The sequence below is a fragment of the Clostridium bornimense genome (assembly GCF_018917145.1).
In the GTDB taxonomy this organism is placed as follows: Bacteria; Bacillota; Clostridia; order Clostridiales; family Clostridiaceae; genus Clostridium_AN; species Clostridium_AN bornimense_A.
In genome coordinates this window covers 1-47,199 of the sequence record NZ_JAHLOD010000027.1, presented here as the reverse complement: position 1 = coordinate 47,199, position 47,199 = coordinate 1, and the positions used below count along the sequence as shown (strand labels likewise).

At 28.2% G+C, this 47,199-nt stretch carries 40 protein-coding genes and 1 other annotated feature; of the genes, 15 read left to right on the top strand and 25 right to left on the bottom strand.

The window, feature by feature from the left end; translation table 11 throughout:
* The first annotated feature begins 996 nt into the window (after window positions 1-996).
* The 5 genes from KQI30_RS10590 (at window position 997) to KQI30_RS10570 (ending at window position 4,613) form a co-directional block, all read left to right on the top strand.
* The gene (locus KQI30_RS10590) at window positions 997-1,806 is read left to right on the top strand and encodes a DUF975 family protein (RefSeq protein ID WP_253287471.1); all 810 of its coding nucleotides are present in this window, start codon (window positions 997-999) and stop codon (window positions 1,804-1,806) included.
* A 102-nt stretch (window positions 1,807-1,908) separates the two neighbouring features.
* Window positions 1,909-2,529 (top strand): DUF975 family protein, encoded by a 621-nt coding sequence (locus KQI30_RS10585; protein ID WP_216463277.1) that lies wholly within the window; start codon window positions 1,909-1,911, stop codon window positions 2,527-2,529.
* A gap of 148 nt (window positions 2,530-2,677) precedes the next feature.
* A complete protein-coding gene (locus KQI30_RS10580; protein ID WP_216463276.1) occupies window positions 2,678-3,106 on the top strand; it encodes a GNAT family N-acetyltransferase in 429 nt (142 codons plus the stop codon).
* A gap of 377 nt (window positions 3,107-3,483) precedes the next feature.
* Entirely contained in the window at window positions 3,484-4,005 is a 522-nt protein-coding gene (locus KQI30_RS10575) for a gamma carbonic anhydrase family protein (RefSeq protein ID WP_253287470.1), read from the top strand.
* A 59-nt stretch (window positions 4,006-4,064) separates the two neighbouring features.
* Window positions 4,065-4,613, top strand: coding sequence for a hypothetical protein (locus tag KQI30_RS10570; RefSeq protein WP_216463275.1), 549 nt, complete (start codon window positions 4,065-4,067; stop codon window positions 4,611-4,613).
* Window positions 4,614-4,751: 138 nt separating this feature from the next.
* On the opposite strand, the gene KQI30_RS10565 is transcribed toward KQI30_RS10570, so the two are convergent.
* Window positions 4,752-5,993: a hypothetical protein gene (locus KQI30_RS10565; RefSeq protein WP_216463274.1), complete on the bottom strand. Its 1,242-nt coding sequence runs from the start codon at window positions 5,991-5,993 to the stop codon at window positions 4,752-4,754.
* Window positions 5,994-6,306: 313 nt separating this feature from the next.
* Here KQI30_RS10565 and KQI30_RS10560 point away from each other — a divergent pair, with 313 nt between their 5' ends.
* The 4 genes from KQI30_RS10560 (at window position 6,307) to KQI30_RS10545 (ending at window position 8,216) form a co-directional block, all read left to right on the top strand.
* The gene (locus KQI30_RS10560; RefSeq protein ID WP_216463273.1) at window positions 6,307-6,789 is read left to right on the top strand and encodes a DUF308 domain-containing protein; all 483 of its coding nucleotides are present in this window, start codon (window positions 6,307-6,309) and stop codon (window positions 6,787-6,789) included.
* A gap of 67 nt (window positions 6,790-6,856) precedes the next feature.
* Complete coding sequence (locus KQI30_RS10555) at window positions 6,857-7,432, top strand: Hsp20/alpha crystallin family protein (RefSeq protein ID WP_216463272.1); 576 nt, start codon at window positions 6,857-6,859, stop codon at window positions 7,430-7,432.
* A gap of 193 nt (window positions 7,433-7,625) precedes the next feature.
* The gene (locus tag KQI30_RS10550; protein ID WP_216463271.1) at window positions 7,626-7,928 is read left to right on the top strand and encodes a hypothetical protein; all 303 of its coding nucleotides are present in this window, start codon (window positions 7,626-7,628) and stop codon (window positions 7,926-7,928) included.
* An 84-nt stretch (window positions 7,929-8,012) separates the two neighbouring features.
* Window positions 8,013-8,216, top strand: a complete 204-nt coding sequence (locus tag KQI30_RS10545) for a heavy-metal-associated domain-containing protein (RefSeq protein ID WP_216463270.1) — start codon at window positions 8,013-8,015, stop codon at window positions 8,214-8,216.
* Window positions 8,217-8,315: 99 nt separating this feature from the next.
* On the opposite strand, the gene KQI30_RS10540 is transcribed toward KQI30_RS10545, so the two are convergent.
* The 8 genes from KQI30_RS10540 to KQI30_RS10505 all read right to left on the bottom strand — a co-directional run bounded on the left by KQI30_RS10540 (window position 8,316) and on the right by KQI30_RS10505 (window position 16,221).
* Window positions 8,316-8,786 carry a YbaK/EbsC family protein gene (locus KQI30_RS10540; RefSeq protein ID WP_216463269.1) on the bottom strand — a complete coding sequence of 157 codons (471 nt, stop codon included), beginning with the start codon at window positions 8,784-8,786 and terminating at the stop codon, window positions 8,316-8,318.
* A 62-nt stretch (window positions 8,787-8,848) separates the two neighbouring features.
* Complete coding sequence (locus KQI30_RS10535) at window positions 8,849-9,385, bottom strand: hypothetical protein (protein ID WP_216463268.1); 537 nt, start codon at window positions 9,383-9,385, stop codon at window positions 8,849-8,851.
* 51 nt (window positions 9,386-9,436) lie between these two features.
* Window positions 9,437-10,639, bottom strand: a complete 1,203-nt coding sequence (gene tyrS / locus KQI30_RS10530) for a tyrosine--tRNA ligase (RefSeq protein WP_216463267.1) — start codon at window positions 10,637-10,639, stop codon at window positions 9,437-9,439.
* Between the two features lie 88 nt (window positions 10,640-10,727).
* Window positions 10,728-10,991, bottom strand: a binding site (T-box leader).
* Window positions 10,992-11,088: 97 nt separating this feature from the next.
* Window positions 11,089-12,408: an amidohydrolase gene (locus KQI30_RS10525; protein WP_216463266.1), complete on the bottom strand. Its 1,320-nt coding sequence runs from the start codon at window positions 12,406-12,408 to the stop codon at window positions 11,089-11,091.
* A gap of 75 nt (window positions 12,409-12,483) precedes the next feature.
* A complete protein-coding gene (locus KQI30_RS10520) occupies window positions 12,484-13,524 on the bottom strand; it encodes an ABC transporter substrate-binding protein (RefSeq protein ID WP_216463265.1) in 1,041 nt (346 codons plus the stop codon).
* 22 nt (window positions 13,525-13,546) lie between these two features.
* Entirely contained in the window at window positions 13,547-14,578 is a 1,032-nt protein-coding gene (locus KQI30_RS10515; RefSeq protein ID WP_216463264.1) for an ABC transporter ATP-binding protein, read from the bottom strand.
* Window positions 14,579-14,606: 28 nt separating this feature from the next.
* On the bottom strand, window positions 14,607-15,389 hold the full coding sequence (locus KQI30_RS10510; RefSeq protein WP_216463263.1) for an ABC transporter permease: 783 nt from the start codon (window positions 15,387-15,389) through the stop codon (window positions 14,607-14,609).
* A 1-nt stretch (window position 15,390) separates the two neighbouring features.
* The gene (locus tag KQI30_RS10505; protein WP_216463262.1) at window positions 15,391-16,221 is read right to left on the bottom strand and encodes an ABC transporter permease; all 831 of its coding nucleotides are present in this window, start codon (window positions 16,219-16,221) and stop codon (window positions 15,391-15,393) included.
* A 384-nt stretch (window positions 16,222-16,605) separates the two neighbouring features.
* Between KQI30_RS10505 and KQI30_RS10500 the strand changes: the two genes are divergently transcribed.
* Genes KQI30_RS10500 through pcp form a run of 3 tightly spaced genes read left to right on the top strand, consistent with a single transcriptional unit; the run spans window position 16,606 to window position 18,881 of the window.
* On the top strand, window positions 16,606-17,280 hold the full coding sequence (locus tag KQI30_RS10500) for a DUF969 domain-containing protein (RefSeq protein WP_216463261.1): 675 nt from the start codon (window positions 16,606-16,608) through the stop codon (window positions 17,278-17,280).
* Window positions 17,281-17,294: 14 nt separating this feature from the next.
* The gene (locus tag KQI30_RS10495) at window positions 17,295-18,224 is read left to right on the top strand and encodes a DUF979 domain-containing protein (protein ID WP_216463260.1); all 930 of its coding nucleotides are present in this window, start codon (window positions 17,295-17,297) and stop codon (window positions 18,222-18,224) included.
* 15 nt (window positions 18,225-18,239) lie between these two features.
* The gene (pcp, locus tag KQI30_RS10490) at window positions 18,240-18,881 is read left to right on the top strand and encodes a pyroglutamyl-peptidase I (RefSeq protein ID WP_216463259.1); all 642 of its coding nucleotides are present in this window, start codon (window positions 18,240-18,242) and stop codon (window positions 18,879-18,881) included.
* A gap of 71 nt (window positions 18,882-18,952) precedes the next feature.
* Here pcp and KQI30_RS10485 read toward each other — a convergent pair whose 3' ends face one another.
* From KQI30_RS10485 to abc-f, 4 genes are all read right to left on the bottom strand, one after another.
* Window positions 18,953-20,341, bottom strand: a complete 1,389-nt coding sequence (locus tag KQI30_RS10485) for an MATE family efflux transporter (RefSeq protein ID WP_216463258.1) — start codon at window positions 20,339-20,341, stop codon at window positions 18,953-18,955.
* A gap of 136 nt (window positions 20,342-20,477) precedes the next feature.
* Window positions 20,478-22,733 (bottom strand): ABC transporter permease, encoded by a 2,256-nt coding sequence (locus tag KQI30_RS10480; RefSeq protein WP_216463257.1) that lies wholly within the window; start codon window positions 22,731-22,733, stop codon window positions 20,478-20,480.
* A 21-nt stretch (window positions 22,734-22,754) separates the two neighbouring features.
* Window positions 22,755-23,453 carry an ABC transporter ATP-binding protein gene (locus KQI30_RS10475; RefSeq protein WP_216463256.1) on the bottom strand — a complete coding sequence of 233 codons (699 nt, stop codon included), beginning with the start codon at window positions 23,451-23,453 and terminating at the stop codon, window positions 22,755-22,757.
* Window positions 23,454-23,719: 266 nt separating this feature from the next.
* Entirely contained in the window at window positions 23,720-25,369 is a 1,650-nt protein-coding gene (abc-f, locus tag KQI30_RS10470) for a ribosomal protection-like ABC-F family protein (protein ID WP_216463255.1), read from the bottom strand.
* Between the two features lie 324 nt (window positions 25,370-25,693).
* Here abc-f and KQI30_RS10465 point away from each other — a divergent pair, with 324 nt between their 5' ends.
* Window positions 25,694-26,122, top strand: a complete 429-nt coding sequence (locus tag KQI30_RS10465; RefSeq protein ID WP_216463254.1) for a hypothetical protein — start codon at window positions 25,694-25,696, stop codon at window positions 26,120-26,122.
* Between the two features lie 171 nt (window positions 26,123-26,293).
* Here KQI30_RS10465 and KQI30_RS10460 read toward each other — a convergent pair whose 3' ends face one another.
* The gene (locus KQI30_RS10460) at window positions 26,294-26,632 is read right to left on the bottom strand and encodes a P-II family nitrogen regulator (RefSeq protein ID WP_216463253.1); all 339 of its coding nucleotides are present in this window, start codon (window positions 26,630-26,632) and stop codon (window positions 26,294-26,296) included.
* Between the two features lie 17 nt (window positions 26,633-26,649).
* Window positions 26,650-27,894, bottom strand: a complete 1,245-nt coding sequence (locus KQI30_RS10455) for an ammonium transporter (protein ID WP_216463252.1) — start codon at window positions 27,892-27,894, stop codon at window positions 26,650-26,652.
* Window positions 27,895-28,367: 473 nt separating this feature from the next.
* Between KQI30_RS10455 and KQI30_RS10450 the strand changes: the two genes are divergently transcribed.
* Window positions 28,368-28,913, top strand: coding sequence for a hypothetical protein (locus tag KQI30_RS10450; protein WP_216463251.1), 546 nt, complete (start codon window positions 28,368-28,370; stop codon window positions 28,911-28,913).
* A 136-nt stretch (window positions 28,914-29,049) separates the two neighbouring features.
* Window positions 29,050-30,315: an aminotransferase class V-fold PLP-dependent enzyme gene (locus tag KQI30_RS10445; RefSeq protein ID WP_216463250.1), complete on the top strand. Its 1,266-nt coding sequence runs from the start codon at window positions 29,050-29,052 to the stop codon at window positions 30,313-30,315.
* Window positions 30,316-30,390: 75 nt separating this feature from the next.
* Here KQI30_RS10445 and KQI30_RS10440 read toward each other — a convergent pair whose 3' ends face one another.
* The 10 genes from KQI30_RS10440 to KQI30_RS10395 form a co-directional block, all read right to left on the bottom strand.
* Complete coding sequence (locus tag KQI30_RS10440) at window positions 30,391-32,673, bottom strand: sensor histidine kinase (protein ID WP_216463249.1); 2,283 nt, start codon at window positions 32,671-32,673, stop codon at window positions 30,391-30,393.
* 232 nt (window positions 32,674-32,905) lie between these two features.
* The gene (locus KQI30_RS17585; RefSeq protein WP_216463248.1) at window positions 32,906-34,213 is read right to left on the bottom strand and encodes a sensor histidine kinase; all 1,308 of its coding nucleotides are present in this window, start codon (window positions 34,211-34,213) and stop codon (window positions 32,906-32,908) included.
* A 112-nt stretch (window positions 34,214-34,325) separates the two neighbouring features.
* Window positions 34,326-34,721 (bottom strand): hypothetical protein, encoded by a 396-nt coding sequence (locus tag KQI30_RS10430; RefSeq protein ID WP_216463247.1) that lies wholly within the window; start codon window positions 34,719-34,721, stop codon window positions 34,326-34,328.
* Window positions 34,722-34,886: 165 nt separating this feature from the next.
* Window positions 34,887-36,545: a dihydroxy-acid dehydratase gene (gene ilvD, locus KQI30_RS10425; protein WP_216463246.1), complete on the bottom strand. Its 1,659-nt coding sequence runs from the start codon at window positions 36,543-36,545 to the stop codon at window positions 34,887-34,889.
* Between the two features lie 87 nt (window positions 36,546-36,632).
* On the bottom strand, window positions 36,633-37,310 hold the full coding sequence (locus tag KQI30_RS10420) for a FadR/GntR family transcriptional regulator (RefSeq protein ID WP_366936933.1): 678 nt from the start codon (window positions 37,308-37,310) through the stop codon (window positions 36,633-36,635).
* Between the two features lie 128 nt (window positions 37,311-37,438).
* A complete protein-coding gene (eno, locus tag KQI30_RS10415; protein WP_216463244.1) occupies window positions 37,439-38,731 on the bottom strand; it encodes a phosphopyruvate hydratase in 1,293 nt (430 codons plus the stop codon).
* A gap of 259 nt (window positions 38,732-38,990) precedes the next feature.
* Window positions 38,991-40,115, bottom strand: a complete 1,125-nt coding sequence (gene fliB / locus KQI30_RS10410; RefSeq protein ID WP_216463243.1) for a flagellin lysine-N-methylase — start codon at window positions 40,113-40,115, stop codon at window positions 38,991-38,993.
* A 90-nt stretch (window positions 40,116-40,205) separates the two neighbouring features.
* On the bottom strand, window positions 40,206-41,699 hold the full coding sequence (gene yjeM / locus KQI30_RS10405) for a glutamate/gamma-aminobutyrate family transporter YjeM (protein ID WP_216463242.1): 1,494 nt from the start codon (window positions 41,697-41,699) through the stop codon (window positions 40,206-40,208).
* A gap of 117 nt (window positions 41,700-41,816) precedes the next feature.
* On the bottom strand, window positions 41,817-46,163 hold the full coding sequence (gene polC, locus KQI30_RS10400) for a DNA polymerase III subunit alpha (protein WP_216463241.1): 4,347 nt from the start codon (window positions 46,161-46,163) through the stop codon (window positions 41,817-41,819).
* A gap of 114 nt (window positions 46,164-46,277) precedes the next feature.
* A complete protein-coding gene (locus tag KQI30_RS10395) occupies window positions 46,278-47,057 on the bottom strand; it encodes a GNAT family N-acetyltransferase (protein ID WP_216463240.1) in 780 nt (259 codons plus the stop codon).
* Window positions 47,058-47,199: the final 142 nt, after the last annotated feature.

The window sequence follows — 47,199 nt, the reverse complement described above, 5'->3', positions numbered from 1 at the left end:
CAATATCCGATACCAGAAAATAAGAGAATACTTGCTTATAAAGCAGAGTTAGAAGCAAAGAAAAAAAGAGCATCATGATAAATGCGACTAACAACGTAGTCGCATAATCATATATCTTTTATTTATTTTGATTGTCTACTTGACAGGAGTCAGATCAAAGTGTAGCAGCTTTTCCAGTATCAAATTTATTATACAAAGTTATGTTAAAGTTTCTATCACAAGCTCTTTAATTGTAAGTCAGGAGTATCAATTTTATAAAGTAGTCCTATTCTATACCTAATCAATCATATATTATTAATAAATCATTTTTTAGGAGTTAACACCATGATATTAATAGTATTTTCTTTTCCTACATTAATATCTTTTTTACTTGGCTGTATTTTAGCAGAAAAAATTTATAAATATAATAAAAAGACTTACTTTTATATTATTAAGAATAAATCAATATTAGGTATCTTTATTATAACTATATTACTCTTAATATTATTTAATCACATTCTAATATCTAGTTTCATCCTAGGAATTTACATATATCTGTTTTTAAAAATTTCTTTTAATTAGAATTATATATTTTACTAAATATACGCTAAATCATGCTACTTTTTATAAGAAAATTATATAATTGGCTATCTTTCTTAACCCCTTATTTATCGCTCTTTTTGCTATTTCGCCTAACAAGACATAATTATTCTTATGTCTTATTAGGTGAAATTTCTGATTATTGTTTATGTATTATATAGGTTTACTAAGTAAACTTATGTAATATCTGTAGTTTACCGAAGTTTAATGATATGCCATGAATTGTAGCCTATATAATTTATAAATAAGAAAATGTAATAAATAAAAATTATCTTTAAGTTATATAACAAAAAGAGCTACAAAGATAAAATCTATATTGAAATATTATCTAAATGTATAATATTTGTAATATATTATATTTTTTTGATATAATATAGTCATATTGAAGTTTTTTTGCATAAATTAGGAGGGGGTTAAATGCCAATTAAAATATTAAAGGAAAATGCATTAGATCAATTGAAAGGTAGGTGGATAAAATCTATATTTACACTTATTATGTATACAATTATTTTAAGAAGTTCATCAACAATTGTATCTATTCTACTTAGCGCAAAACATGAGCAATTACTTGCAATAATACAATTCATTGTACTTAGTCTTATTATTACTATGTTTTTGACAGGAGTAATGAGAGCAGGTAGATGTAGATTCTTCCTAAATATGACTGAAGATTATCATAGTGCTAGGTTTGTGGATTTATTTTCACAATTTAAAATATATCCTAAAACCTTGTTATTATCTTTATTAGTGCAAATTTTTTCAGGCTTATGGTATATACCAATAATTGTAGTAGCACTAATTATAATATCCATATATATGATTTCACAACCTATTGAAGTTATTTTTAATATACAATATTACTTCACCTCAAATAGGATTCATACTACTATAATGATTCTTATTAGCATTATCGTTCTTTTTATAATATCATCTATAGTTATACAATTAATGTACTCTCAAGCTTTTTATATATTAGCTGACAATCCTAAAAAATCAACCTTTGCCTGCATACAAGAAAGCAGATTTCTTATGAGAGGAAATAAATTGAAGTATATTGGTTTACATTTATCTTTTATAGGATGGTATATACTTATTTTAATTATTTCAGTTATAGGATCATTCTTATTAGGATCTGTTTTTTCTGATTTACTACTTTTAGTTGGTTTATTATTGTTAGAACCTTATATTGAATTAACTAAAGCAAATTTTTATATAAATGCAAATTAGAGTATACACAATAATCTTGTATTCCATATTATACGAGTCAATAACTTCAAGATTGATTCATTTTAGATCATAAATATATATTGAAATTTGGAGGTTTTTAATATGCAAAATCGTGAAATTAGATTTATGGCTCGAAGGCAGCTTAAAGGCAATTGGGGGTTAGCTTTAGGTACTTTTCTACTTGTGCAAACAATTATATCTGGTGTATACTATTTAGGTTTTTTTATAGCAATTCTTTGTGATTTTATATTAATAGAAATTATATTACCCTTTCTAATTGCTCCTATTTTTGTTTTAGGAAAAGCTAAATTTTCTCTAAACTTAGCTACAGACAAAAATTCAGCTAGAATAGAGGATATTTTTTCTCAATTTGCCTTATTTTTAAAAGGATTAGGTCTTATATGTTTAGAATTTATAATTGTTCTTTTAGGTTCTATATTTTTCATTATACCAGGAATTATATTATCACTTGCATATAGTCAATCTTTTTATATACTTGTAGAAAATCCTGAAAAATCAATTTTCGATTGCTTAAAGGAAAGTAGAGTTATGATGATCGGATATAAATGGAAGTTATTTTGTTTATATTTTTCTTTTATAGGATGGCTACTTTTAAGCATTTTAACTTGTGGAATAGGTTCATTATGGCTCACACCATATATAGAAATATCTAAAGCTTGTTTTTATGAAGATATAAAAACAATTAATGAAAATTCAATATAAGTATAATAAAAAAGAGTCAATGCGTCATGCTTTGACTCTTCTTTTATTGGATTTTTCTCCCCTATCTTATATTTAATTTAAAAGGTACTTATTATCTTTTTACACATATGATAAAAGTAGATTTATTTACGTAGGAGGATTACTAAATATGGAGAATCTGGATATTGAGTTTCAATATGAAATTACTGTTGAAAATTATAATAAATTACGCAAATCAGTAGGCTGGATAGAGATTCCCGAAAAGGAAGCTAAAAAAAGTTTGAATAATTCCGTTTTTATAGTTGCTGTTAAAACAAAAGATGAAGTAATAGCTTCTGCAAGAGTTGTTGGAGATAAAGGTTATATTGCTGTTATTTTCGATGTAATGGTAGATCCAAGATATCAACATATCGGGATAGGAACTATAATGATAGAACGTATAATAGATTTTCTTTTTAATTCCATTGATAAAGGCGATTGTATTTATATAACCTTATTTGCTGAGAAAAATAAGGAAGGATTTTATAAGAAATTTGGCTTTACAGAAATGCCTACTGTATCAACAGGTCCAGGAATGTTTAAGACTATTTGGAAATAAAGTTAATTGCAAAATGAACTATGGTATTAACGAGTTCGTATTTATTAATGCCATAGTTCATTTTTGTAATATAAATAAGAATAGCTGTAAAATAGCATAGAAAAATTGTTGTATAAATTGAAAATAAAGCCCAATATTTTATACATACATAGTTTTTAATTGGCTTATATACAACCATAATACCTTTAATTGTTCATTCTCCCCTATCTAGTATTCGTAAATGACCAAAATTTTATCATAAAAGATATTTTTCTACCTATTTTTCGGTATAAGCATTCAAAAATGTCAAATATGAGAAACTATAGAAAGATTTATGAAATAATTGCATAATTATAGTAGAGACTTTTTATTATTAATAACATAGATGACGCAATACAATGGCAAAGAAATATAACAATCTAAAAAAAGGCAGTGAATGTAAAATGAGTAAAATTGATAGAAGTTGCTTTATTGCAAAAGATGTTGAGCTAATAGGAAAAATAAATATAGGATATAATACATCTATATGGGATGGTGTTACAATTATGAGTAATACCGATACAACAGTTATTGGCTATAATAGTAATATTCAAAATAATACTATTATATATAACGATTTTGGAGCCCCTACCGTTGTCGGAAATGATGTATCTATTGGAAATAACTGTGCTATACATAGTTGCAAAATTCATAATAACGTTTTGGTTGAAGGTAATGCTGTAATAAAGGAAGGTGCAGAAATAGGTGAAAATACAATAGTCTGTGCAGGCAGTGTTATTGAAAAAAATAATAAAATTCCACCTGGTGTATTATGCAAAGGAAATCCCGCCAAAATAGTTAGAAAACTTACTGATAAAGAGATAAAATCAATTAAGATAGTTGCAGATCATTATATTGCATTAGCAGATATATATAAATAAATTGCGACTTCAATAAGATTTTTGATATACTATTTGTAATAACTTAAAGGAGGATTATCATGGATTATTATAATTATTTCTTAGACCTTGAAAAATTTATTATAGATGGTGATTTAAAAGGTGCTGAGGACTTTGCTGTGAAAACATGTAAAAGTCTAGGCTTATCAGATAAAATGTTAAAAATGATAAACAATGTAAACCTTGGCAATTATGAAAAAAGTATAGAAAAAGCTATTCCAGAAGCTATTGAAGTTGCAAAAGAGTTTGATGCAAAAGCTATTTACTTTGATTATGATATAGACAATGATTGGGATAGTTATCTATTCATATGCAGTGATTACAATTCGGTAGAAGATGACAATGAAGATTGGAGTACTAAATGGGTAGCTTCAATAAATACAGTATCTCTTTACGAATACGCAGATATATTTCTTAAAGAAGCTAAACAGAACTTCTTTGAAAGTAATGAAGATACAGCAATTTTACTTATGCTAATAGCAAAGACGAATATTCTATTTGCTAGAGCAGCCTTAAAATATAAAGATTGTGGCTTTAAAATTTGTATTGGTTATCATGATCAAGATATAGCAACGAGAATAGTTGACTAAAAATATTTAATATTAAAAAATGTTGCGATGAGTAATCGAATTCATCGCAACATTTTTATTTTTTCTAAAAAAAAAGATTTGTTAGCTTTGGGTACTAACAAATCTCCTTTTAGAAAAGTTGAGTAATTAATAATTTGGTTATTTTTCTATTATTGATGATATCATCTTAATAAAATCTTCTTCTGACACCCCCTTTGCTGTAATTGAATATCCTATATCTTTATGCATAAATTCTTTAAAGTGCTCATCTTGTGTATCTTCATCTTCGCTATAAGATACTTCATCGTCTATAATAGATATTGATGATGAGTTTTCTTTATAAGATGATGAGTACACAGGTAATTGGCCCTTAGAAACATCTATACTAATATAACTATTATTCTCACCTACATAGTAAAAATTAAAGTTATCAGATTCTAGAGTTTTATCTTTTGCCACCTTTTCACTCTGATTATTTGAAGTTATTTCCTTAAAATTATCAGGTAAATATGTAGGTCTTGGGTCTAATCCTAAATAATCAATATATTTAGTTTCTGACCATTTTTCTACGACATCTTCCTTGTCAGCACCTTCAGAGGAACCCTCTTTTGCATAAGCTACATTTTTATAATTAAAATCACCTTTAGATAAATTTATAGATCTATCATATTCAGTAATCTTTAATCCATTTTTTAAATCTTTATCATGATTGCCATAAACTATATTTGTAGAAACAGTTAAAATTCCTACTGATAAAAACATTATTGATGCAACTGCTATCTTTTTATACATCTTCATAGCTAGCTCTCCTTTGCTCTTTCCCTTATATTCCATCATTTTTCTGGATAATTTATAGATAAATTCTAACGAAAGTACAATTCTTGCATTAGCTCTTTTGTATTCTCTTTTTAATTTGTTAGAATCATATTCATTATTAAGCAATTTAATAATTCTATTTCTACTAGAACATATTAATCTTTTAATATCTACAGTGGAACAATTAAATACTGATGCTATTTTTTCTAATGATATATCTTCACAATAATATAAATGAATAATTATACGATTCTTTTTTGATATATGTAATACTTTATTATAAAGAATTTCTTGCGACTTATTTTCAAAACTAACTTTACTTTCCAAATTAATTATCTTAGATAAATTTCCATAAATAATGTTGTTTGAAATCTTTATCGTTGTTTTAATAAACCATACTTCTAAATGATAATCACTTATAAAGTTTTTAGAACTATCAACATATTCAAGAAAAACTTTTTCAGTTACTTCATTGGCACTACCTTTACTTTTTGTTATAACTAGTGCAAGTCTATATACCAATGTAGAATATTTACTTAGTATATTATTTATATAACTTTTACCTATTAAAGAATTAGTACCCATGATTAAAACTCCTTGTATTCTATATTTAAAAATTTGTCGTAAAACTTTTTTCTGATTACATTATAATACAAAATATAACAAAAAAACCTTTCGTTCACGAAAGGATACATCTCTTTAACGATATAACCTTAAGCCATTGATATAGCTATATTGAGAGAAGATTTATTAAAAAAAACAATAGCATAATGATACAATTTTGCGTTTACGACTAAAAATATAGCGTTTAGGAAATTTAATTATATTAAGTAAATCAAAATGTTTTATTTTATCTTTAATGGATACACTATAAATAGATATGAATGGAGGGATTATTATGAGATATATGTTAAGCAGAATATTCATCTTTGAAGGAATCGCATTAGGTATTCTCGGTTTATTATTTTTATTAAATCCTGTAGAATCTATATTTGTATTTACTGATGTTGCAGGATGGTTTTTTATTGTTCTTGCAATCCTCTCAATCTTAAAAACACCAAGAGATATTTTAATGGGTATAATTGACTTAGTAATTGGTTTGATATTAATAATAATGCCTATTGATACTATTGGTATCATCATAATTTCCTATGGCATGTGGTCATTAATAAAAGGTATATACTTATTAATAATGTTTTTTACAAACAAAAATACTAGAAGTGGACTCTTTATTCTTTATTCAGTAGTCACTATTATATTTGGGATAGTCATTTTATCAAATCTAGCAATGAGTTACGTGATGCTTCCTTATGTAATTGGTACTTACTTTATAATTAGTGCCATTGCTGAAGTTTTTCTTGGATTTAAGTTTAGTAATTAAAATATGTGTCAACCTACAGTTTTTTTCATAGATATATAATAGAATATTTCTATAAAGGGGAAATTGTATGTTTGGAATGTTCCCGTTCAACTGGAATGGCAAGCAAAATCAAAATTACAATAACAGTAATCATTACGGATATAATAATTACTATAACAAACGGATCAATAATACAAATACTATTAATTCTTTTAGTAATCTCCTTAATAATATTATGGGGCAAATATTATCTAGTGATTTCATTGCAGATTTAATAGCTGAAATGGAAGAACTTATTAATGATATGGAAGAAGAAGATTTTTATGATGTGCAATTATATGATTATGGAGAGTACTATATAATACAAGGTTATCTACCAGGAATAGAATTTAGAGATCTTCATATAGAATTTCCTCCTAATAAGGTTATACTTACAATAACACAAAGACAGACCTACTCTAACGGAGTAAATAGCATGATGACAGTAATGAGGACAGGTGGAAATCTCATTAAAACTTTCATTGTTGAAGATTTAGATATTCCAAATAGTACTGCATCTTTCGAAGACAACTTTTTATTAATAACATTGAAAAAAGCACACAAACAACTACCTTGCCCTAGTAATAATGTGATTGTTGATATTGATGATTATAAAATAGAATAAGCTAAAGATTTCAATAGATTTATGATTGCTAATAAGAATATTCTTAATAAATAAGTGCGATGATATAAAAGTAAATATCATCGCACTTATTTATTAATTAGAATTTATATATATAATTAAATTATAGTTTTTTAATCTTTATATTATATATAATAGTATTAATGTATTTAAAATTGTAAAGGAGCTACTGTATATGGCTAAAAAGACAAGTAAAAATAATGAACTTCTAAATTCAGCAAAAAGAATAACTTCAAATAAAATATATAGCTTATTGCTAGAGTTGGTGAATAATGATGAAGAAGATTTAGCATCAGAAGTCTTAAAAATTGATTACATTCTAAATTATGCATGTAATTGTATAAAACAAAAAGATTATGTTGAAGCAAAAGAAGCAATATCAAGCGGGGAAACACGAATTGCGATGTTAAAAGATAAAGGTGTTAATGTTGAACATCTAGAATATTTATTTGAAGGTACTAAAAAGAAATGTAGATAAAGTTTTGTTATCATGAGAGAAAACGCATAAATACAATAATATTGTACATAATATTCATATAAAACAATAATAAGGAGATGTATTATGTATAAGGAACATTATTTTGTAAATGAATTAACAAATTCAAATATGAAAACAGAAGTGAAAAACGCGCTAAAAGATATTGATGGAGTTAATCAAGTATGGGTTAACTCTACAAATGAGACTGTAGAAGTAATTTATAATGAACCAGCTACTGAAGCAGAAATCATAAATTGCATTGAAAGTACAGGTCATAGCATGGAATAATCTAAGAAGCTGTCGCAATAACGATTAGATTTCGTAAGCGGCAGCTTCTTTCATTAATATAACTATGTAAGCAAATAAACTGTTTCCTAAGATATATATCTAGCACCATCCTTTGCAGACGTCTACCCATTCAATATATCCTGAGTATTTTTCTAGCTCTTCAATTGTTAATTCTATTGCACTATTGCTACTTCCACAAGCAGGAAATACTGTTTCGAACCTTTTTAAAGATATATCTAGATAAACTGAAACTCCATTTTTAATTCCAAATGGGCAAACTCCCCCAATACCATGACCAACTAATTCTAAAACTTCATTAGGAGAAAGCATTTTTGCTTTTTTGTGAAACGTTGATTTATATTTACTATTATCTATCTTTGTATCTCCAGCAGCTACTATTAAAATTACATTATCATCTACCATAAAAGCTAATGATTTTGCAATTCTTTTTTCTTCACAATTAAGTGCTTCTGCTGCCAATGATACAGTTGCACTAGAAACATTAAATTCTTGTATTCTTCCTTCTAGCCCATACTTTCTAAAATATTCTCTAACTGATTCAATTGCCATCATTATTCACCTTCTTTAATAAACGTATTACATTTATTATACAATAAATAACTAAATAGCAATCAAAAGAAAAACTTTTTCCAAAAACCTTTTTTATCATTTTTCTCTTTTAGTTCAACTTCAATCTTTCTACGCTGTTCTAATTTATCTTTTATGTCGCTGAGTTTTTTATCAAACTCTTCAAAGTGATTTTCTATAGATATTTTTTTTAATTCTTTTTCCGTTTCTTGTTTCAAAAGCATTTGACTATTTTCAATTAATTTCTGTAAAGCCTTAATCTGATTATCTTTCTCTTTTAATTGTAGATCTTTTTCCTTAATCTGATTTACTACTGCATTTATTAAATCCTTATTTAATTCATTTGTGTCAGCTACTTCATCTATATCTTCCACTACAGATCCGTTAATACTTACTTTAATATCTTGAATATTATTAGTTTTTTTACTAGATACTTCACCTTTGATTACATTAAATAATTTATCGCTAACATATTTCTTGCCTTTTTTGATAACAACCTCATCAGGAAATTTCTTTAATTTAGAATAAATAGTAACTTTGCTAACATCAAGTTCGTTAGCTATTTCTTCTACAGTATACATACCTCCACCTACTTTAATTAGAATATATATACTATATTCTTTTTATTCCATTTATTTCCTTTTAATCTTTATAAATCTTTTTTTACCTATCTCAATAACAATATCTTCTTCAAAGGATATATCATCAATACTTTTAACTTTTATACCATTAATCTTTATAGCACCTTGATTTAATAATCTTCTAAATTCATTCTTACTCTTTACAATATCTTTAGACACCAATAAACTTATGATATCAGAGTTATCACTTAATAAAAAAGTTTCAATATCATCGGGAATTGCACCCTTTTGAAATACCAATTTAAAACGATTTTCTGCCCTTTCTGCTTCTTCCTCTCCGTAATATAATCTTACAATCTCTTTAGATAATCTCATTTTTATATCTCTTGGATTAACTTCACCATTATCAAGTGCTTTTTTAAATTCATAAATTTTGTCAGGATGAACATCAGTAACTAAGTTAAAATATTTTATAATCGTATTGTCTGGTAACTGCATAGTCTTTTCGTAAATCACATTAGGTTCTTCATCTATACCTATGTAATTTCCGAGACTTTTGCTCATTTTATTCTTACCATCTAACCCTTCTAAAAGAGGCATAAATAAAGTTACTTGAGGTTCTTTTCCATACTCTTTTTGCAACATTCTTCCCATCAATACATTAAATCTTTGGTCAGTTCCTCCAACTTCAATATCGGCATCTAATTCAAGAGAATCATAACCTTGCATTAATGGATAAAAGAATTCATGAATAGATATTGGTATACCTTTCTCATATCTCTTTTTAAAATCTTCCCTTTCCAACATTCGTGCAACAGTGATTGTTGACGCCAACTTTATTATATCTTCAAAATTGAGTTTAGATAACCAGCTGCTATTGAATCTTATTTCAGTTTTATCTTTATCTAGTACTTTAAATATTTGTTTTTCATAAGTCTTAGCATTTTCTAATACCTCTTCTTTTGAAAGAGCTTTTCTACCTTTTGCTTTTCCAGTAGGATCACCTATTCTACCTGTAAAATCACCTATGACTATCACAACTTTGTGTCCTAAGTCTTGTAATTGTTTCATCTTTCTTAAAACTACGGTGTGACCTAAATGAATATCTGGAGCACTAGGATCAAGTCCTAATTTAACTATTAAAGGTTTGTTCTTTTCTTTAGATTTTCTGATTTTTTCTTTAAGAGCATCAGCATTTATTACTTCATCTACTCCTTTCAATATTATTTTTATTTCTTCATCTATATTAATCATTCATTTTCTCCTCCTAGTATTTTTTTAACCAAATCACTGAGGGCCCTTCAATTTTTTAGTTATATGCATAAAAAAAGCTTCCATCCTATAAAAGGACGAAAGCTCTACTTACGTGGTACCACCTTATTTTATTATTATCTCACAATAATAACCTCTTCAAGTACTCCAAAATCAATCTTTGGGTTATACTCTAGCACTATAACGTGTGCGATACGATATCTGCCTACTGGGTGTTATCTTTGGGAGATACTGCTCAGAGATGTATTCAGACTAATTCGTTTTTTGCTTCTCACCAACCAGCAAATCTCTGAAAAACTCTATTAATCGTACTATTTCTCTTCAAAGCTTTAATTTATTAGTTAGTATTGTATTCCTTAATAAAATAATTGTCAACCCTAAATTAATATATTAATCTTAATTTTTATTTACGAAGTGAGACACTCGACAGTTTATAATGTCTTCACAATAGTATCTATCTTATTTTTTTGCTTAAGCAACTCTTTTCTTATATCACACAATTCAGAAGATACAAGTTTTTTTCCTTTAACAACAATTTTACCATCAACAATTACTGTATCAACATTAGATGGATTTGCAGAATAAACTATAGTTGAATAATAGTCATAAATCGGTTGCATGTTTACTGATTCTGTTTCTACTATAACTAAATCTGCTTTTTTACCAATTTCTATTGAACCTATATCCTTTTCCATTGATAAAACCTTTGCACCATCTATTGTTGCCATCTCAAGAAGTTCTCTTGATGGTAATATAGTTCTATCCTTAGAATAAAGTTTATGAATTTTTCCAACTAAACTCATTTGTGTAATAATATCTAATGTATTACCACTCATTGGTCCATCAGTTCCAAGACCAATATTTATACCTGCTTCTTTCATTTTTATTATTGGTGCCACACCTTTTGCACCCTTTGCATTAGCGCCAATATTATGGGATATCTTTACATTCTTCGATTTTAATATTTCTATATCCTCATCATTGATTAGTATAGTATGAGCTGATATGAAATTTTCATCTAGAATTCCAAGACTATCTAAATACTGAACTGGTGTCATATTATATTCTTTTATGTATTTTTCAAACTCATAATCCATTTCTGCTACATGCATTGTTAATGGTACTTTGTGTTCTTTAGATAGCCTATAAGCCTCTTTTAAAGATTCATCACTATTAGTATATGGTGCATGAGGTGCAATTCCTGGCGTTATAAGTGTGTTTCCTTTCCATTTTTCTATAAATGATTTTGAGTACTCTATCCCCCCAAAACTTTTATTTGAATCAGGTGCAGGAAAATTTATTATTGTCTCGCAAAGGACACCCCTAATATTTAATTCTTCTGCTGCCTTTGCAACTTCATCTTCAAAATAATACATATCACAAAAAGTAGTCACACCTCCTAAAAGCATTTCTGCTATAGCATATTTTGCGCCTATATAAACTAATTCTTTATCAACGAGCTTTTGCTCTAACGGAAATAGATATCTCTTAAGTCTATCTTTATAATCATCAGCTAAACTTCTAAATGTCACCATAGAAGCATGGGTATGGCAATTAATCATACCGGGTATCAATATCCCATTGTTACCATTTATCACCTTGTCTACATTTATATATTTTCCTTTAATAGATTCATCACCAACGTCAATTATCTTGTTATCTTCAATAATTACTGCACCATTATCTATGATGTCTCTATTAGCATTCATAGTCAATATTGTAACATTCTCTATTATCATTATATTATTCATATTATGTTCCTTTCAGAGTACTATTATATTAGAAAAAGGCTATTAAAATAGCCTTTTAAATAAAATTTTATTGTATTATTGATTCATTATTCTATTCCAACTATCAACCCAAGAATTCATCTTTGAATTTACAAATTCATAATCTAAAGTTTTCCCACTTTCTACGATAGAACCATAAGTTAAGTTACCTATTTTTGATTCATCTAATTTAACGTTTTTATTAACAGGTGAATCTCCCAAGTTTTCAGCGGCTCTTAATTGAACTTCTTCACTTAATAGATAGTTTATAAACTTATATGCTAAATCTTTATTTTTAGAATTCTTATTTATATTTATTGTATTGAAGTTTAAATAAGTTCCTGATGTTGGCACTACATATTTAGCTTCAGCCTTAACATTAGTAATTGTACTAAATGCAAAATCTGCTGCTATTGCGGCTACAATTTCTCCACTTGAAAACATATTTGCTAAATCTGATGATTTACTATATGTCTTAACTACATTTGGTTTTAACGCTTCTAATTCTTTAAAAGCAGCTTTACCATTATCACTTTCTAAAGGTACACCTGCTTTGTCAGCAGCAATTGAAAGTATAGCTGGTCCATTTGTAGTTGTTATATCTGGTATTGCTATCTTACCTTTAAGTTCAGGCTTCCATAAGTCTTCCCATGAATTGATTTCAATTCCTGCTAAAGAATCCACTACTATTCCAATACTATTTAATGTATATGCTGGTCCATATCCTCTATCTTTTGTCTTCTTTGCTACATCAATTAAGCTTTTACTATTTTCTATTTTACTGTAGTCTACCTTTTCAAACAAGTTGCCTTTTATTCCTTGTTCTGCAAATGATTCTGCTAGATACATCAAATCAATATTTGAATTTGGATTGTTTTGTAGTTTTGTTAACCTCTCTGAGTTATTACCAACTTCTAAAACTACATCAACTCCATATTTCTTTTCAAATGGAGCAAAGATATTCTCCTTTAATAAATCTTCACTTAATCCCCAAGTAGAAATTACAAGTTTATTACTTGCTTTTTCTCCTCCACATCCTACTAATGCTGTTGCTGTAAGCACTGCAGTTAACAATGCTGATAATACTCTTTTTTTCATTTGTATTCCTCCAAATTAAATTTTATACTAATACTATTTTATTACTTGGTAATTCAAGTATTACTTTTTCTCCTTTGTTATAAACAGAGGTATTTCCACCATTAACGGTAATATTACCTATGGAAGTTTTAACTTCATATTGATATGACTTACCTAAGAAAGTTCTTATTTCAATAATGCCTTCTATTGTATTTTCTATCTTTTTATCAACAATTCTTATATCATCTGGCCTTATAGTACCTTTAGCTGTTTCTATATCCCTATGTTTCTCAACATTAAATATTGCTCCAGATTGATCTTTATATACTCCAGAAGAAACTTTAGTTAAATTTATGAAATTTTCAAAACCAACAAATCTAGCTACAAATTCAGTACTAGGATTTGAATATATATTTTCTGGTGTATCAAATTGTTCGATTATCCCCTTATTAAGTACTGCAACTCTGTCTGATATTGAAAAACACTCTTCTTGATCATGAGTTACAAACAAAGTTGTTATACCTAACTTTTGTTGAAGTTTTCTTATTTCAACTCTCATCTTTAATCTCAATTTTGCATCAAGATTACTTAAAGGTTCGTCAAGAAGTAATAATCTTGGTTCCACAACTAGTGCTCTTGCTATAGCAACCCTTTGTCTTTGACCACCAGATAACTCTTTAGGATATCTTTTTGACAAATGCACCATGTCAACAACTTCTAACATTTCTTGAACCTTTTTATTGATTTCTTTTTTATTAACCTTTTTCATTTTTAATCCAAAGGCAACATTCTCTTCAACTGTTAAATGGGGAAATAATGCGTAGCTTTGAAAAACTAATCCAAAATTTCTCTTATGTACAGGAACATTTGTGTAATCTTTGTCCCCTAACATAAACTTCCCACCAGTAGGTTCAATAAATCCAGCTACTACCCTTAACGTAGTAGTTTTTCCACAACCACTAGGTCCAAGTAATGATACTAATTCACCTTTGTTTATTTTTAAATTAAGATTTTCTAATATTCTATTTTTACCATCATAAGATACATCTATATTCTCTAAGTTTATTAATTCCATGATTGTCCTCCAAAGTTTTACTCGGTATTTATGATACAAATTTTCCTAATCCTAATGTTTTCTCTGCTATAAACATAACACCAATAGTTATTACCATTAAAATTACTGATAAAGCTGAAACTGTAGGATCGTAATTATACTCAACATAATTCATCATTGTTATTGGTAATGTACTAACACCTGGTCCTGTTAAAAACATAGAAACTGGTACATTATTAAAGGAATTGATAAATGATAACATAAATGAAGCAATTATACCTGATGTTATATTAGGCATTACAACCTTAAAAAAGGTTTCAACCTTTGTACAGCCAAGACTTATTGCCGCTTCTTCTATTGAATAATCAACTCCTTCTAAACTTGAACCAACAACTCTAATAATATAAGGTACGATTACCAAAGTATGTCCTATAAATAGACTCATATAAATACTTATTCCAAGTTTAACAATAAGAAATTGAAATAAGGAAAAACCAACTACTATTCCTGGTACTATTAATGGTGATAAAAAGAAATTCTTCAATATACTTTTTCCTCTAAAATTTCCTCTACTTAATCCATAAGCAGCAGGTACACCTATAACTAATGCTATTAATGTTGCAATTGCTGAGATTGTAAAGCTGTTACCCATACTACTCATGAAACTTTGGGACTTAAAAACATTTAAAAACCACTTAAAAGTAAACCCTTTAGGTGGAAATTCTATGTAATTTTCCGTACCAACACTTGTCATTGCAATTATAACAAGGGGTGCAAATAAGAAAATATATACTAAGACAACAAAGCAAGTTAATAATTTACCTTTTTTCATTTTATGAAACACCTCTCTTATCCATTCTTGATGCTAAATAATTAATACTTTTTATTACAATGAGAGTTGTTATTATCATTATCGTTGCTACTACTGATGCTCCTTGCCAATCACCAAGACTCATGGTTTTTTGATATATAAGTGTCGCAAGAACTGTGTTCTTATTACCACCTAATAACTGCGGTGTTGTATATGCTGTTAGAGATCCAGTAAACACTAATACAGTTCCAACTATAAGTCCTGGTAAACTAAGCGGAAATATAATTTTAAAGAATGCTTTAACTCTATTTGCTCCTAAACTTTCAGCAGCTTCTAATAAATCGCTTTCAATATTCTCCATAACACCAACCAATGAAATAACCATAAGTGGTAAGAAAATATAAACTGTTCCAGTAATAATTGCTCCTTCTGTATACAATAATGACACTGGTTCTTCTATTACATTTAATTTTAATAATAAAGTATTTATAACACCATTTTTACCAAGTATACTCATCCAAGCAAAAGATCGTACTACTGAATTTGTAAGTATAGGAAATATAGTTAAAGCTATAAATAACCCTCTCACTTTTTGCGATGTCCTTGATATGTAATAAGATACTGGTACTCCAATAATCATACATATAATAGAGGCTACTAATGATATTTTCAGTGTCCTATAAAATACAGCAATCATATAATCATCTTTAAAGAAATTCATATATAGTTTTAATGCAAAACCATCATTTTCCTTAAATGTAGGAAAAATAGTTCCTATTAAAGGGGTGATCATAAAGTAAAGTATCAATACTATACAAGGTATAAATAAAAGATATGTACACTTTTTTTTCATTTGTTAATTCTCCTCTTAAACAATAATCCGAACATTTTTTTGGTTTTTTAAAACAAAGTACGTGTTAATTTTAATATTAAAATTGTATATTGTCAACAGAATTTGACACATTTTATTCATTATATAAATCATTCCTACACATTTTCCCCTATATTTCAAATTTTCTAAAAATTATACCTTGCTTATATTAAAAAACTTAATACTACCCTTTATAAATAATTTATTATTTATTAATAAATTAAATGTTGTACTTAAAAATTGTTATAATATAAAACTTGATATTACTTTATTTACTATTTTATCTAGTTTTTCAGCATGGATATTAAATTATATTTTATGTATAATTATAAAATAAACATTTTAAAATAAGAAAGGACGCTAACTATGTCACTAATTGGAATTCTAATAATTATTGTAGGTTTTACTCTTAAATTAGATACTATTGCTGTTGTTGTATCTGCAGGAATTATAACAGGATTAGTTTCTGGTATGGGTATTACTGAAATACTAAACACTTTAGGAACTGCATTTATAAATAATAGAACTACATGTTTATTTATGCTAACATTACCTGTAATAGGTTTATGTGAAAGATATGGATTAAAAGCTAAAGCTATTATGCTTATCCAAAAAGCTAAAGGCTTATCTACTGGTTTATTGCTTAGTGGATATACTTTAATAAGAGAAACTACTATTGCCATGGGGGTTACACTTGGTGGACATCCTCAATTTGTAAGACCACTAATATACCCTATGGCAGAAGGTGCTTCTATAGCAAAATATGGTGAACTTGATGAAAAGGATGTTGATACTATAAAGGGATTCTCTGCAGCCGCTGATAACTTCGGAAACTTTTTTGGTCAAAATGTTTTCATGGCTAATGCAGGAGTATTATTAATAGTAAGTACACTAGAAACTTTAGGTATTAAGGCTGATGCCCTTAAAATATCTCAAGCTTCAATTCCTATAGCTGTTATCGCATTTGTTTTATTCGTTCTACAAAATTATATTCTAGATAAAAAACTAAAGAGAAAATATAGTTCTAGAAAAACTAATTAACGGAGGATAAAATAATGGATATAAATCAAATTTCAACTACTTTATTAGAAGTTTTTTATATAATAATCGGTCTTTATATGGCTGTTACTATGGTATTTACTCTTAAGGATAAAAATCATAAGACTAGATTAGGTACTGCAGCCTTTTGGGGAATAATAGCTACTATATTCATATTTGGAAAACTTATTCCACCTGTAGTAGTTGGATGTCTTGTAATTGTTATTACATGCTTATCAGCATTTAAACAAATTAATATAGGTACACTAAAGCAACTAGATGATACATTTACTAAATTAAAAGCAGAGAAACTTGGACTAAAGATATTTATTCCTTCACTTGCTATTGCTTTCGTAGCAATGCTTATTGCAACATTTACCCCAATACCAGGTACTGTTGCTATTGGTATTTCTTCAACAGTAGCTTTAATATTGACATTTATGCTTACAAAAGCTTCACCAACTCAATATGCAGAAGATAGTAATAGAATGTTCCAATCTATTGGTGTATTTTCTATACTTCCACAACTATTAGCTTCATTAGGTGCTTTATTCACTGCTGCTGGTGTTGGAGATGTAATTTCAAAGTTAATTTATGGGGTTATTCCAAAAGGTAATATTTTAGCTGGAGTTATTGCTTATTGTTTAGGAATGGCTTTATTTACTGCAATTATGGGTAATGGTTTTGCTGCATTCTCTGTTATTACTGTTGGTATCGGTGTTCCATTTGTATTTGTACAAGGTGGAGATCCAGTAATTTGTTCAACACTAGCATTAACAGCTGGTTTCTGTGGAACTTTACTAACACCAATGGCAGCCAACTTCAATATGTTGCCAGCTGCACTTCTTGATACTAAAAATAAAAATGTAGTTATCAAAGCACAAGCACCTATTGCTATCATTTTATTAATAATACACATTATCCTTATGTATACATTAGGATTTTAAAAGGAGATTTAGATTATGAAAGTATTAATTACAGGATTTGATCCTTTTGGAGGAGAAAAGGTTAACCCAGCATTAGAAGCTGTAAAAAGGTTACCTGATACAATCTGCAATGCAGAAATAATAAAACTAGAAATACCAACAGTTTTCGGAAAATCATTAGAAACAATTGAAGAAAACATATTAAAGCATAATCCTGATATTGTTATTTCTATTGGTCAAGCTGCCGGAAGATTTGGGATTACACCTGAGAGAATTGCTATAAATATAAATGATGCATCAATAAAAGATAATGAAAGTAATCAACCAATTGATCTTCCAGTATTTGAAGATGGTGAAAATGCTTACTTCACTACACTACCTATAAAATCGATGATTGAGGAAATGAAGGCAAATGAAATACCATGTTCTGTATCAAATACTGCTGGTACTTTTGTTTGCAATCATGTTATGTATGGAGTATTATATATGGCTACTAAAAAATATCCTAATATAAAAGGTGGCTTTATTCATGTTCCATATATTCCATCACAAGTTTTAGACAAACCAAATATGCCATCTATGTCTATTGAAAATATTGTTAAAGGTCTTGAATTATGTATAAAGGCTGCTGTAACTAACAATGAAGATGTAAAAACTATAGGTGGAACTATCTGCTAATATATTAAAGAAGCTACTACATGAAATATGTAGTAGCTTTTATTATGATGCTAGACAGTATCTATACTAAATTATACTCCAGCTATTGATTTTGAAATATTTAAATTATCTAAATTTCTTCGCACACATATAAAACATATAATATGAACAATTATCGTAATTATCCATGTTATAGGATAAGATTCATAAATAATATTTATTGTATGGAATTCTTGTATTTGAAAAACTGTTGCAATCCATAATAATCTAAGTCCACATGCTCCTATTAATGAAACAATCATTGGAAGAACCGAATATCCCATTCCACGTAAAGATCCTACCATCACATCCATAATACCACATAATGCATAAGTCCTTGATACAACACCTAAGCGAACCATTCCTGCCTCTATTACACTAGGATTTGAAGTATATAATCTTAAAAGAGAATGTCCCAAATATAATGCTAAATGTCCCAAAACAAGACCCACAGTTATGACGCATATTTGGCATATAATCAAAATCCTATCTATCCTCTTATAATTACCAGATCCCATGTTTTGACTAGTAAATGATATAGCGCCTTGATAAAAAGCATTCATAGCAACATAAACAAAGCCTTCAATATTTGCCGCTGCTGAATTTCCAGCTACAACAATTTCCCCAAATGAATTAACTGAAGACTGAATAACAACATTAGATAAAGCAAATATTATACCCTGAAATCCAGCAGGTAATCCAATCTTTAATATCTCTATAAATTTACTTTTATAAATATGTAATTTACTGATCTCTAATCTAATTGCGCTCTTTTCTTTAATCAAACATCTTACTATTAAAAAAGCTGATATACTTTCAGAAATTACTGTTGCCATAGCTACTCCGGCTACATCCATTTTTAATATTATCACAAAAAAAAGATTTAGTACTACATTAATAGCACCAGCACCTAGTAAATAATATAACGGTCTTTTAGTATCCCCTATAGACCTTAATATTGCACTTCCAAAATTATAAATCATAGTTGCAGTCATACCTATAAAATATATTCTAAGGTAAATAGTAGCCAAATCAATAACTTTATTAGGTGTTTGCATTAATATTAATATCTTTCTCGCTCCAAATACACCTATTATTGTTAATATGATTCCACTAAAAATACTTAAAAGCATAGCTGTATGCACAGTTTTACTTAATTCATTTTCTTTTTTACCACCATATTCTCGTGCTGCTAAAACATTTGCTCCTATTGATAATCCCACAAATAAATTTGTAAGTAAATTAATTAGAGCTGTATTAGAACCTACTGCTGCTAAAGAATTATCCCCAGCAAATCTCCCAACCACTACAATATCAGCAGCATTAAAAAGCAATTGTAAAATGCTTGAACACATAAGTGGCACTGCAAATATAAGCATTTTTTTTAATATCGGTCCATTACACATATCAATTTCATATCTCTTTGTTTCTTTCTTTTGCATCTTTACTCATCCTCTGTAAATTTTTAATAGTAATACATTTTTTTATTTTATCACTATTGTAATAATAATTCAATTTTTCAATAGAAATACACCTCTACTTAAAATAGAGATGTCTTTCAGGTCTCATATTTATAAACTATTCGACTCTTTTTAAAACTTGATCCATTGGAATCTTCTTTATCTTATAGAATTGTACTATTGCTACTAAAGCATAAAATGCAATTCCAAACACTATCATCTTTATATATAAAATTGGTTCAATTGTAAGTGGTAACCACCCAGTGAAGTCCATCATCATTGTTCTATATAAGGAATTGATAACAACATTGGCAATCGGTAAACTAAGTATTACCGATAAAACTACTACTACTGTAGTAGAAACAATATATAACTTACTTATCTCTCTATTAGAATATCCTAAAACTTTTACCATAGATATTGATGTAGCATTTTTTTCTATAACTATCTTTGATAATAAATATATTAAAACCATGTAAAGTATAATAGCAAAAACTTCTACCATTTTAAAACTACCACCCATAGAATTCTCTAATTGTCTAGATACTTTAGTTAACTCACTCTTAGTAATAGTTGTTAAAATCATATTCTTATTAATATCCGTGATTTTCTTATTTGAAAAATATCCATTAAAATAATTATCTTTGTTATCAAATATATCATTGAAATAATCTATATTTATAAAGGCTGCTATACTTGATGGATAATGATATATTTTCGTAACCTTGAGCTTATATTTTTTTGTACCATATCTTTCTTTTAAAGTTACACTATCTCCCACCTTTAAAGAATATTTGTCAGCAAATCCATCAGATATGCAAACATCTTTATTGGAAAGATTTAAATTAATATACTTACTATTTTCTTGAACTCCATAAATGCTTATATCTTCACTACTATCTACATTACTTGAAGAAATTTTTAAACTTTCTACAGCATACTTTTCAGCATTGCTATTACTAGTTTCTACTTCTGATCTTAATATATATTGATATTTAGCGATCATGTTATTTGTAACTTCATCTTTGTAATTATTTAAAATAGGCATTATCATTAATCCAAACATAAGCAAAACATTTGCAAAAATTATTCCTAAAAACATTATTAAATAATTTGATAGATTTTGAATTACTATTCTCAAGCGAAACCTTCTTAAAAATTTAAATGAAGGCAACTTTATAGATTTATTTTTTTGCTTTTTTGATAAGTCATGACGTAAAAACTTTTGTGGTGATAATGATAGTTTATGAACTAATATTAATACATTGATAACAATCATAATAAGTATTGGGATAATTGTAGTAAGTATAAATGCTTCTCCATTCCATATAGTTTTACAAGTAGGGAGACTGTAGCTACCATAATATAAATTCATTACCATATCTTTTAATAAGGTATATCCTAAAATATTGCCTAATATTGAAGCTATTAATGTTACAATGATAGGCATTGCAATATATGTTCTAACAAGCTCTCCTCTTGAATATCCCATTGCTCTAAGTGTCCCAATGACACTTGACTCACTGCTTATTGTATTACTAATTGTAACTGTGAAAATAAAAGCAATTATAACAGTCAAAATATACATTAAAACCAGTATCATTGTTCTATCTCCACCTATATCATCACCAGCAAAGTTAATAGCTTGATTACTAAATCTCGGAGTAAAACTACTTACAATATAATCTTTACTAACTAATTTATAAAACTCTTCTGACTTTTCTTTTGCCTCAATATCATCTTTAGGTTCTTTATTATATTTCCATGCATAACTATAATGTAAATTATCCTTATCATATAACTTAAACTTTTCATTATCTACAATTGCAACTCCAAATTTAATAGAGTCAAACATCATATCATTATTATTTGAAAAAAGTGCACTATAGTTGGATAAAGCAACTAATCCGCTAATTTTTAGTCTTTCTTTACCAACTTTAATTTCATCACCTATGTTTAATTTGTTATTATCTGCATATAATCTATCAATCGCAATTTCATCTGTATTCTCAGGTAATTTTCCCTTCATCAAACATACTTTATTTATCTCTTTAATATTAGTATTATCAAATATTCTTAAGGTACTATTGTTTACTGACTTCTTTTCAATAAAACTATTGTTGTATATTTCTATATCTTTATTCTCATATTTATTTAGTATACTATCGTCTGCTCGTTTCAAAAGCTCAAAATTTCCATCTTCTACATTGTACTTCTCAAAACTCGTATCATAAGTTGTTTTCATACTATCACCAGCTACTAGAAATCCTGAAACAAAACTCACCGTACCTAACATAAATAGAAAAATGATTATATATTTTTCTATTCCAGTTTTAAATTCTCTAAAGATCTTTCTTCTTAATGGATTTTTCATCGCTCCCATCCCACCTTACTTTTACCACTCTAATTCTTCAGCATTTACTTTTACATCATTAATATAATTTTTCCTAATTTCGCCATCACGTAATTTTATTACTCTATCTGCCATCTTCTTAATTGCATCATTATGAGTAACCATTATTACGGTATTGCCATATTTCTTATTTACATCTTCAATTAACTTTAAAATTTCTTTTGATGTTTTATAATCCAAAGCACCTGTTGGTTCATCACAAAGAAGGATATCAGGATTTTTAATAATTGCCCTACCTATGGCAGTTCTTTGTTGTTGTCCACCTGAAAGCTGACTAGGAATCTTATCTTTGTGCTCATATAACCCCAATGTCTTTAATAATTCATTTATTTCAAGAGGTGAATCACTCAAATAAGCTCCAACTTCTATATTTTCCTTTACAGTTAAGTTCGGAATAAGATTGTAAAATTGAAATACATACCCCAAATGTTTTCTTCTATATCTAGTAAGACTCTTCTCATTCATATCTATTGTTTTTTCACCATTAATTGCTATATATCCATCATCTGCATTATCAATAGCTCCTATGATGTTAAGTAAAGTAGATTTCCCAGATCCTGATGGGCCGAGTAAGACACATATTTCACCTTTTTTAATATCAAAATTTATTCCTTTTAATACTTCAACTTTGTTATCCCCTTCCCCATAATATTTTTTTATATTACTTACTTTTAAAAACATAGATTCCTCCTCCTTAAATGAAATAATTTATTGTTATTTTATATTTGTTCTTTTTCTTTAAGTTACTTAATAAAATATTTATAATACATATAATGTATTTTTATCAGTTCAAACTTTTCATGATAATATAGTAATGATAATCATTATCAATATAGTAAGTAGTATATTCTCCCTGTAATAGTTTGTCAATACATCGAAAACCTTTACTACACAAAAAAACATTCTTATACAAAAGAATGTTTTTATAGCCATATTTTTATTAAATTTTAGTCACTATTTTTCTTTATACTATCAATCTGATTTACTAAAATACTATACTCTTCATCATATTGTTTTTTCTTTTTTAAATCTTTTTCTATTGATAACCTGGATATTACTTCTGTCATTTTGTTTTCTAATAATAATAACTGATCTTTCTTTATTTTCTCTTTCGAAGATACTTTTTCTTCATTATTAGATTCATATTCTATGAGGTTTCCTTTGAAATCTATCAATTTCTGATCTTTTATTTCCATAATTTCATTACATACGTTTGATATAAATTTTTTGTCATGGGATACTACTATAACAAGTTTATCTGTATTAATTAATGACTCTTCTAAAGCTTCTATAGATTTTATATCTAAATAATTTGTAGGCTCATCTAAAATAAGAATATTATTATCAGATAAGACTACCTTACATAAAGCGACTTTAACTCGTTCTCCACCACTTAAATCTTTTACTATCTTCTTAACATCATTAATACCAAAAGCCTCAAGACACATTCTAAGAAAACTTTCGTCATAAGTTGAATCGTCTTTTAAGTTGTCAATAATAGTAATGTCTTCTTCCAGTATATTTTGTTCTTGATCAAAATAACCAATCCTAGCTGCATCGACAATCTTAATTTCTGGATCAGTATTTTTTATAATTCTTCTTATTAATGAAGTTTTACCACTTCCATTCTCACCTATTATTGCTATAGCATTTTTCTTATTAAATGAAACATTTATATCTTTTATTAATAACTTATCCCCACAATATAAATTAAAATTTTCTATTGTAATTGGTGTTTGAGATATTAATTCTAACCCCGGCATAACCTTTACAAACATTTTCTTTTCCACTTTAGGTTTTTCTTTAACTTCCATATGATTTATTCTACTTTTTATTGCCTTGATATTATTATCTAAGGTCTTCTTACCACCTTGATCACCCATCTTAATAGTTTTCGCTTCTGATTTACCCATACCTTTAGGTGCCTTTTTTATTCTATCTCGCAATTTTCTTTTTTCTAATATAGCATTTTCTAATCTTACCTTTTCATTAATGTATTTTTTATACTCAATTTCTTTTACTTTTTCATTCTCTTTCTTTTCCTTTATATATTTATTATAATTGCCATTATAAACAGTAATATTAGCATTATCAATCTCAACAATTTTATTACATATCTCATCTAAAAAATTTCTATCATGAGATACAATTAATAAAGCCCCTTTATATTTTTTCAATTCCAAAATTAACTTTTCTACTGAAGTTTTGTCCAAATTTGATGTAGGTTCATCGGCAATGATTATGCTACTATTTTCATTTAATGCATTTACTATTCTAACTTTTATTTTTTCACCACCTGATAAATAATCCTTATAACTATCTGGAGCGCTAAATATTTTTTTTAGCTTTCCAGTGCTATAAGCCTTAATATTATCTTCTTCACATTGACTAATATATGAATAACTATTTGTTAAAAACACACTACCAATTTCAGGTTTTATTTCTCCTATTAATATCTTTAAGAAGGTAGTTTTTCCTACACCATTCTTACCGACTAAACCTATTCTATCTTCAGTATTTATCTCAAACTTATCAATATCAAGTAACAACCTATCTCCATAATACATCTTTAAATCCTTTATTGATGCTAACTTCATAACTTATCACTCCTAATATTGAAAAATATACGCTATTAAAGTCATCGCCTACAGCACCTTTAACAAATTTTCTATTTACATAAACACTTATATTTAAAATCAATATGAGAATAATTAAAACACTTATATATTTTATCCTCCGTATTCTTAGATTAATATATGTAAATATCAATTTTTTTATTCAACTTTTATACATATTTTATGACCTATAATAATATAATATATATAAATTAAGGGTTTTTAATACCAATATCTAAATTACATAAAGTCTCTACGTATATTTTTATTATCTTATGTCAATAGTGTTAGATAGAGGTGATGGTTATGGTAGTTCAAACCTTTGATTTAATACTAAAGTTAAAAGACCCAAAACCTATAGTGGGACAACATTTTAATTTTAAATATTTTACTAATCAAATAAGAAAATCAATTGAAATTTCCAACAATATTAATAATAAATCTATAAAACTAATATGGATAAAAGCTAAATTTATAAAACTAAGATTAAAAACAGAAACAATTACAGGAATTGAAAACCCTACAATAGAATTGTTAACGATGAGCAGATACTTATACAATACTTGTGGCTGGAGTAAGTATGTAACATTGCCTCACAAGCTTTTCTCTGTAACAGCTTGGCCTGTGGATAATGAAAAGAAGACTTCTATTCTAAAGTTAACAATAGATACTAACATAAATTTGCCTAATGTTACTAGTCTTTATGATGTTATAGAAGATAATAAAGTAATTTAATTTTCAATATAAGAATTTACTTTTAACTCCTTAATGGGTATAAAATCTTTCTATTGAATATAACTACTTTTATTCATTAAAAAGCTCCCTTTTAGATTTATAGCATTATTAATAAGGCTATATTCCTAAAAAGGAGCATATTAATTATATTAAAAAATTACTTTATCTTGATTAAAGAGCATCAAGTCCTTCTTCACCAGTACGTATTCTAATACAATTACATACGTCAGTTACAAAAATCTTTCCATCTCCCACTTCTCCAGTCTTAGCAATAGACATTATAAGTTTAACAATACTATCCACTTTTTCATCTTCAACAACCATTTTAATTTCTACTTTAGGTAAAACATTTAATATTAGTTCGCTAGCTCTATAATATTCTTTATAACCATATTGATTACCACAACCTAAAACCTGACTAATAGTTATTCCAGAAATATTCTCCTTAATCAATGCATCTTTTAGCTCTTCCAATTTTGTTGGTCTTATTATCGCTTCAATTTTTTTCATTTATAAAATCCCCTTTCTTAATCCAATCCAGTGAATGATGGATATGCAGATTCACTATGTTCGGATATGTCAAGTCCATTTGCTTCTTCAGCTTCTGTTACACGAATCTTCATAAACAACTTCATAATAGAAATTATTACAAATGTTCCAACTGCTGCTATTATAATGGTAGCTATTATACTTATAATTTGAGCTAAGAATAACTTAACATCACCATAAATTAGACCATTCCATCTTGCAACATCATTAATTGAAGCTTTAGTAAATATACCAGTAGCTATACCTCCCCAAACACCACCAATACCATGACATCCAAAAGCATCTAATGAATCATCATAACCAAATTTTGTTTTTACAACAGACATAAAGAAATAACAAATAGGACTAACTAAAGCTCCAATAATAAATGCTGCCCATATTGGTACAAATCCTGCTCCAGGAGTTATTGCTACTAATCCAACAACTGCTCCGGTTGCTGCACCTAACATTGTTGGTTTTCCATGTAATATCTTTTCTATAAGTAACCAAGAAAGTAATCCCATTGCCGCTGAAGTATTAGTTGTAATAAATGCATGTACTGCAAGTGAGTTAGCTCCAAGTGCACTACCAGCATTAAATCCAAACCAACCAAACCATAATAGAGCGGCACCTAAAACTACAAAAGGAATATTGTGAGGTTTATAACTTAACATACCATGACCACGTCTGCGTCCAAGCATTATACATGCAACAAGTCCTGATACTCCTGAACTAATATGAACAACATTTCCTCCTGCAAAATCAACAGCTCCTAGTTTAGCAAATAATCCTCCATCACCCCACACCATATGTGCTAATGGATAATATACAACTACTGACCATATTGCTATAAAAATAAATAATGCTGAAAATCTCATCCTACCAACTAAAGATCCAGTAATCAAAGCTGGAGTTATAATTGCAAACATCATTTGAAATGTAGCAAATAATGTATCTGGTATACTATCACAATAAGTACCAGGGTCACCAGTAAGCCCATTAAAGAATATATGTTCAAAACTACCAATTATACCTCCATGATCACTTCCAAAAGCAAGAGAATATCCTATTGCTACCCATAATACTGAAGCTAATCCACATATAAAAAATGATGATAACAAAGTATTTAACACATTTTTTCTACCAACCATTCCTCCGTAAAAAAATGCAAGTGCTGGTGTCATAAGAAATACAAATGCTGATGAAATTAATATAAATGCAGTATCTCCATAATTAATTTCCATAAAAATCATCCTTTCAAAAATAAAGTATTCTTAATTTATTAAATAACGATATAAATAAAAAAAAGTGGCAAAGATATCCTTACATTGGACGTCTTTGCCACTTCATATTTGAAAGTTTAACAGTTTATATAATTTTTGTCAATATGTTTTTATAATTATTTTTTCATTTATCTCTTTTATTACAACTTCTGTTATATAAAGGGTTAAGAGATATTACTTAAAGTAAATGGAAAGACTTTTATAAGACTTATTTTTTTAAAGTTTCCCTATAATTTTTACCACTTTATATGATATGGTTATTTTTTTTAAATAGATACACAATATAAACTATTTTTTTTAATTATTTTCGTATAGACAATTCTTGATTTTTATGTTTAATAAGTTTCAATTGTAACTTAGTTTGTTTCTAAACATATATTATATTAGATATAAAATATCTAATTTATCTAATGAGAAGAGAGTGATTAATTAATATGAGATGTTTAAATTTTTCTAATGCTAATAGAGTGAGATCTACTTTTATACCTTTAAATAGAATAGCTTATAACAACAATTTTAACACACTAGCTACCCAAAGATTCAATACTATTAATAATAATTCATGGACTGATTTCCGCAACTTGTTAAATAACAATTGTGATAGAAATCTTTATAATCGCAATAATAATCTAAATAGAAACTTTCGTTGCGTAAATATGAATCGTATTCTAGACTTTAATAGAACTATTGATTATGATTGGAATTTTCCATATGGAAATATAGATAATGATAGAGATTTCTGTAATTGCAACAGAAATAGAAACTGCAATAGACATCATGATAGAGATTTCTGTGACTGCGATAGAGATAGAGACTGTGACAGACATCATGACAGAGATTTCTGTGACCACGATAGAGATAGAGACTGTGACAGAGATTTCTGTAACTGCGGTAGAAATAGAGAATCTGACTTTGATAATGAAAGAGATTTTGATATTAATGATGATTGGGGTTGGCCTGATCATTGGAATCAAATTTAATATATTTATAATCTTAAATAAATATATTTATTTCATCTATACTAAAAAAAGACACAATTTTAAGTTGTGTCTTTTATAATAACAATGCATATTATGAAATTGAGGAAGGAAAATGATGTACAGAGGAAGTGAGTTAATGAATTATAGACATTTATTCGATGGTATAGAAACTTCCGTAAAGATTAAAGATGGATCAATGGTAGTCCCTATTAATTTTGATAACGGAGCTACAACTCCACCATTCAAATACGTCAATAGACAGCTTAAAGAAAGTATTTCATTATACGGACCAATAGGTAGAGGTGCTGGTCAAAAAGGCGATTATTGCACAGAAAAATATGAAGAATCAAGAAAAAAAATCTTAGAATTCTTCAATTTATCCCACCGAAATGAGTATACAGTTATTTATGTAAAAAACACCACAGAAGGATTGAATTTGCTATCAAATGTACTAATTAACGACAAAAAAGAAAAAGTATTGACAACTAGAATGGAACACCATGCTAATGATTTACCATGGAGATATAACTCTGATGTAGAATATGTTGAAGTAGATTCTAATGGAAGACTTGATTTAAAACAACTCGAAGAAAAACTTTCACAAAATACCTTTTCCTATGTTAGTATAACTGGAGCTTCCAATGTTACAGGATATATTAATCCAATTAACAGTATTGCTAAAATTGTTCACCGTTATGGAGCAAAGCTAATCGTAGATGGAGCTCAATTAGTTCCTCATAGAAAAATAAATATGACAGGAAATCATCCCGATGAATCTATTGACTTTCTAGTGTTTTCTGCTCATAAGATGTATGCTCCTTATGGTGTCGGTGTAATTGTTGGTTTAAGTAAGGAATTGAATACACTTCCTTTTCTTAAAGGCGGCGGTGCAGTTAAAACAGTATCAGATTCAGATGTGATATGGAAACCAGCTCCAGAACGTCATGAAGCAGGAACACAAAACTTTTTAGGTATAGTTGCATTAACTGCTTCAATAGATATGATTAAAAAAATAGGTTATAATCATATAGTTTCTCACGAAAATTACCTTAGAAACTATTTAATAAGAGAATTACGAAAGATACCAAATGTAATTCTATACGGAGATTATAATAATATTGATGATAGATTAGGTGTAATATCTTTCAATATTAAAGATAAAGACTATGACTATGTATCTCATAAACTCGCAGATGACTTTGGTATTGCTACAAGATATGGTAAATTTTGTGCACATCCATATGTAAATCGTCTTTTGAATGTTGATGACGATACAGTTATCGAAAAATCATTATCTAATGAAAAAAGTGCAGGAATGGTTAGATTAAGTTTAGGACTATATAACACTTTGTGCGAAGCAAAATGTGTAGTAAATGCAATTTCTGATATAGCTAATAATTAAACTTTATTGTTTTTATAATATAAAAATTAACGGGCGATGGTACAAATGAGTGTAATCGCCCGTTTCTATATTTCTTTATTTATCTAAATCGGATAATTCTACTAATGCCATTTTATTAGCATTAAAATCATTATGATCTATAGTTTCAATACTTTCTTCTATGTTTATATCCTCTATCAGTGGTATAGATACTACAAATTCAGTATATTCTCCTTCGACACTTGATACCGATATTCTACCTTTATGCATTTCAACTAATGATTTAACTAAAGACAAACCTATTCCACTTCCTTGTACATTACTTGACGAAACACCAGCAGTTTGTACAAATCTTTCAAAAACAGATGAAATTTCATTTGCAGGTATACCTATACCTGAGTCTTTTACCGCAACTTCTACTGTATTTTCCTTAGTTGACATTGTTACAGTAATTGTTCCATTCTCACGATTATATTTTATTGCATTAGAAAGAAGATTTAATATTATTCTTTCGTATTTTTCAAAATCCACCATTGTGTATACTTCTTCTTCATCAGTATCAAAAGTTACTGTTATTCCTTTTTCTTTAGCAAAATTAATTGTAGATAATGTTACTTCTTCAGTTACTTCTACAATATTGCAAGGTTTTAGATTTAGATTCATATATCCTGCATCTATTTTTGTTGAATCAATTAAGTTATTTGTAAGCTTAGTTAAACGATATGCATTTTGCTTTAAGCTCTCAAGATAACTTGCAAATTTCTCACCTTTATCATTACAAAGTAATTGTAATAATTGCGTAGTTGATAGAATAATGTTTATTGGAGTTCTAAGTTCATGAGATATATTAGCAAAAAATTCACTTCGTAACTTGTCGAATTCCTTTCTCTTTACTAATAACTTCTCATCTGTCAAATCTCTTATTACCATAATAACACCCTTAGAAAAATTTGAATCTAAAGTATAAGATAGTTCAACATCTCTTACTTCTTTATTCAATAAAATTATTTCTGTTTTGACAGTAGTATGAATGCCTTTAAGTGGATTAAAAGTAACTTCCTTATACACTATATCATTAATATCCATACCAATTACTTCAATTACATCTCTTGCTTTTAAATAATTGATACCATAATCATTTATATATGAAATTTTATTATTACTAACTACTATAACAGGATCTGGTAGCAACTTTAGAAGTTCTTCATACCTTTTTTCACTTTTAGATAAATTAATGCTTAGTTTTCTATTTTTACTACGTATATAGTGAAACAATAGAATTGCCATAGTAATTGCAATACAAACTATAATAATTATTTCAGGAGTCTTATCAACTATCTTATCTAAAGTTGTATCTTTATTACCAATTATTTCGAAACTTTTAGGAAGAGATTTACTATTCAAATTATACTCATCTATAGCAGAATAATCTAGTTCTATTTTACCATCTATCTCCGTAACATCCCTATTTTTTGTCCTTGTCTTAGTAAATATCTTTAATAACTTTTCGTAAATTACTTTGCTATTTTCTTCTGTATTAAAAACAACTCCTCCAACAAATTTCGTTTTATCATTTAAACTATACTTACTTACATTAAGTTGATTAGGATTATATACATAAGTAGGTCCAGTATATACATTTCTTATATAATTGAAAAACTCATCATTTTCAAGAATGTTTCCATAATTATCTAAATTTTTATCACAAACTATAAGTGCTTCATTATTTCCTTTATTTTTAAATTTATAATTTCTAAAATCTTCAATAGGTATTGTTAACATCTTAATTCCTTCATTTGTACATTGCTTGCTAATTTTACTTATTTTTTCTTCTGTTAACGTTGAATCTGCTCCATAAAAATAAATCTCTTTAATAGTTGGCTGTACTGTTTTTATAGCATTAATAAGTGTTTTAAAATTTACATCTGTTAATACACCTGAAAAATCACTTGAACTATTTTGATATTCTAAAGAGTTCATTCCATTTATAACCATAGGTATATCATTTAAAGCTTTCACTTTATGTTCACTAATAAACTTAAAAGCATCCTCTCCCATCGCTATAATTGCATCATACGACTTATTTTCACACTTTCTCTCTATAATTGATGTATAGGTATCTATATCTGAACTATTCATTATATAGGATATAGGTATCTTTTCTGTATCATATGTAAGATTCAAACCATAATCTTCAACATGCTTTTTTACATTTAAAAGAATACTATTAACATATGATAAATTTTCACTATCCGAATAAACTACCAATACTTCTTTACTTTCCTTTTTATTATTAACTGCATATACACTGATTGGAAATATGTCTAATATACAAATACTTAATATAATATAGAAACATATATATTTTATATGTTTCATGAAACCCCCTCCTTATGTTTCTACTTTTAACATTTATTTATAGTTTACCATTAAAGTATAAAATAATCCATAATACGACAAAGATTTCTTTGTAAAATTCTGTTTTTTGTATATTGTATAATGCAATTAAAAAGAAAACAAAAATCACTAACAAATTTGTTAGTGATTTTTACTTTATCTAAAATACTTAAGGTGAGTTCACTACTAATAATACTACCCATCATAAAAATTATTATTCATCACAAATAATAAGATTTTGAACAAACTTATCTTCTTTAATCACAGTTTCTAAAGAAACATTTTGATATTTATTAGTAATTTCTCTCAAATTACTAAGACCTATTCCACGGTTGTCACCCTTAGTTGAAAAACCATACTTAAACATCTTATAAATTGGCGGTATATTTAAAGGAAATGTATTTTCAACCACCACTATTAGAGATTTATTTTTATTTATAAATGCAATATTTAATATTTTCTTTTCACTCTCAATTGATGCCTCAACTGCATTATCCAATATTATTCCCATACATCTTGTAAAATCTATTGTGTCCATTTTTATGTCATCTATGGTTTCTAATATATCTATTCCAACCTCTATACCTAATTCTTGTGCGTGAATTATTTTTGACGATATTAATCCTTTTATTTCTGGTAACTCTATATTTTTTAATAAACCCAACCTATAATTATTATTATTCATCTTACTATTTAAGGGATAAATATTTTTACTAAAATGCTCTGCAAGGCCATCAATATCTCTCTCTTCTATAAAACCTGCTATTGAAGCAATTATATTTATATAATCATGCCTAAACTTTCTCATATCAGTGTACATCATTTCTAAATTCTTAGTATATCCCTTTAAGTTTTCTAATTCACGCTCTTTATATTGAATTTTAGCTTCTTTTCTAGCTACAATAAACAATATATATAATATAAGAATTAACATTGCTCCCCATATTATAATCACACTACTATTAGATTCAGTCAAAAGCACAATATCACTATTTCTATTAAAATTTAATGTAATGAAAAGTGTTACAAATATTATCGCTAGTAATATATAAATTCTTTGCAAATACTTCGATTTATAATTATTTAAAATAGTTCCTTTATATTTATTTGATATAACAAATACAAATTTACTAATATACGCAGATACTATAGTTATTATACTTAAAATAAAAATAACACCATACTCAGTTGTAAAATACTTTTTTCCAAACAATAAAAGAAGTAAATGACTAACAATTCCATCCACGAAGAATACTATAAGACATACCAATGTATGGGATATAAAACTTGGAGCAAATTTTTTACTCTTAATGTACATAAATATAATCGGCACTATGTACAATGATAATGGTGCTATATTGGTAGAAAATAATGTTAGAGCTACATAAACAACACCAACTATCCCGCATGCAAAACAATATTGAAGTATTGTAAGTTTAATAAAAGATACATTTCTATGAACAATAAAAAATATTATCATAGTAAATATAATCTGTATTATTTCCATTCCTCCGTCAAACACTAAATTGCCCCCTTATACCTAAACACCTGAAATTGAAAATAAAATGTATTTTTATACACTTATTGTACCACATTTTTCACATTTTTCCCTGCAATATTCTTCCATGATTTATCTAGTATTTTTTAAGATAGTCTTCTAATGCAATATTAATTATTTCACTTATGTTTATATTATCTTCTACAGCTTTATTTTTAATTTGTTCATATATTCCTATATCTACCCTTAAAGATGTAACTTTAGTATTACCAGATCTAATAACCTTTGATTTATCTTCTTTCTTAATTAAAAGTAATATATCGTCTATATTATCTAATAATAATTTCAATTTATAATAATTAATACCTTTATCTTCTAAATCATATGAGTCACTTACTATATCGTTATCTATAATAGGCATATTTGATAACATACTTTTAATATTACTTTTTTCTGCTTCCTCACTAACTACACTTTTGTAAGTTAACAATTCTGAATTTATGAAATCAACTAATTCATCTTTTCTATCCAATAGCTTCACCCCTATCATAAAATAGCATTACCATAATACCATATTTTACCATATTATTGAAGCTAATTTTGAATTTTTTAATTTTATAAAAAATGAGCTACAACAAAATTCTCTTCTAGTGAATTCTGTCATAGCTCATTTCTTGTTAATTTTTAATGTATTTATCTATTTTAATACTGCACCGGTACTTCCTGATGTTACACTTTTAGCATATCTAGCTAAATAACCCTTAGTTATTCTTGGTTCTCTAGGTTGCCATTTTTCTCTTCTAGCGGCTAATTCTTCATCAGATACTAAAACATTAATAGTGTTTTTAGGAATATCTATTTCGATAGTATCTCCTTCTTCTATTAGAGCAATATTTCCTCCAACTGCAGCTTCTGGAGAAACATGTCCAATAGCAGCTCCTCTTGTTGCACCTGAAAATCTTCCATCAGTAATTAACGCAACAGAATTTCCAAGACCACTACCCATAATAGCTGATGTAGGATTTAACATTTCACGCATTCCAGGACCACCTTTTGGACCTTCATAACGAATAACTACTACATCACCTGGATTTATCTTACCATCGTATATAGCATTTAACGCATCTTCTTCACAATCAAAAACTCTAGCATTTCCTTTATGACTCATCATTTCAGGAGCTACTGCTGAACGTTTAACAACACATCCATCTGGTGCTAAGTTACCTTTTAATACAGCTATTCCACCAGTAGTACTATATGGATTATCTATTGTTCTAATCACTTCAGTATCCAAAATCTCATGACCTTCTATATTTTCAGCAACAGTCTTTCCAGTACAAGTTAATAAATTAGTATTTAATAAACCAAGTTTACTTATTTCATTCATAACTGCTAATATACCACCAGCTTCATTTAATTCCTCAATAAAGTGACCACCAGCCGGTGCTAAATGACATAAATTTGGAGTTTTATCTGAAATTGAGTTAGCTAATTCTAAATCTAAATCTATCTCACATTCATGAGCTATAGCAGGTAAATGTAACATACTATTAGTACTACATCCTAATGCCATGTCAATAGTTAGAGCATTTAAAAAAGCATCCTTCACCATTATGTCTCTTGGTTTAATATCCTTTTTAACTAACTCCATTATTTGCATACCTGCTTTCTTAGCAAGACGTAATCTTTCAGAATATACTGCTGGTATTGTACCATTTCCAGGTAGCCCCATTCCTAATACTTCTGTCAAACAATTCATACTATTTGCAGTGAACATTCCTGAACATGATCCACATGTTGGACATGCCTTATTTTCGTATTCACAAACTTTCTTTTCAGTAATTTTTCCTACTTTAAACTCACTTACCGCTTCTGATACATTAGAGTAACTTATTTTTTGTCCATGCATTATCCCCGCAAGCATTGGACCACCACTTACAAAAATTGTAGGTATATTTAATCTTGCAGCAGCCATCAATAACCCTGGAACATTTTTATCACAGTTAGGTAACATAACTAGTCCATCAAATGGATGCGCAGTTGCCATAGCTTCAGTAGAATCAGCAATTAACTCTCTTGTAACTAATGAATATTTCATTCCTTCATGTCCCATTGCTATACCATCACAAACAGCAATTGCAGGAAAAACTATTGGTACTCCACCAGCCATAGATACTCCTTGCTTTACCGCCTCTTCAATTTTATCTATATTCATATGACCAGGTACAATTTCATTTTTAGAACTTACTATACCAATAAGAGGTTTTCCTATTTCTTCATCAGTAAGTCCTAATGCATGTAATAATGCTCTTTGTGGTGCAGCATTTATACCCTTTGTAATTCTATCACTTCTCATTTTTATACACTCCCTAACACAAATTCTATATATTGTATTATAGTGTGTATGTTGTCTACTGTCAATATAGTTGTATAACATATATTGTTATATCTCAAGCTCTTTTATTGCATGTAAAATATGAATTTTCATTGCATTTTTTGCTCCTTCAGCATTCCTAGCTTGCATAAATTCAATAATCATTCTATGGTCTATAATTGTATCTTGAATAGCAACTTCTTTTTCTTCTGACAATAGAACGCCTTTATCAATAGCTTCGTATATTACAGGCATTAACTTATTCATAAATTCATTATGAGTAGCTTTTGCAATTGACCTATGAAATTCCTGTTCCACTTCAGTTCTATCTTCCCTATTTTTTATCTTTTCTTCTATTCTTTTTCCAAGATCAATGATTCTTTTTAGTTCATCATCAGTAGCCCTAATGGTAGCCAGATATGCAGCTTCAGGTTCAAAGATTAGCCGCATTTCATATAAATCTTTGGCATCCACTTTTGCCATTGACAAGGGATTTAATTCATTTAAATTCTCTACTGATATATCAGTTCTAACAAAAGTACCTAAACCTCTTTTTATCTCTAAAACACCATTAGTAACTAAAATTCTAATTGCTTCCCTCAATGTTGTTCTACTTATATTAAGCTCCTTTGATAAATCATTTTCATTAGGTAACTTATCTCCAGGAAAAAATCTTTTTTCTATAGTTATCATATTTAAAATATCATCAGCTATTCTATCTGATAATCGCTTTTCATAAGCCATCATAATCATCCTTTTTATTTTTTTCTTCATAATATCATAAAAGATAATTATTTTAAATAGGTTGTATGATGTCTCATGTAATAAATAGTTGTTATACAACATATTTTGTATCTATTATCAATATATATGAACTATTTTATATTAAAGAATGAGTCCTTACCTCTGTACTCAACAACATCTTTTAAATCTTCTTCTATTCTAAGTAGTTGATTGTACTTCGCAACTCTTTCACTTCTACATGGTGCACCTGTTTTTATTTGTCCTGCATTTACTGCTACTACTAAGTCTGCTATAGTTGTATCTTCAGTCTCTCCAGATCTATGAGAAATTACTGCTGAATATCCAGCTCTATTTGCCATTTCAACAGCATTTAAAGTTTCAGTTAACGTACCAATTTGATTTAATTTAATTAGTATTGAATTAGCAACACCTTTTTCAATACCTTTCTTTAATCTCTCCGTATTAGTAACAAATAAATCATCACCTACTAATTGAATCTTATGTCCTAATCTTTCAGTGATTACTTTCCAACCATCCCAATCTTCTTCTGCCATAGCATCTTCGATGGAGATAATAGGATACTTACTAATCCAGTTTTCAAAGAAGTCTACCATTTCTTCAGCATTAAAAGTCTTTCCTTCATGTTCTAATACATATTTACCATTATCATAATATTCAGATGATGCTGCATCAATTGCAATAAACATATCTTTTCCTGGTTCATAACCAGCTTCTACAATAGATTCTACAATTAATTGTAATGCTTCCTCATTAGATTTAAGATCTGGTGCAAAACCACCTTCATCACCTATAGCAGTAGAATATCCTCTTGATTTCAACAATTTCTTAAGTGTATGATAAACATTTGAACACATTTCAATAGCTGCACTAAAAGTTTTAGCACCAACTGGCATAATCATAAACTCTTGTATATCTACAGAATTGTCTGCATGGGCACCTCCATTTAATATATTCATCATTGGTACTGGTAGAACTTTGGCATTAACTCCACCAATGTATTGATATAATGAAAGTCCTAAACTTTTTGATGCTGCATCTGCACAAGCAAGTGAAACGCCTAATATTGCATTAGCTCCCAATTTTCCTTTATTACTTGTCCCATCTAATTCAATAAGCAATTTATCAATTAAAGGTTGATTATATACATCAACATTTTTTAACGCTTCACCAATAATGGTATTAACTGCATCAACTGCTTTTAATACACTTTTCCCTTGATAAATATTTTTATCGCCATCTCTAAGTTCTACAGCTTCATACATTCCAGTTGACGCTCCTGAAGGCACCGCTGATCTCCCCATAGTTCCATCTTCCAAATAAACTTCAACCTCTACAGTAGGAAAACATCTTGAATCTAGAATTTGTCTTCCTAATACTTTAGTTATTTTTAATTCACTTCTCATTTATCTACCTCTGCTTCTAATTTATTTTTATTTAGGTAGTACTCATCTTTGAACTATTTAAAGGCTAAACATTAATAATTAACAATGGTGTATTCATCAGATTATATATAGTTGTGTGTGAGACTATATATAAAAATATATGTATTAAGCTCAAAGAGAGTATTACCATGTAACTGATAATGATTATCATTGCCATAATTATACTCCCCCATATTGCTCTTGTCAAGCTAATTGATAACTGTTTTCAATTAGTGCTATTTTAAAATAAAGTTATAAAGCACAAATACCCTAATTCTAGAATACTATCATCAAATCCATCTTGGAAAAACTCTTCCATCGCTTCAGCATTATTCCCAACAATTCTTGAAAAAGCTACAATATATTCTTTAATATTCTCCATATCTAAATAGTTATTTTTATCTTTAATATATCTAAGGAATACGGAATATCTTATAAGTAAAAATTCAATTATTATCATTTCATAAGCTATAATCATCTCTTCTATATCATCTAACGCACAACTACTATAAACTTTAGATATAATACAATTCTCCAACACTTTATTTGAAGTGTATTCAAAGATTTTCTTGTATTTAGACCACTTTTCTGAAAAATCTTTAATATCAATGTTCTCTGAAAAGATTGAAATATCTTTTAATAAAGTTTCAAAAATATCGATCTTTCTATATTCCTGAACTATATCTAAAAATAAATTATTAAGTTCTTCTAATCCCTCTACTTTAGATATATTTACATATTCATATTCCTTAATTCTATTGGCAATATACCTATTATCTTTAAATTTCTCTAACCCCTCATTATTAATATCAGTCTCTTCATCTAATATCTCTAATAACATCTCATAACAAAATATCAGCTTATATTCTAATTTAATGTCTTCTTTCCTAAGTATTTTCACTATTGTATCTCTAATTCTTAACGGGATTAAGTCATTATCTATTTCAGAATCAAATTCAACATTTTTTGTGCTAATTTCTAAAAGATCAACTACTACAGGACAAGCACATGATAACGTTAACTCACGTCTGTTACCAAAAATATTCTCTACCCTTGGAAAACTTTTGCAGGTCATTGATAAATACTGTTCTCCATATGTTTTTACAATATTACACAAACCTTTACCATCTAAGAATGGACATCTTCCTTCAGTATTCTTTTTTACAGAATATAACTTTCTATCATAATTTTCTATTATTTTTATATTCTCTAATATGTTATTTGCTTTATCGCAACTCCATTTATTATAGGTTCTATCATCTACTTCAATATCCCACCCTGTACAACAAGTATATTTACATTTATCTGCAATACACTTAAACTTGTCGTAACCCAATATCTTAACTATATTTCTCTTCTCATCCATACTGTTATCTCCATTTTATATATGATAATTCTTATTTATTATCTAAAAAAAAGTGTAAATCTGCAACATAGACTTACACTTCATATACTATTATTTTTTCTTTTCATAAAGACTAAAAAGAATTAATGCTATAATAGAAAAACTTACTGGTCCAGCTATCATAATAATAGTGTCGGATATTTTTCCACTTATTGCTGGTTCAATTATAGTAAATACATTGGCAAAACCGACCATTAAACAAATCATAATTGATACAAACACTGCAGATCCATAAGTTTTATAGAACATATATGCCTTATCTACTTCTCCTTCAAGCTGCTTCTTTTTAAACTTAGGGAATGCAGCAGCTAAAAATAAATAAGGTATTGTCATCGCAACATTAGTCATCAAAACTAATATTCTAAAAAATTCTTTTGCTCCTTTTCCTCCAAAAGATACTAAAAGTATAATTATAATTACAATAATGCCCTGAACATACATTCCATTAACAGGCATGTCATTTTTTATTTCACCTAACTTACCTGGCCAAACTTCTTTAGGTGCTCCTGAAAGTAAAGTTTTCAAAGGAGAATATGTTAATGTAAAAAACGCACCCGTTAGTGCTAACAACATTGATATTCCAACAAATCTAGCAACCCAAAGGCCCATTTGTATTGATGCAGATTCACTTAGCCCTATCGCATACCCAATTTGCACTCCCAAGTTATTCATAAGTATATATGCAACATTGCTTAAATTTACATTATCTCCTGATAAGATATTATTCCAATTTGTAAACATACCACAAGCAAATATTCCTATTGCATAACCTATAGAAATAATTGTAGCGGCAATTATAATAGCTTTGGGAAATGTTCTTTCTGCATCTTTTGTTTGATCAACTAATCCTCCTAAAACTTCTAATCCTCCAAATGCAAAAATAGCAAAGGTAATAAATGATAAAATTTGTATAATAGATTTATAATCTGGATTTGGAGATATTGTAAAAGTATTAATAATATTATTGATTGGCTCTGCAAATTCACCACTATTTAAAATCACTACTAATATAGCCCCAATTATTAGCACAACATTTAAAATTGCAACAAATGTACCTCCAATAGATGTAATTTTTGTTATTCTTTCAACCCCTTTAATAGCTATAAATGTTACAAAAATTATCCATAATGCACCCAATATTCCTAACACTTCAGTTGAATTTAATCCAAAGATTGTCCATGAAGAGGTCTTGTCGCTACCAAAAATTGCATTTGATAATGGTATCCATATTGTTGATGACACATTTACCATCCAGACTATGTATGATGCGTACCACATAAATGTACCAACAAAGGCATATTTTGCGCCTACAGCTTTTTCCATCCACGAATACATTCCTCCACTTTCCTTTTTGAAAGCAGAACCATATTCAGCCATTATAAAGGCATAGGGAATAAAAAATACAATAGCGCTTATTATGTACCATGGTACTGCTGCATATCCCATTAAATAAAATGATCTTGGTATATTGGCAAAACCAAATACCGATGTGAAAATCATAAGTATCAAGGCATTTAAACTTAGCTTCATACTTTTTTTATTCATTATGTCACCTCTATTATCATTTATTCTCATAAAATAGGATAACCATTTAAATCTTTTTTATGTGAAAACTTTCAAAATAAAAGCTGCCATTTTCTCTTTGGCAGCTTTACTTTATTATTAAATTATATCAAAAAAACTTACCTGATCGCTTTCAGGGAGTCCATTTAGACAATTAAATTTTCTTAACAAATCAGCAGCAGCATTACCGATTTTGGCACGTTTCTTTAAGTTATCTATTGAGCTAATTGGTGGATCCATACTTACAGCATTAGCAATAGATTCTGCCGCAACATTTCCCATACCAGATATGCTATTTATAGGTGGTCTTAACCCATCATCTTCTACCTTGAACTTTGTAGCATCAGATTTATATAAATCTATAGGTAAAAACTTAAAACCTCTCTCGTACATTTCTAGAACTATCTCTAAGTCATCATACATATCCTTATCTTTTGGTGCAGCACTATTGCCTTGTGAATTTATTTCTTTCATCTTTTCCTTAACTTTTTCTTTTCCAAATATCATAAATTCAGCATCAAAAGCTTTTGCTCTAATAGAAAAATATGCAGCATAATATGCTTTAGGTATATGGACTTTAAACCAAGCAATTCTAAATGCCATCATAACATAGGCCGCTGCATGTGCCTTAGGAAACATATACTTTATTTTTCTACAAGAATCTATGTACCACTCTGGAACTTCATGTTCTCTCATAAGTGTTTCATATTCCATCCACTTTTCAGGATCTTTTAATGCTTTACCTTTACGAACAAGCTCCATTATTTTAAATGCTGTATTAGGCGGTAATCCTTTTTTAATCAAATATATCATAATATCATCTCTAGTACATACTGCTTCACTTAATGTAACAGTTCCTGCATCTATTAAATCCTTAGCATTACCAAGCCAAACATCTGTACCATGAGACAATCCTGATATGCATAATAAATCTGCAAAAGTTGTTGGTAATGTATCTAATAACATTCCTCTTACAAACTTAGTTCCAAACTCAGGTATTCCAAAAGTCCCCACCTCAGAATTTATTTGATCCGGTCTCAAGCCTAATGCTTCTGTAGAAGAAAATAAAGACATCGTCTCTTTATCATCTAATGGTATTGATTTAGGATCAACACCAGTTATATCTTGTAACATCCTTATTACTGTAGGATCATCATGACCTAATATATCAAGCTTAAGCAAGTTTTGATCTATAGAGTGATAATCAAAATGTGTAGTAATAATATCTGAATCTGGATCATCAGCTGGATGTTGTACTGGGCAAAATTCAAAAATTTCTCTACCTTTTGGCACAACTATTATACCACCTGGATGTTGTCCTGTAGTCCTTTTTATTCCTGTACATCCTTTTGAAATTCTTGCTATCTCAGCACTGTTTACTGTTTTCTCTTTTTCTTCATAATACTTCTTTACATAACCAAAAGCAGTTTTCTCTGCGATAGTACCTATTGTTCCAGCTTTAAATGTTGTACCTTTACCAAATATAACTTCTGTATACTTATGTGCTTTACTTTGATATTCACCAGAGAAATTTAAATCTATATCGGGTTCTTTATCTCCATTAAATCCAAGAAAGGTTTCAAAAGGTATATCCATACCATCTTTATCCAAATCTTCTCCACATACAGGGCATTTCTTATTTGGCAAGTCAAAACCATTTTTAAAACCATAATCATCAAAATCTGAATATTTACATTTATGACATCTATAATGAGGCGGCAAAGCATTAACTTCTGTTATTCCTGTCATATAAGCTACAACGGAAGATCCAACAGATCCTCTTGAACCAACAAGATATCCATCTTCATTAGATTTCCATACAAGCTTTTGTGCTATTATATACATAACTGAAAATCCATTTTTGATTATAGAATCTAATTCTTTATCAAGTCTATCCTGAACTATTTTAGGTAAAGGATCTCCATATAATTCATGAGCCTTACTATATGCAATATCTTTTATAGTTTGCTCACACCCATCTATATGTGGTGGACACTTTTCTGGTGATATAGGACTAATTTGTTGACATAAATCAGAAATCTTATTTGTATTAGTCACAACAACCTCATAAGCTTTTTCCTCACCCAGATATTGAAACTCTTCTAGCATTTCTTCTGTTGTTCGTAGATATAATGGTGCTTGGTTATCAGCATCTTTATATCCTTGACCTGATTCTAAAATACGTCTATATATTTCATCCTCTGGATCCATAAAGTGGACATCTCCAGTAGCTACTACAAGTTTATTTAACTTTTCTCCAAGAGAAATAATTTTTCTATTAATATCTTTTATATATTCTTCATCTGGTACAAGACCATTTCTTACTAAATATTGATCATTACCTAGGGGTTGTATTTCTAAATAGTCATAGTCTTGTGCAATTGCTTCAATTTCTTCATCTGACTTACCAAGTAAAATCGCTTGAAAAAGTTCTCCTTCGCTACAAGCACTACCAAGTATTAACCCTTCAGAATATTTTTTATACATACTTTTTAATATACGTGGTCTTTTATAAAAATAATCTAAATGAGAATATGAAACAAGTTTATACAAGTTTTTAAGTCCAACATAATCTTTGGCAAGTATTATAGCATGATACGTTTTAAGTTTTTTATACTCTTCCTTTTTTGCTATTTCATCCGATGCATTAACAACTACATCTTCTAATGTACTACAATTTCTTTCCTTTAGCATTTTAATCATTATGTTAAATACTTTCACTGTAGTATCTACATCATCTAATGCCCTATGTGCTACATCAACTTTTATACCAAGCTTCTTAGCTATTCTTCCAAGTTTATAACTTTTATAGTCAGGAAACAACTCTTGAGATAAAGTTAATGTATCAATATAAGTAAAATCAAATTCATATCCTAAAACCTTAGCATTATGTTTCAAAAAACCAATATCGAATTCTGCATTATGGGCTACCAAAACAGTATCTTTTAAAAACTCTAATAATTTTGGAAAAACAATATCAATAGTTTCTGCATCCTTTACCATATCGTCAGTGATATTAGTAACCTCTACTACTCTAGTTGGGATTGGTTTCTTAGGATTTACAAAGCAGCTAAATGTATCTATTACTTTTCCATCTTTAATCTTCATTACACCAATTTCCGTTATCTTTTCTATTTTAGGCGAAAACCCTGTAGTTTCTAAATCTAGTACACAATAAGTCGTATCAATACTTTGACTTTTTATATTAGATATAGCAGGTTTCTTATCAGGAGCAAGATAGGCTTCTACTCCATATATTACCTTCATATCAGGATTGTCTCTTCCTAAAAGTTTATGAGCCTCTGGAAAAGCCTGAACAACACCATGATCCGTTATAGCTATTGACTTCATTCCCCAACTCATTGCTCTCTTTATCAAATCCGTAGCACTAGTCATTGCGTCCATTTGACTCATCTTTGTATGCATATGAAGTTCTACTCTTTTTACCTCAGATGTATCTTTTCTTTTAATTCTCTTAATTCCTTCAGTTTCTACAATAGTATTAGCAATTACTTCTACTTCATTTGAAAACTTACTGAAACCAGAATTACCTAAAATTCTTATTCCCTTCGCCTTTTTTAATCTTGCTAATACCTCTTCAAACTGATTTTCCTTTAAAAATGACTTACAAGTAATTGAACTAGATCCATCATATAAATCAAAAGAAACTAATATCTTTCCACTTCTTAATTCTCTAGTATCTATATTTGATATTTCACCAGATATTGATATTGTTTCTTCATAAGGAGTAATATCTACAATTTTAATAACAGATTCTTTTATGTTGCCACTCCTACCAAAAATCAACAATCCATTATCCTTCTTTTTATCTTTTTTCGTCTCTTCTTTAACATCACTTTTTATAGTTACATTAGGTTTACTTTTATGAGGTTCTATTGGTTGTGCTTTAATTTTCTTTTTTATATCGATAATTTTACTTTTCTCATTATCATTATTAATCTTTATTTGCTCTTCTTTAGTGACCTTATCTACAAATGTTATACTATATGTTTTCTCATACAAGCTCTTTATGGCTCCTTGTATCTCTCTGTCATAATGTAAATCTTTAAATAAATGAGATACAACAGCATTGAACTTAAGCTTTATTACATCTTTGCTTACTTCATAATCACATTCACTTGCGGCAGCTTTTAAAACTGGATGCTTTTCAGTAATAGTAAGTACTATATTTTTAATTTCTTTCTCTAGCGGTTTTTCTCTAATTTCTTTACTATATTTTATATTGATTTTTGAATCATTTAATACAAACCTTCTAATAATAAATTTATTAAGTTCATTTATTTCTTCTACATCGATATATCTATCTGAAGAAATGTCCATTATAAGTATCTTACTTTTTCTTTTTAAAACAGCTTTTTCTACTGTGGCATCACATATATTTTTACCTAATTTATGATCACTAAAAACCTCACTTACCTTTTTCATAGTACACCTAAACCTTCTTCATAAATGTATTATTATAAATCATCATATATTACATTTTGACATTTTTACTTCTAAAAGTAAAGACTACATTATGTTAATGAAAAATAGACTTAATTAAAATTTCCAGAGTAATGAATATATATCACTTACTTTTTTAAAGCCCATCTTTATATACATATCCTTTGGTGTATCATCCTCATCAGCAAGTAGATAAACTACCTTAGCACCCTCCATGACTGCTTTACTTACAAGATATTTTAATATAGTAGTTCCAATACCTTTTCTTTGATAGTCTGGATGAACTGCAAATGATTCAATTTTAGCTGTATCATAATAAGTCATCAGTTCACAATTTCCTACAGGAACATTATTATAATAGCAATTATATGAGTCACATAATTTGTTAGTATCTAAATATACTTTTCCCTTTCTTATTGCCCTACGATTACAAAAATCAGCTCCATAATTCTCAGCATCATGTGCTAAATCAAGATTTATTAGTTCTTTCACCATATGTTCATTTGATATTTTTTTTATTTCACATTCATCAATGCTTTTCCAACCAGAAATCCCCTCAGTATATACATATACCCCCAGATGCTCTATTTCTGATTTTTCTTCTTTAAAAGACAATGATATTTCCCTTAGTGTATTTCCTAATATTATTTTACAAAATCCAGAATTTGTTTCGTATCTATTCCTTGTTTCTGTGTTAATAATATTTAAAACCTCATTATTATCTAAATCATAATTAACTTTAATAAAATTATGATCATACATATCCCTTAGTTCATCATCAAAATATCTCCTATAATTTCCTTCATTAATGGATTTACAAAAATTCTCTATATACTTATCTTCACATTCTAATATTTTATCTAGTATTTCTCTCATATATTATCCCCTTTACTTTTAATGATAGTGTAAAATTTATTTACACTTCTTTCTTTAAAAATCTTTATATATCAAGGTTTTAGAAGTTTTTTTGCATAAAAAAACAACGACCCCCTGATTTCTATGTTAAAATTGAATCTAC

Excerpts from the sequence above, each read along its gene's own strand:
- KQI30_RS10395 (WP_216463240.1), bottom strand. The coding sequence starts at position 47,057 with ATGAGAGAAATACTAGATAAAATATTAGAATGTGAAGATAAGTATATA.
- KQI30_RS10550 (WP_216463271.1), top strand. The coding sequence starts at position 7,626 with ATGGCTAAAAAGACAAGTAAAAATAATGAACTTCTAAATTCAGCAAAA.
- KQI30_RS10520 (WP_216463265.1), bottom strand. The coding sequence starts at position 13,524 with ATGAAAAAAAGAGTATTATCAGCATTGTTAACTGCAGTGCTTACAGCA.
- KQI30_RS10540 (WP_216463269.1), bottom strand. The coding sequence starts at position 8,786 with ATGGCAATTGAATCAGTTAGAGAATATTTTAGAAAGTATGGGCTAGAA.
- eno (WP_216463244.1), bottom strand. The coding sequence starts at position 38,731 with ATGAGAAGTGAATTAAAAATAACTAAAGTATTAGGAAGACAAATTCTA.
- yjeM (WP_216463242.1), bottom strand. The coding sequence starts at position 41,699 with ATGAATAAAAAAAGTATGAAGCTAAGTTTAAATGCCTTGATACTTATG.
- KQI30_RS10575 (WP_253287470.1), top strand. The coding sequence starts at position 3,484 with ATGGCAAAGAAATATAACAATCTAAAAAAAGGCAGTGAATGTAAAATG.
- KQI30_RS10535 (WP_216463268.1), bottom strand. The coding sequence starts at position 9,385 with ATGTATACTGTAGAAGAAATAGCTAACGAACTTGATGTTAGCAAAGTT.
- KQI30_RS10445 (WP_216463250.1), top strand. The coding sequence starts at position 29,050 with ATGAATTATAGACATTTATTCGATGGTATAGAAACTTCCGTAAAGATT.
- KQI30_RS10450 (WP_216463251.1), top strand. The coding sequence starts at position 28,368 with ATGAGATGTTTAAATTTTTCTAATGCTAATAGAGTGAGATCTACTTTT.
- polC (WP_216463241.1), bottom strand. The coding sequence starts at position 46,163 with ATGAAAAAGGTAAGTGAGGTTTTTAGTGATCATAAATTAGGTAAAAAT.
- KQI30_RS10495 (WP_216463260.1), top strand. The coding sequence starts at position 17,295 with ATGGATATAAATCAAATTTCAACTACTTTATTAGAAGTTTTTTATATA.
- ilvD (WP_216463246.1), bottom strand. The coding sequence starts at position 36,545 with ATGAGAAGTGATAGAATTACAAAGGGTATAAATGCTGCACCACAAAGA.
- KQI30_RS10580 (WP_216463276.1), top strand. The coding sequence starts at position 2,678 with ATGGAGAATCTGGATATTGAGTTTCAATATGAAATTACTGTTGAAAAT.
- fliB (WP_216463243.1), bottom strand. The coding sequence starts at position 40,115 with ATGGATGAGAAGAGAAATATAGTTAAGATATTGGGTTACGACAAGTTT.
- KQI30_RS10465 (WP_216463254.1), top strand. The coding sequence starts at position 25,694 with ATGGTAGTTCAAACCTTTGATTTAATACTAAAGTTAAAAGACCCAAAA.
- KQI30_RS10455 (WP_216463252.1), bottom strand. The coding sequence starts at position 27,894 with ATGGAAATTAATTATGGAGATACTGCATTTATATTAATTTCATCAGCA.
- KQI30_RS10485 (WP_216463258.1), bottom strand. The coding sequence starts at position 20,341 with ATGCAAAAGAAAGAAACAAAGAGATATGAAATTGATATGTGTAATGGA.
- KQI30_RS10570 (WP_216463275.1), top strand. The coding sequence starts at position 4,065 with ATGGATTATTATAATTATTTCTTAGACCTTGAAAAATTTATTATAGAT.
- KQI30_RS10440 (WP_216463249.1), bottom strand. The coding sequence starts at position 32,673 with ATGAAACATATAAAATATATATGTTTCTATATTATATTAAGTATTTGT.
- KQI30_RS10500 (WP_216463261.1), top strand. The coding sequence starts at position 16,606 with ATGTCACTAATTGGAATTCTAATAATTATTGTAGGTTTTACTCTTAAA.
- KQI30_RS10555 (WP_216463272.1), top strand. The coding sequence starts at position 6,857 with ATGTTTGGAATGTTCCCGTTCAACTGGAATGGCAAGCAAAATCAAAAT.
- KQI30_RS10545 (WP_216463270.1), top strand. The coding sequence starts at position 8,013 with ATGTATAAGGAACATTATTTTGTAAATGAATTAACAAATTCAAATATG.
- KQI30_RS10565 (WP_216463274.1), bottom strand. The coding sequence starts at position 5,993 with ATGGGTACTAATTCTTTAATAGGTAAAAGTTATATAAATAATATACTA.
- KQI30_RS10510 (WP_216463263.1), bottom strand. The coding sequence starts at position 15,389 with ATGAAAAAAGGTAAATTATTAACTTGCTTTGTTGTCTTAGTATATATT.
- KQI30_RS10460 (WP_216463253.1), bottom strand. The coding sequence starts at position 26,632 with ATGAAAAAAATTGAAGCGATAATAAGACCAACAAAATTGGAAGAGCTA.
- KQI30_RS10590 (WP_253287471.1), top strand. The coding sequence starts at position 997 with ATGCCAATTAAAATATTAAAGGAAAATGCATTAGATCAATTGAAAGGT.
- KQI30_RS10585 (WP_216463277.1), top strand. The coding sequence starts at position 1,909 with ATGCAAAATCGTGAAATTAGATTTATGGCTCGAAGGCAGCTTAAAGGC.
- abc-f (WP_216463255.1), bottom strand. The coding sequence starts at position 25,369 with ATGAAGTTAGCATCAATAAAGGATTTAAAGATGTATTATGGAGATAGG.
- KQI30_RS10525 (WP_216463266.1), bottom strand. The coding sequence starts at position 12,408 with ATGAATAATATAATGATAATAGAGAATGTTACAATATTGACTATGAAT.
- KQI30_RS10560 (WP_216463273.1), top strand. The coding sequence starts at position 6,307 with ATGAGATATATGTTAAGCAGAATATTCATCTTTGAAGGAATCGCATTA.
- KQI30_RS10475 (WP_216463256.1), bottom strand. The coding sequence starts at position 23,453 with ATGTTTTTAAAAGTAAGTAATATAAAAAAATATTATGGGGAAGGGGAT.
- KQI30_RS10505 (WP_216463262.1), bottom strand. The coding sequence starts at position 16,221 with ATGAAAAAAAAGTGTACATATCTTTTATTTATACCTTGTATAGTATTG.
- KQI30_RS10480 (WP_216463257.1), bottom strand. The coding sequence starts at position 22,733 with ATGAAAAATCCATTAAGAAGAAAGATCTTTAGAGAATTTAAAACTGGA.
- pcp (WP_216463259.1), top strand. The coding sequence starts at position 18,240 with ATGAAAGTATTAATTACAGGATTTGATCCTTTTGGAGGAGAAAAGGTT.
- KQI30_RS10420 (WP_366936933.1), bottom strand. The coding sequence starts at position 37,310 with ATGATGGCTTATGAAAAGCGATTATCAGATAGAATAGCTGATGATATT.
- tyrS (WP_216463267.1), bottom strand. The coding sequence starts at position 10,639 with ATGATTAATATAGATGAAGAAATAAAAATAATATTGAAAGGAGTAGAT.
- KQI30_RS10515 (WP_216463264.1), bottom strand. The coding sequence starts at position 14,578 with ATGGAATTAATAAACTTAGAGAATATAGATGTATCTTATGATGGTAAA.